Source organism: Pedobacter cryophilus (assembly GCF_005116455.1).
In the GTDB taxonomy this organism is placed as follows: Bacteria; Bacteroidota; Bacteroidia; order Sphingobacteriales; family Sphingobacteriaceae; genus Pseudopedobacter; species Pseudopedobacter cryophilum.
Window position 1 is genome coordinate 173,015 of sequence record NZ_SWBP01000005.1, and the last position, 57,671, is coordinate 230,685.

Below are 57,671 nucleotides of genomic sequence, written 5' to 3' on the forward strand. Positions count from 1 at the left end.
CCCGATTTTATAAAATCGACTGCTTCAAATGAGAATGGACGCTCTGCTATGATATCAAAATAATTAAAAAAGGAGTCAAAATATTGGTCAGCTTGTGTCATCCCAAATTTCTGAACTCCATATTGATGTATTCTAATTAAGTCTTCTTTGGCGGTATTACTTAATTTGTATTTAACCACTTATTAAAGACTTTGATTCTGCTAAAATTTGTGATTTAGTATCGCTTGTAAATCCATTTTTTTCGGCTAAATCTAATTTAGCGCTTATCCAATCAATTTGTCTTTGTTGTTTTCTGGCTTGTCTTATTAAGTCGTTTACCAATTCACTTTTGCTAGAATATTCATTATTATCCACTTGAGATTTTAGCCATTCGTCATTTGCTTGTGTGAATGAAATACTTTGTCTTGACATGTGATTCGTTTTTGATGTAAATTTACACCATAAATAGGTATCTGCAAAATATTCTAAGATAAATTCTTCAATTGTGCGGTTTTTTTAGAGAAGATTTTTTATTTGCTATAAAGTGTTAATCGGATTGCAAATCCTCCTCATTCATAAGTTCGAGATACGCTTACGCTAACATCACGAACATCTGAAATTTACCTCTGTAGAGATTCTAAAGGAGATAGAAAATAATTCAGCAGAAAGCAGAAAAAACTGGATGCTTTGGATTTTTAAAAAAGCAGGAGAAAACAATCACAGAAATAAAGAATTCCAATTTTGGCAGCAAGATAATCATCCCATAGAATTAGATCATGATGAAATTATTCAATCTAAAATGGATTATTTACATGAAAACCCGGTAAGAGCTGGAATAGTGAGAATGGAGAAAGATTATATTTATTCCTCTGGAATTGATTATTATGGAGATGAAAATGGTTTGATAGAAATTAATTTTCTTTAATGTTGTAGCGAGTCTGAAGACTCTTTTTTATTTATGAATCCGTAGTCAACGCTTAGGCTAAAGACTACGGACAGAATGGGAATTGTGAGAATGGAAAAAGATTATATTTATTCCTCGGGAATTGATTATTATGAAGATGAAAAGGGTTTGATAGAAATTGATTTTCTTTAACGTTGTAGCGAGTCTGAAGACTCTTTTTTATTTTATGAATCCGTAGTCAACGCTTAGGCTAAAGACTACGGACAGAATGGGAAATCTGGTGAGGCGCCGTCTACTCGATTACCGGCAGCTATTTTGGAATATACCATTCGTATTCAGGTGCTGTGTCAAATTCTTTTATTTTCAATATTCCTTCTCTCATTGATAAATAAAGATTATCGTTATCAACTAGAATTGATGAAGGATAAAGTATTCCCCAATAAAATGGAGACTTCAACACTTCAAAGATGTTAAGCTGTTTGTCAAGTTTAAGAATATATTGACTTGTTACAATAATTTTTTCGTCTTTATAGTCAGCAATTATTGCTGGTGTTTCTATTAAGTCAGTTATAGATTTGCATTTCCAAGTTTTATCTTCTTTAAATATTTCAATAATTTTCCCTCTATTTAATCCCATATGAGCTAATCCCTCTATTGCAAAAATTCTATTATTGAACTCAAAAAATCCTTTTATGTTTAGATTACCAGAAATTTGATAGACGGCTAGTCCGTTGTCTTTTACGAAATAAAGTCCACCACCAAATTCGCCTTTGTTAATACCGACCAAAAATCCTTCTTTAATTTTTTTGATAAATTTATTCCCTTGTAATTCTTTTAGATTTTCAGATATAAATTTTTCTGAAAATGGAAAAGAGTTACCTTTTTCTCTTTTATAATCATTTCTGATTATTTCCCATTTATTAATATTCTTTGTGAAAATCCAGTCATTAGCTGATAAATTTGCAGAATTAGTTTTTGCGCCCAAAGGAAGCGAGTCTAATTTCCAATTAGTCAAGTCAGGCGTTTGCGCTTTACAAGCAATTGAAACTGCTAGAATAAATAATGTAATCAATGTTTTCATGTTAAAGGTAGTTGAGTTATAGTTGCTGGTAACTACTAGATATATGCTACTTATAGCGTATATTTTTCATGTATGGTATTAAAAAATTAAAATAGATATTTAAAACTACCATAATTAAATTACCTTACAATAAATATTAATCATAATGATGCCTGCATTTAACAATCTGAATTTCATCGTTTTGGAATTTGTAAATAAGGCGGTGTTCTTCGTCAATTCTTCTAGACCAAAAGCCAGCATATTTATGCTTTAAGGGCTCTGGTTTTCCAATTCCTTCAAATGGAGTTCTTGAAATATCTTTGAGCAAGTCGTTAATTCTTTTGACTTTCTTCTTGTCGATTTTCTGCCAATAGAGATAATCTTCCCAAGATTCATCAACAAAAACATACTTCATACTATTCTTCAATTAAGTCTTTAGAAAATGAGTTTCCTTTTCTAAATTTTTCAATTGCAGAATCAAGACGTTTTTCGTTTGCACTGGAAGATAATTCATAGTTGGTAGCCATTAAAGAATTGTACTCTTCAAGAGACATCACCACAATCCCCGAATCTTTACCTCTATTGATAATAAGTGTTTCAAAGCCTTTAGCCACTTTATCGAAATAAGATTTAATGTCTTTACGAAAATCTGAAATATTAGTAACTATCATTTTGTGTTATTTTGTACAAAAATACGTACAAAATAACAATTTATAAAATCTCCTTCAGTAAGGATAAATTGATAGGCAAAGATTTGTCAACTCTCTTGCCAATTGATGAGAGAGTTGACAAATCTAATAACGATGAGATGAGAAAACCGCTTTCATTTTTAACGTTTTCCATCGTGATAAAAAAAGTTAATCATCAACTTTATCGCTAAACATTCTCCCAAAAACAAAGTAAACTCCAACCAGCGAAACTAAGGCGCTTATCATATAAAAAACAAGGCTAATACTTACTGAAACTTCTTGCGGAATACCTAAATATTTTGCGCTAAATAAAAAGATAATTTCTCGGGCGCCTAAGCCTCCAACAGATAAAGGCAATAATGTACTTAAAGAAGAAATGTAAAATATGACTAGTAAAACGGCGAAATTTTGCGCAGTTGAGAGTGCAAAAGCAATACAAATGATGCTAAAACCTTGTGAAAGCTGAACCATTAAACCCAGTAAATCTGTTTTTAAAATGTTTTGCCTATGTGTGGCAAAATATCTAAAAAGGATAAACCGATAAACAGTATATCCTGAGAAAAAGGAAATGATGACCAAGATTAAATACCATTTAGAAAGTGGGATGAAGCAGGCGGAAATGATAGCTAAGCCAATTAAAGCTACCAAGCCAGATATTCGGTCTAATAAAACAGCTGTGCTAATGGTTTTATAACTTTTATTGAAATGTTTTTTGAGGAGGATGATTTTATAAGCGTCGCCTCCTATACCGCCGGGCAAAAAAAGATTATAAAACATGCCTAACCAGTAAAGCTTTAAATTTTCTTTTTCAGTAAGGTTGATTTCGGCGTTTTTTAGGTAAATGTTGAGTCGGAAAGCGCCAATAATTTTAGATAAGATGAAAAATATGGTGGCTAAAGCAAGCCAAAAAATACGGACTGTTTTTAGCAAATTAAAAAATGGTATAAAGTCTATTTTGGTAAAAACATAGTAAAGGCAAATGGCACTTATAATGATCTTTAACGTAAACTTTAACCAGTTTTTATTCATCATAAGTAGATTGATAAGTTTGCCTGATTTGGTAAGGTTTCTTCCCTTGAGATTCATAATAGGTGCGCATATTTACTTCAGATAGCAAGCCAAAAGTGATAAACTGCAAACCCGCCAAAAGAAGGATGATGCCTAAAATCATCAGCGGTTTTCCCCAAATGTCTTCGCCTAAAAGTTTTAAAGTAAGCAGGTAAATATTAATGATTACGCCCATGCTAAAAAGAGTAAAACCTATGCCGCCAAACAAATGCATGGGTTTTTGCATGTATTTTCTAAAGAAAAGCATGGTGATTAAATCTGCCATTACTTTAAAAGTTCTGTTGATTCCGTATTTGCTTTCGCCAAATTGCCGAGCATGGTGTTTTACATCAACCTGTGTGATTTTGGCTCCTTGCAAAGCTGCCAAAACCGGAATAAAGCGATGTAATTCACCATATAAACCTAAATCTTTGGCAATTTCTTGTTTAAAAATTTTAAGGGTACAGCCGTAATCTAAAATATGCACATTGGTGGTGCTCCTAATAATGGCGTTGGCAATTTTACTGGGTATTTTTCTTAAAAGCGCACCATCTTTTCTGTTTTTGCGGTTGCCGGCCACCACATCCCAATCTTCTTTTACCAATTTATCTAACATCATGGGAATGTCTGATGGGTCGTTTTGGAGATCGCCATCTATTAAGGCAATGTATTTTCCTTCGGCACCATCTATTCCGGCAGTCATGGCGGTACTTTGTCCATAGTTTTTGCGTAGCACCAAAAGCTTGATACGTTTGCTTTTTATTTTTCGAATTTCGTCTATCGTTTCATCTGTAGAGCCATCATCAACAAAAATTAATTCATAATCTATATTTTTTAAAGCCTCTTTTACCGCCTGATACAAAGGGATTATGTTTTGCTTTTCATTTTTAATGGGCACAATTAAAGAAAGCTCCATAGCCTGAAATTAATTATTTGATAATTAATTTTACTACAGAATAGAAATTGTAAAGCAGATTGTAAAGTTGTGAAGAGAATTGTAAACTAGTTGAAATCTTTGTTTAAAAGCCTTTCTAAATCAGTAAAACTGATGTTCATTTTTACCCTTCCTTGCTGGGCATAAGATATTTCGCCTGTTTCTTCAGATACAATTAAGGCAGTGGCATCGCTAGATTCGGTAACGCCAATTCCTGCTCTATGGCGTAAGCCAAATTGTGCAGGGAGTTTGTCGTTCTCTGTTAAGGGTAAAATACAGCTGGCAGATTTTATTTTATTTTCTGAAATAATCACCGCACCATCATGTAAAGGACTGTTTTTTTGAAAAATACTTTCTAATAAACGTTTAGAAATTTTAGAATCCATCATCTCGCCGCTATTTACAAAAGCATCCTGATCAAAGTATTTAGCAAATACAATTAATGCTCCGGTTCGGGTTTTTTTCATGGTTTTACAGGCGTCAATAATGGGTTTTATTTTTGCCATATTATTTCTTTCCAGCTCTTCTTTTTTGAAGATCAGCTTTAGCCAAGTTCTGTTTTTTAAGGATATATTTTTACCAATGGTGAGTAAAAATCGTCTGATTTCTTGCTGAAAAACCACTATTAACGCAATAAAACCTACACTTACAAAGCTTCCTAAAATACCCGAAAGTAATTTCATTTTTAAAGCTTCGGTAATAAAATAAAGGAAATAGATAAGGATAAAACCGATAAAAATATTAACAGCAATGGTGCCTCTAATGAGGTTGTAAATGTAATAGATAATGATGGCTACCAATAGCATATCCACCACATCTAACATGGTTAACTTAAGAAAACTGAAATCTAAAAAATCCATCTCTCCAAAATAGTAAAAACAATTAGCTTAAACAGCATTTGAGTTTAAAAGAGTTGTCAACTTAATACATTCCATAGCTTCCTTTACATCATGAACTCTTAAAATACTAGCTCCATGCTGCAATGCAATGGTGTTTAAAACAGATGTTCCGTTTAAAGCTTGCTGTGGTGATATATTTAGAGATCTCCAAATCATAGATTTTCTTGATAAGCCCGCCAAAACAGGGTAGCCTAATATTCTAAAATCTTCTAAATGCTGTAAAAGTTTAAAGTTTTGTTCCACATTTTTTGCAAAGCCAAAACCAGGGTCTAAAATAATGTCTTTTACACCTGCTTCTTTTAGTTGTGCTATTTTTTCTGAGAAATAAAAGCTTATTTCCTGCATCATATTTTCATAATGATTCAGGTCTTTCATGGTTTGCGGGTTGCCTTTCATGTGCATTAAAACATAAGGGACTTTTAATTTTCCTACTGTTTTAAACATGTGCTCGTCTAAATTTCCACCAGAAATATCATTGATGATATGTGCGCCGTTTTCTATCGCTTTTTCGGCAATTGTAGCCCTAAAAGTATCAACAGATAATAAGGCTTCCGGGAAGTTTTTAACAATAATTTTAATGGCCGGAATCAATCTTTTTTCTTCCTCTTCGGGCGAAATATCTGTTGCGCCAACTCTGCTAGAATAGGCGCCTAAATCTAAAAAATCAGCACTTTCAATCAGCATTTTTTCTGCTTGCAATAAAATTTCTTTTTCAGATTGTAGCCTGCTGCCAGAAAAGAAAGAATCTGGCGTAATGTTTAAAATACCCATCACTTTGGGCTGGGTAAGATCTATAATTTTACCACCTACGTTGAGGGTTTTCTTTACCTGAAAAAATGTATCTTTAGCCGTCATTTAAGGCAAAATAGGCATTAATTCATCATTAAAACAAACAAATAAAAAGTTTTGGCAAACAATACTTCTTCAGAATACGACGCTATTATACAGGTTTGCAAAAGCCTTTTTATCAAAAAAACCAAAGATTACGGTACCGCCTGGCGCATTTTAAGACCTTCTTCTATTACCGATCAAATTTTTATTAAAGCTCAGCGAATCAGAACGCTAGAAGATAAAAAAGTAAGTAAAGTAGGGGAAGATATTATTGGCGAATACATTGGTATTGTTAACTATTGTGTAATTGCCATGATGCAGCTTGAGCTGGATGAAAATGCACCACAAGAATTAAATGCAGATAAAGTTGCCGAAAGTTTTGATGCAAAAGTTTTGGAAACCAAAGAATTAATGGCCGCTAAAAACCACGATTATGGTGAAGTTTGGAGAGATATGCGAGTTAGTTCTTTAACAGATTTAATTTTGATGAAGATTTTACGCGTTAAACAGATTGAAGATAATGAAGGTAAAACTTTGGCTTCAGAAGGCATCAAGGCCAACTATCAGGATATGTTAAATTACGCTGTTTTTGCGCTCATTAAATTGGGAGTTTCTTAAAAATAATTCATGAACAATACTTCTAAAAATACCATTCTTTGGATAGCAAGAGTTTTTGTAGGCTTGCTTTTTATCTTTTCGGGAATCATAAAATTGAATGATCCTTTGGGCTTTTCTTACAAGTTGGAAGAGTATTTTGAGGTTTTTCATGTGGTTTTTTTAAATCCATTTGCAGTTTTCTTCTCTATATTTTTATGTGCTTTAGAAGTAATTTTAGGGGTTTTATTACTCACTGGGGTTTACGCTAAAAAGGTAGCTTGGGGTTTATTGTTGCTCATCGTGTTTTTTACTTTCCTTACTTTTTATTCGGCTTATTTTGATGTAGTAAAAACTTGCGGTTGCTTTGGCGATGCTATTCCATTAACTCCTTGGCAATCATTTAGTAAAGATTTAGTTTTGTTGCTTTTTATCATTTATATTTTTGCTAAAAAGAATGATATTCACCCCATTACTATTCAAAAAAGAAAGCAGCAATTGATCACTATTTTTACGGTTGTGGTTACGCTAATTTTTGGTTTTTACACCTACACATTTTTGCCTTTTGTTGATTTCTTGCCTTATAAAATTGGTTTAAGTATCCCGGCTCAAATGAAAGTTCCTGAAGGCGCACCACAAGATGAGTTTCAAATTATTTATACTCTAAAAAACAAGAAAACCGGAGGAGAAAAGAAGATGACAGATAAAGAATACCTCAGCACTAAAATATATGAAAACGCTGATTGGGAATTGATCAATTCTTCTGAACCTAAATTGATAAAAGCGGGTTTTCAGCCTAAAATAAAAGACCTTAACGTTTTTGATTCACAAGGAGTAGGTTATACCACTGAGATTTTCGAAAATCCATATTATAATTTAGTAGCTGTAGGCTGGAATTTGTCAAAAACCAATAAAAAAGCAATGGGCGATATCAACGCCATTTCTATTAATGCCGTAGAGAACTTTAATATCCGTACGGTATTTTTAACTTCTAACTCGGCTCAAGATGCTGCTGTTTTCTCTAAAGATTTAAAGTTAGCAACAGAGATTTTTTATGCGGATGCTGTTCCGCTAAAAAGTATGGTGAGATCAAATCCGGGTTTAATTTTATTAAAAAATGGAGTGGTAATTGATAAATGGCCTGCATCGGCTTTGCCAAATTATAATCAATTGGCCGATAAATATTTTAGCCAGCAATAATGTTAAAATTCCTGCTCAATAAACTTGGATATGGCTTAGCAGTTTTAGCAGGAGTGGTGGTGGTGATTTTCTTTTTGTTTAACATTTTACCGGCAGATCCTGCCCGGATGACACAAGGTCAGCGTTCTGATGTACAATCTTTAGAAGCCGTAAGAAAAGAGTTTGGCTTAGATAAACCTGTTTCGGTACAATTTCTATATTATATTAATGATTTATCGCCTTTAGGCATACATGAAAAAGATAGCGCTGCTCAAGCCAAATATCATTACCAAAAGCTATTTAATTTAGGTAAAGAAAGTGCATTGGTTTTAAAAATGCCTTATCTGCGGAGGTCTTACCAAACCAAAAGAGAAGTGACTTCTATATTGGCTGAAACCGTTCCTAATACTTTAATATTGGCAACTACAGCGATGTTATTTGCCACCGTTTTAGGTATATTTTTAGGAGTAATAGCCGCCGTTTATAAATATACCTGGATAGATCAAACGGCCATAGCGGGATCAATATTGGGAATATCGGCACCATCTTTTTTTGCTGGAATTATTATTGCCTGGCTTTTTGGTTTTGTTTGGAGCGATTATACTGGTTTAAACATGTCGGGGAGTTTGTATGATTACGACCCTTTTAAAGGCGAAGTTTTGGTTTGGAAAAATCTGATTTTACCCATGTTAACCTTAGGCTTGCGCCCTTTAGCCATTATTATGCAACTCACACGAAGCTCCATGCTAGATGTAATGCAGCAAGATTATATTAGAACAGCAAAAGCAAAAGGATTAAGTCAAAATGCAATCATCATGAAACATGCGTTAAGAAATGCTTTAAACCCGGTGGTAACGGCAGTATCTGGTTGGTTTGCTTCTTTGTTAGCAGGTTCGTTTTTTGTAGAATATATTTTTGGATTTAACGGTTTAGGTAAAGCAACGGTTGATGCCCTTGAGCTAGCCGATTTGCCCGTAGTAATGGGCGCTATTTTGTTTATTGCATTTATTTTTGTGATCATTAATATTTTAGCCGATTTACTTTACGCAGTATTAGATCCCCGAGTGAAATTAAATTGAAATATTTAAACCCTATCAACCTCAAATTATAGCAAAATGAAAATATTCTTAATTGGTTTTATGGGTTGCGGTAAAAGTAAGCTTGGGAGAACTTTTGCTGCCAAATTAAACCGTCCATTTATAGATTTAGACGAGATGGTAGAGCTTCAATATCAAATGAGCATTCCCGATATTTTTGCTGCTTTTGGAGAAAATGGTTTCAGAGAAAAAGAGCGAGATGTTTTGCAGTTAGCCGCAATGGATAACCAAGCTATTATTGCTACTGGAGGCGGTGCGCCATGTTTTTTTGATAATATGGATTGGATGAACAAAAATGGCATTACTATTTTTATAGATCCGCCTGTAAAAGTTTTAGCCGAAAGATTAATTAATGCCCGTGTAGAAAGACCTTTGGTAAAAGGAAAAAATATGGATCAATTAATAGACTTTATTGAAATGAAATTAAAAGAAAGGCGCCCTTTTTATGAGCAGGCTCAAATCATACTTAAAGAGAGTGATTTAGGTGTAGATATGATGGTAAATGCTATTGAAGAAAAACTCAAATCGCATCAGCCATAAATTAATCTATATAAACCGCATCTTCCGCATCCACTTCATCTAAATGAACGGTTACATGTTCTTTTAAAACTGTTGAAAGTTCTAAGCCTACAAAATCTGTAGAAACCGGAAAATTTTTATGACTTCTATCAATTAATACAACAGATCTTAATTTTTTAAGAGGAATATTTAAGAAAACACCCAAGCCATAAGCTAAAGTTCTCCCACTATTTAAAACATCATCAACCAAAATAATCACTTTATTTTCGCAGTCGGAGATTGGAATGTCTATAGCCGATTCTAATTTAGAGCTGTCTTTATTAAGTTCAATTTTGGCTAATTTAATTTTTAAGTCAGATATTTTTGAAAGTACTTTTTCAATTCTTAAAGCCAATCTATAGCCTCTATCTACCACACCGGCAATAATAATTTCTTTTTCTTCAAAATTATCCTCTAGTATTTGATGCGCAATACGATTGATTTTTTGTTGAATTTGAGTTTGATCAAGGATGAGTACTTTCTTAGAAGTCATAGTGCTAATTTATCTGTGCTAAAATTAACTATTTCTAGCCAAAGCAAAAATTTTTTGAAAGGTGCAACCTTATTCATTTTAGTGGTGTCTTATTTTATAATTAACTGAAACAATTTTATAACAATTCACTCTAAATTAAAACCTAACAAAATGATCAATCCTAAACTTTTGAAAACTGGCTTAGTATGCTTACTCATTACATTTAGTGCAAGTGCATTAATTGCTCAAATTATAGAACGTAAAGAAAATTACAACAACTTTAACGGAATAGCGGTTTCCTCTGGTATTGATTTATACCTCACGCAAAGTGCCAATGAGCAAATTGTACTCAGCGGAACAAAAGATTTAATAGATAGGGTAAAGGTTTCTAAAGGAAGTGATGGATTGTTGAAATTTGAGATGGAGAAAAGATCTGGCTGGTTTAGTTGGAGTTGGGGCGAAGACAGTTATGTAAAAGCTTACGTCTCGTTTAAAACGTTAAACAGGCTAATTTCTAGTGGTGGATCAGATGTTTATGGAAAAGATCAATTTAAATTGAACAGTTTAAATATAATATCATCAGGCGGCAGTGGTGTTAAATTAGATTTGATAGTAAATAATTTAACGCTTTCTACCAGCGGGGGGAGTGATGTTTATTTAAAAGGAAAAGCAAGTAATTTTAATTTACAAGCCAGTGGCGGTAGTGATGTTAACGCTTTTAATTTACTAGCAGATGATGTAGTTGCACAAATGAGCGGCGGTTCTGATTGCGAATTATATACCGTAAAAACAATTAGTATAAACGCATCTGGAGCTAGTGATGTGACTTATAAAGGTCCGGGAATTAGAAAAAGCATCAAATCGTCAGGCGCTAGTGATGTACAACAAGTAAAATAGTTTTGGTTTAGTTAATGTGTGAAGAGCCGCCTCAAAAGGGTGGCTTTTTCTGTAATAAAGAAGTGATATAGAGATATTAAATCATGCGCTTTAAAAATTTTAGTTTAATTTGAATTTTAAATTAAAAATTGGCTACTCTTTATATGAAGAATAAGATTTTCTTGTTGCTATTTCTACTGGTATCAAACATGTTGAAAGCACAGGTAATTACCATTTTAGATAAAACTACTTATCAACCTTTACCTGAGGTATCCATTAACAATATCAGAACAAATATTTCTTTAAAAACCAATTTAAAAGGAGAAGTCTATTTATTGGAGAATACGCCAACTGATACTTTAAAAATTGAGGCATTAGGTTATCAAAGGGTTTATTTTACTTTTAAGCAAATCAAAGATTTAAAGTTTAAAGTATTCCTTTCCGAGCAGCGCATCAGTATAAATGAAATTATAGTTTCGGCGAGTAAATTCGAGGAAAAAAAATCTGATGTGCCACAGCAAATAGCGGTGGTTAAAGCCAAAGAAATCGCTTTTTTAAACCAATCTACCACGGCAGATTTACTCCAGCAAACAGGCAATATTCAGGTTCAAAAAAGTCAGGCCGGTGGGGGTAGTCCGGTGATAAGAGGTTTTGAAGCCAATAAAGTTTTAATGGTGATTGATGGCGTAAGAATGAATAATGCTATTTACCGTGGCGGGCATCTTCAAAATGTGATTACCATAGACCAAAGCCTATTAGATAAAGTCGAGATTGTTTTTGGGCCAGGGTCTGTAGTTTATGGCAGTGATGCCTTAGGCGGAGTGATCCATTTTTATACCAAAAAACCGAGTTTAAGTGGTAATGAAAAAATGCTGTTTAAAGTAAATGCCTACAGCAGATTTGCCACCGCAGCAAAAGAAAATACGCAGCATTTTAACCTAAATTTTGGATTCAAGAAAGTAGCTTTCTTAAGTAGTTTTACCTATTCTAATTTTGGAGATCTTAAACAGGGAGCAAACAGAAATTCAGCTTATCCTGATTTTGGTAAAAGACCATTTTATCAAGATAGAATAAACGGAAAAGATACCATGATAAGAAATAACGATGTTGATATTCAGAAATTAGCAGGCTACCAACAATATGATTTCTCTCAAAAAATACTATTTAAACCTTCTTTAAATGTAGAACACGCACTTAATTTTCAATATTCTACTTCTTCAAATATCAATAGATATGATAGGTTAACAGAATATGCGGGTGCTAAATTTAGGTTCGCTGAATGGTATTACGGTCCCCAAAATAGATTATTAACGGCCTATCATTTTAATCTTAAAACTAATAAAAAATTAGTGGAGGATATAAGAATTACCGCCAGTTACCAAGCTATTGAAGAAAGCCGAATCAGTCGTAGGTTTGCAAATAACAATTTAGATGCTCGTACAGAAAATGTAAATATTTTGGCTTTAAATGCCGATGCTGGAAGCGTTATAAAAAATCATGAGATTAGATATGGTTTAGAAGCAAACTATAATAATGTGCAATCAAAAGCAAATCGTAAGAATATCTCTTCTGGTGCAATTGCTAATTTAGATACCCGTTACCCAGATGGAGGATCTAATATGAATTCTATAGCTTTTTATGCAACACACTCCTGGGAAATTAGTCCTAAATTTATTTTATCTGATGGTTTAAGGTACAGCCAAATTAAGCTAAATGCCAATTTTGAAGATAAAACTTTTTTCCCTTTTCCTTATGATAAAGTGAAGCAGCAAGCGGGTGCTTTAAGTGGAAATATAGGTTTTAGTTATTTACCCGGAGCTGATTGGAAAATAGCTTATTTAGTTTCATCGGGATTTAGGGCGCCAAATGTAGACGATTTAGGGAAAGTTTTTGAATCAGTGGCAGGGAATATTATTGTACCCAACCCAAATTTAAAACCTGAGTACACTTACAATAACGAGTTTAATGTTTCAAAAATTATTGCTGATAAAGTGAGCATAGAAGCAGGTGCTTATTATACTTGGTATAGAAACGCCATCACCGTTCAAAACTCAACCTTTAACGGACAAAGTAGTATTTTTTATGACGGACAAATAAGTAAGGTAAGCACCAGTACTAATGCTAATAGAGCATTTATTTATGGGTTACATGGGCAATTAAATGCCAAAATAAGTTCTTCTTTGAGTGTTAATTCTACTCTTAATTATACTTATGGACGAATAAAAGGACCAGCCAGCAATACACCTTTAGATCATATTCCCCCACTTTTTGGACAAACAGGATTGCAATTGCAATTAAAGAAATTTAGAGCTGATTTTTTTGCTCAATATAATGGATGGAAAAGGTTGAAAAATTACAGTTCATCTGGTGAAGATAATTTGCAATATGCTACTATTGATGGAATGCCTTCTTGGTGTGTTTTTAATTTAAGAACAGCTTATCAACTGAATAAAAAGCTTCAAATGCAGGCCGCTTTAGAGAATATTACCGATCAAAATTACAGGATGTTTGCTTCTGGTATTAATAGTGCTGGTAGAAATTTGGTCTTGACCTTAAGAGGGAGTTTTTAGTAGGATTTTGGCTTAGGGGGTGAAATGGGCGGCTGCTTTAGCTTGCCGGTTTGTAGCGCAGCGAAAAACGGTACCCCTGCAACACCCGACCCTTTTTAGGGTAAGCCCCAAATTATTATTCTTGTCATCTCCAAATTCATTTCGGTATTTGATGAAATGGGTGGTTAATTCAAAAATGGCAACTCTGCAAGTAAAACAAGTAGGGATAATCCTCGGATTATCCGATATTAAATATTTTTTTGCCACGAATGCACAAATTTTCACGAATAATAAATGAAGGTTTATGTAGAGATAATCATTCAGCATTACACTAACCATTTATATGTTGTCATCCCGCATTCATTTCGGGATTTGATGAAATAGGTTTTTAGTTCAAAATGATAACTCTGCAAGTGAGATACTGAAAAATTTTCTGTAGGGATAATCCTCGGATTATCCGATATTAAATATTTTTTTCGCCACGAATGCACAAAATGGGTTTTAATTCAAAAATGGGAACTCTACAAGTGAGATACTGAAACAAGTTCAGCATGACAATAATCTTCTTACCTATTATAAGGGAAATAAACAAAATTTGCGCCTTCGGGTACTACCACAAATAGGCAAATGAAATCATCAGCACTTTTGTAATGTTGCAAAAAAGCTTCTTTTTTATCAGTTTGGATAATTCCTTTTTCGGTAAATTCTTCGAATGTAGAAGCTTGTATGGTCCATTCGGTTCCTAATTCATTGCGGTCTAAAATCATTTCTCCCAAAGCCACCTCGTGTTGGTGCGCTATAAAAATGGGATAGGCAGATAATCCTTCCACCATAATTTCTATAGCCACTTCACGCAGTGTTTCTTTGTAAAATTCTATATCCTTTTTTAAGCTGATTAACGGACTTTCTTGTGGCCCTTGTTGATCTTCAGTATTGCCTAATAATTCTTCTACATTCATTTCTTTAGGGTTAGGAGTACTACGTTTTCTACGTGTTGGGTATGCGGAAACATGTCTACAGGTTTTATTCTTGCCAAATCGTATTTCTCTTTCAATCTAATTAAATCTCGGGCTTGTGTAGCAGCGTTGCAGCTTACGTAAACAATCTTTTCGGCTTCCATTTCCATCAAACGTTCTACCACATCTGGGTGCATTCCTGCTCTTGGAGGGTCAGTAATAATCACATCTGGCTTACCGTTTTCTTTCACAAAATCGGCATTTAGTACATCTTTCATATCGCCGGCATAAAAAACGGTGTTTTCAATGCCGTTAATTTGTGAGTTTACTTTTGCATCTTCAATAGCGGTAGGCACATATTCTACACCCACAACTTTCTTTGCTTTTTTAGCCACAAAATTGGCAATGGTTCCGGTTCCAGTGTATAAATCATAAACCAGTTCATGGCCTTTTAAATCTGCAAAATCTCTGGTAATTTTATATAATTCGTAAGCTTGTACAGAGTTGGTTTGATAAAAAGATTTTGGCCCGATACGGAATTTTAAACCTTCCATTTCTTCGTAAATAAATTCCCTTCCGGCATAAAGTAACACTTCCTGATCTGAAAAAGTATCGTTCTTTTTTTGATTGATGATGTACAAAAGTGAAGTAATTTGAGGAAAAGTTGCTTTTACATAATTCATCATTAACTCTACCTGCCCATCTTCTGGATAAGCAAAAATCACAATTACCATTAACTCTCCGGTAGAAGAAGTACGGATCACTAAATTTCTAAGTGCGCCTTCATGAGCTCTTAAATCGTAAAAAGAGATGTTATTTTCTTTAGCAAAAGCACTAATGTTGTTTCTCAAATCATTAGACGGATCTGCCTGTAAATAGCAGTGATTAATTTCTAAAATTTTATCAAAACGCAGTGGAACATGAAAACCTAAAGCATTCATTTCCATATCATCATTCACTACTCCATCCATGGCGGTTAACCATCTTTTGTTAGAGAAAGTATATTCTAATTTATTGCGGTAATATTTATCTTGTGCCGATGGTAAAATCTCTTCTGCATGAGAAACCTCTAAACCAGCCAAACGCTGCAAAGCATCTAAAACCGATTTTTGTTTGTATTTCAGTTGCGCATCATAATTCATGTGTTGCCATTTACAGCCACCACAAACCCCAAAGTGTTCGCAAAATGCTTCCACTCGGTCTTTAGAAGGTTCAATAAGGTTTAAGATTTTAGCCTCGGCAAATTTCTTTTTCTTACGATAAACGGTAGCATCTACCACATCACCAGGGATGGCTTTTTCTATAAAAACCACCATTTCATTGGCTCTGGCTATGCCTTTGCCTTCTTCGGCAATATCTGTAACGGTTAATGCGGTTAAAATTTGTTGTTCCTTCAAAATACACACTCAATTAAGGCTGCAAATTTATGATTTCCTTTTTAAAAAGGAGTAGTTAAAGGCAAGAGGTTTTAGGTAAAAGGAGTAGGGGATTTACTGGAGAAACAAATATTGGCTAAAAATGACTGAAAATTGAGGCAAAACAAATCCTATCTTCTTAGAACAGAAGTTTAAAAGGATTTTAGAGATAGAAGGGCATTACTTGAATAATCTTAAAAATAATGCAAAAATATTTTTTGCAGGGCTTTCAATAATTTCAAATTGCTCGTCAATCTGTAAAGAAAAATTGTAGATCTCTTGACTCATGATGGTTTGGCTATTAATTCTCATTAATGCCAATTTAGCTATTTTCATACCAAAAACCAATTCGGTATAAAAAATAATTATTTATGTAAAGTGATTGTATAAATAGAACTCAAATGTGTGAAATATTTTTTGTCACCCTGAGCGGAGTCGAAGGGCGCTCAATAAAACCTGCCCGACCGGTTCAGGCGGGGATGCCGCTTCAATCGTTAACATGATGCTTGCTCCCTAACCTCTATTGTTGGTTAAATAAATATTGTTACTTTTAAGTATCTATTTAATACATCTAGAATTGAAGAATATAGAATGAAAAATGCTATTTGTGGCGTAATATCTACAAGTTATAGGCAAGCCAAAAAAGAACCGAGAAAGAACAAACTCACTAAATGAAAATCCCCAGATAACCGAAAAGATTATGATAGACATTAATTTTAATTTTCATTCTGATTCTAAAGGTGGTGATCCAGACATTTGTAGTCCTACGCTTAAAAAATATCATCAAATACTTTGGAGCAAACTATTACCAAATGGAAAATTATTTGAATTAAATAAGAAAAGTGGAGCTTATCTTAATCATAAATCTGATACACAAGAATTTTATTTGGGTAGCGACGCAATTACAAATTCTTATAAACACCATAAATTAAAATTTTGGTTGACAAGTCAGATTGCAGAGGATGTTGAAGAACTTTATATTGCCGGTTCTACAATAGGTGCATATACACTTTTTCCTAACAAAAAAATTAACGGGTTTCAAACTATTAATCAAGTAAGAGGCATAAATAAATTAATTGATGATAGATTTGATTTAACACTTGAGTGTATTAGACTCTTTTACAAAAACCAAAGTAGTCCGCTTTATTTTACATTGAATATTTTCAAACATTTCTTTGAATTATTTGAAACCTTTAAAGGTTATGTAGATTTTTTTCTTTTAAATGATCTTGTAGATGAAAATTACCACATAAATTTCTTTTTACCTTTTCACGATTTAAACTCTCGACCAATACTATCAAATAAAGATGAATATTTAATTTATAAACAAAATGCATTGAGTTTTATCAATTCAAGAAACATAAGAATTATGAATTACATAGAAACTAAATTAATCTAGCTATTCATTATGTTCGCGTAAGCGCATCTCGAACTTATAATAATAAGGATTAGTAATCCGCCAAAACCATTTTATAAAATATGCCCTAGAAAATAAAATACCAATGAAAATCAAACAACCTATGATTAGTTCATCATTTTTAAACCATAAAGTATCGCCGAGTATCAAATCAATCTTTTTTAGATTGAATAGATTTTTTTTGAGAGTGCCGTTGCCAAAGCAAATCTTATTTTTTTATATCCTTTCTTGGTTATTCACAATTGTTTTTCTTCCTGTAATGGTTTTGGGAGCAGATATTTTGGGAAAAAGTGATGATGGTCCAACAACAAGTAATTGGTTCCTTGTTATTTTGCTCGTTCCTTTTTTAGAAACAGCAATTAGTCAGTACCTACCTTTTAAATTGTTAAATATAATTTCTTTTTTTAAAAATAAACAGGGCTTAATTATTTTGCTTGCGGCTTTAGTATTTGGGGTATTCCACCTTTATAACTTAGGATATGCATTTTTTGGATTTTCCATGGGCTTGGTATTAAGTTATATTTATTATTTCTATCATCATAACCCTAAAAAAGCTTTTTGGGTGACTTGTCTAATACATAGTTTAAGAAATTTAACTGCTTTTGGAATAATGTTGATTTCGGATTTTAAGTTTTGATGTTGTATTTGTCAAATGATCAGGATATGTTTTCACTGATAGATGTTAGAAACAAAAAATGGTCTGTGGTGACACAGACCATGGCAAATAAAAAAACACGCTAAAAAACTCTGTGCCCTCCTTGGTTAAAAAATTTTAACAACATATTAAAACAAAAAATGGTCTGTGAGGACACAGACCATGGCAATGCATTTGCAAACCCTACTATGGCAATAAAAAATAATACGCTAAAAAAACTCTGTGACCTCTGAGCCCTCCGTGGTTAAAAAACTTTAACAACATATTAAAACAAAAAATGGTCTGTGAGGACACAGACCATGGCAATGCATTTGCAAACCCTACTATGGCAATAAAAAATAATATGCTAAAAAAACTCTGTGACCTTTGCGCCTCCGTGGTTAAAATACCTTAAATAAAATCTCCGTTTCCTCCGTGGTTAAATAATAACCTATCCAAATAAATCACTACTCAAATATCTATCTCCACGGTCGCAGGCAATAAATACAATTACTCCACTTTCTAATTCAGCAGCTAATTGTAAAGCGGCATGGCAAGCGCCACCGCTACTCATTCCAGCAAAAATACCTTCGGTTTTAGCTAGTTTTCTAGCCATTAAAGTGGCATCTTCTTCAGAAACATCAATAATTCTATCAACTCTAGAAGCATCAAATATTTTAGGTAAATAAGCTTTTGGCCATCGGCGAATGCCTGGTATAGAAGAACCTTCTGTAGGTTGGCAGCCCACAATTTGTATATTTTGATTTTGTTCTTTTAAAAACATGGAAGTCCCCATGATACTACCTGTAGTGCCCATAGAACTTACAAAATGAGTGACTCTATGTTCTGTGTCACGCCAAATTTCTGGTCCGGTGGTTTTGTAATGGGCTAAATAATTATCAGGATTTGCAAATTGGTTGAGTAAAAAATAATCGCCAGAAGCACCTTTTTCATCAGCATAATCACGGCATTTCTCTATATCTTCTAACAAAATCACTTTAGCCCCAAAAGCTTCCATGGTTAAGGTGCGTTCTTTGGTAGAGTTAGCTGGCATGATGAGTTCAATCTCCAAATCAAATAAGCGAGCAATCATAGCCAAAGCAATACCCGTATTCCCACTTGTTGCTTCAATTAAGCGCATTCCGGGTTTAATATCACCTCGCTCTATAGCGCTTTTCACCATGTTTAAAGCAGCTCTGTCCTTTACACTTCCACCTGGGTTATTTCCTTCTAGTTTAGCAAATATTTGGACATTTGGATTGGTATTCAATTTCTGAATTTCAACCAAAGGAGTGTTTCCAATTAAATCTATAATACCAGCCATCGCTATTTAATTTTATGCTTTTTTTTCTGAAACCTGTATAGAAGGTTTGTGATAAACTACTGAATCTGCCGGAACGCTTTGAGTCAGCCAAACATTTCCGCCAATGGTACTGTTTTCGCCAATCACTGTTTCGCCACCTAAAATAGTAGCTCCTGAATAAATCACTACATGATCTTTTACGGTTGGATGTCTTTTTGTACCAGCCATATTTTTTTCTACACTTAAAGCGCCTAAAGTAATGCCTTGATATAATTTTACATGATGCCCAATAACGGCAGTTTCGCCAATTACAGTACCTGTGCCGTGGTCTATGTATAAATATTCGCCAATTTGTGCTGCCGGATGAATGTCTATTCCGGTTTTAGAATGGGCGTATTCTGTTAAAATTCTTGGAATTAAAGGCGTGTTTTTGATGAGCAACTGATGCGCAATTCTATAAAATGAAATGGCATAAAAACCAGGATAAGTTCTAATCACTTCAAACTCGGTTTTAGCAGCCGGATCTCCGTCTAAAATGGCTTTTACATCGGTTTTAAGAATTCGATATAACTCGGGAATAAAATCAAAAAACTGATTGGTAATCACGTCATTATCACAGTGTATGCAGGCTTGAGTACTGTCTAAAATGGCTTTTAACTCTATTTTAAGTTTATTAAAAGCATTTTCAATTTCTAATTCTTCTTTATAAGATGCTTTGGCTTGCTCAGGAAATAATAGCCTAATTAACCTAATTGCCCACAAGGCAATTTCTTTATTAGAAGGTACAGCTTCTACTTTTTGCTGTTTATTAAAAATGTATTGGTAGAAAGCCTTATCCATTGATGATTGATTTTATTGATGCAATTTTAATGTTTTAAATGTTGACCGCAAGTAAAAATAGGGATTTGATTTTTAGAAACGAGTGGTTTAAGTCAACCTTAAAGGGCTTGGCGAGGTGTTTTTAAATATCAATTTCAATTTAGTGAAAACTACAGGGCAGCTTTTACTAAATAAGGCAAAATTTCTTTTTGAAAAGACACAAAGTTCTTGCGTACATCGCTATCACTTACAGAGGTGAAAGCAAATGAAAAGATGATGCTTTTACTTGATTTGATTAAAAATCTTAACCTTTCGGGATAGGTTTCAGAGTCGTTTAAATCTTCGATAGTAATAAACTCGGCGTAAAGCAAATTCTCTAATTCGTCAGAAAGGTTTTTCAAAAATTCTTGTGCATTGGTAGATTCTCTGATAAAATCCCAGCCAATAAATTCATTACATACGGTATAAGAAAGGCGACTTACTTTTAAAATCAGAATTTTAAGGTGCTCTTCTTTACTGATAGATTGCTTGTCTTGATGTACCAATTCATTAATGCTTACTTTCAAATAATCCATTAAAATGGCATGTAACACCAATTCTTTACTTTCAAAATATTTGTAAATGGTAGCCTTGGCAATTTTTGCTTTTTTTGCAATCTCGTTTACGCTGGTTTTATGATAACCGTATTTACGAAAAAGATCTTGAGCAGCTTTTTTTATACTTTCTTTTATTTTATCTACTTCCATATTAGTTTAAAACGGAGATTTGAAAACTGGTAACCGTTACTTGATATTGTTTTAATGGACGAGTTGCAGGTGCTTTTGCAGGCGAGCCATCACTTAATAAAAATATTGCACCACTGCATGGATCTGTTGCCGTAATGGTTGGATCACTCAGGTTTAACTGGCATTTGTTTAATGGATTTACAGTGCTGCAACGGTCATAAGCAACAATAGCTCCATCTGGGCGGCGGTATAAAATTAATCCTGCATATCCGTAACCACTAATTACCACTGCGCCACCAGCACCATTTAATCTACTTAAACGAGGATCGTTTATTGGGGCACTAAAATTTACAGGCACATCTGGTATAATATTAGCCCCATCTTTTGCGCAAGACAATAAAGAAAAGCTAAAAAATAGGATGAAACCGATATAAATTTTACTCATTTATAATTAAATGATTTCTGTTTGAAATTGTTTTAAAAAACGGACGTCGTTTTCTGAGAACAGGCGCAAATCTTTAATTTGATATTTTAAATTGGTGATTCTTTCTATGCCCATTCCAAAAGCAAAACCGGTATATTTTTTAGAATCGATGTTTACATTATCTAAAACGTTAGGGTCAATCATTCCGCAACCTAAAATTTCTACCCAACCACTGTATTTACACATTTGACAACCCGCACCTTTACAAATGGTACAAGAAATATCCATTTCTGCTGAGGGTTCTGTAAATGGGAAAAAAGAAGGGCGGAAACGTACTTTGGTGCCTTCCCCGTATAATTCCTGAACGAAATAGTAAAGTGTTTGCTTTAAATCAGCAAATGATACGTTTTCATCTACATATAAACCTTCCACTTGATGGAAAAAGCAGTGTGCCCTAGCTGAAATAGCTTCGTTTCTATAAACCCTACCTGGCATTAAAGCTCTAAAAGGAGGTTTCCCAGCTTCCATTAACCTTACCTGAACAGATGAAGTATGGGTGCGGAGAGCGTAGGCAGCCCCACTCCCAACCTCTCCCCCTGATGGGAGAGGAGCGCCTGATGACTTTTCTTTGTCGTTAGAAAAGTCGCCCTGCGCTTCTTCCCCCTTAGGGGGGAAGACTGAGATGGGGGCTTCTAAGAAAAAAGTATCCTGCATATCTCTTGCAGGGTGTTCTTCAGGGAAATTTAGGGCAGAGAAATTATGCCAGTCATCTTCAATTTCTGGTCCTTCTGCTACTACAAAGCCTAATCTTTTAAAAATCTCTACAATTTCTTTCCTTACTAAAGATAAGGGATGACGCCCGCCAATTTCAAAACCTTCGCCAGTAAGGGTTAAATCTTCTGTTGATGCAGTGTTTTGATCTGTAGAAGTGAATGTATCTTTAAAGTCGTTAAACTTAGCTTCTGCTAATTGCTTAAACTGGTTTAATACTTTTCCTAAAATGCGTTTCTCTTCTGGCGAAACGGCTTTAAATTCATCAAATAAATCTTTAATAATGCCTTTTGTACCTAAAAACTGTATGCGGAAGCTTTCTAGCTCTTCTGCTGTTTTGGGTTCAAAAGCTTCAATTTCTGTAGTGTATTGATTGATTTTAGACTGCATAGGGTGCAAATTTAACAAAAAAAGTCCCGTTTTTACGGGACTTTATATCTTAATCTAAATGTGATGAGAATTTTACTTTTGCGTTAACGATGGAAGCGACATCCTTTTTGCTTTTTTTGCAAAAAGATATAGCGGACAGCGTGTTAAAACGCCCAAATCAATATCGTAAGAAGCTTACCTACTTAATCACACCCAGCTCTTTACCTACTTTTATAAAAGCATTAATAGCTTTGTCTAAATGATGCTGATCATGAGCGGCAGACATTTGCACTCTTATTCTGGCTTTTCCTTTTGGTACTACGGGATAATAAAAACCAATCACATAAATGCCTTCTTCTAACATTTTAGCCGCGAAATCTTGAGAAAGTTGCGCATCATACAACATTACCGGAACTATTGGATGCACTCCTGGTTTAATATCAAAGCCAGCAGCTGTCATTTTTTCTCTAAAATATTTGGTGTTGTTTTCTAATTTATCTCTTAATTCGGTGGTTTCGGTTAACATATCTAATACTGCAATAGAAGCTCCAACAATAGCTGGTGCTAAAGTATTAGAGAAAAGGTAGGGGCGAGAACGCTGACGTAAAATGTCAATCACCTCTTTTGGGCCGGCCGTAAACCCTCCGGATGCACCACCTAAGGCTTTTCCTAATGTGCCGGTAATGATGTCTACTCGGCCCATTACGTTGTGGTGTTCATGCGTTCCTCTACCGGTTTTGCCCATAAAACCACTGCAATGGCATTCGTCAATCATCACTAAGGCTTTGTATTGATCAGCCAAATCACAAATTTTATCTAATTGGGCAATGGTGCCATCCATAGAAAAAGCGCCGTCTGTTACTATAATTCTGTGACGTAAATGTTGTGTTTCTTGCAATTGCTTTTCTAAATCCTCCATGTTATCATGCTTATAACGATAGCGTTGCGCTTTGCATAAACGCACTCCATCAATAATTGAAGCATGATTTAACTCGTCGGAAATTATGGCGTCTTCATCATTAAATAGAGGTTCAAAAACACCTCCGTTGGCATCAAAAGCTGCGGCATATAAAATGGTATCTTCGGTACCTAAAAAATCAGAAAGTTTTTGCTCTAATTCTTTATGAATGTCTTGCGTACCGCAAATAAAGCGGACAGAAGACATGCCAAAACCATGACTATCAATTGCGGCTTTAGCGGCAGCAGTCACTTTTGGGTGAGAGGATAAGCCTAAATAATTATTGGCACAAAAATTAACAACTTCTTTGTTTCCGTTCACAATAATATCAGCACCTTGTGGGCTGGTAATAATTCGTTCTCTTTTGTATAGTCCTGCAGATTCAATATCTTCCAATTCTTTTTTAAGAACGGGCTTAAGTGTTTGGTACATTGTAATTGATTTTTAGATTTTAAATTTAAGGAATCATTTTTGGATGAACTAATTAAATAAAAAAGAACTCGATCTAAATTATTGGATCACCCAAGAGCTATGAAGAAATATTTTCCTTTTTTGGTCCTTTATTTATTACCAATTGGTATTAAGGCTCAGTCTTTTACTGATTCTGTAAAATGGGTTAACCAATTTATAAGGGAAACAATAGCGGTACAAAAAGACCATGCTCAAATTGGTTTTGAAAATAGCGGCTACCTAAAGAATTCTTTGATTTTAGATGAAAAGCCCGAAAAGTTTTTAGGTAAAAACGTTGAAAAATATTCAAAGCTGGTAGATCATCAATTGATTTGGTTGTTTGAATCTTATGGCACCGTTTATTACACGCCAAAAGATGGGTATAAAGAATCTATAAAAGCAACCCGAAGCTTTGGTAAATACCCATCATGGGAGTTTAAAAGTGCTGTAGAAATGATGACAAACTTCGCCAAAGATGTAGTCAGATTTGGTGCTTTAAGCGATAAAAGTTTTGTTTCTCCTTTAGCTAATAATGCGTTCAATTTTTATACTTATGAAGTGATAGCGATTAAAGAAAATCTAGTTTCTGTAAAAGTAAAATCAAAGAAATTATATACGCCAACATTTGAAGGTATTTTAGAAATTGATAGTTTAAGTAAACAAGTGATGAAGCTTGATTTGCGAACCACAGGCAACAAAGGCATCAATTTTATTGATTCTTTAAGGATAAAACAATATTTTAAAACAGGACAGTTTTCGCCAGCCGCCACTCAATTTTTATATAAAGGAAAACTGCTAAAGTTTTCTTTCTCTGGTTCTGTTGAGGTGGATTTTAAAAAATGGTTGCCCTTAAATCAGATGCCTAATCATTTCGAAAAAATGGAAGTGATAAAGGAAGATTCGGCAGCATATCATGCAGAATTATTAGAAAGTAACAGAACTATTCCTTTAACGCTTCAAGAGCGGATGAGCTTAGCGTTTCAGGATACCTTGAGAAAGCGACAGCAATACAAAGATTTTACAGATTCTATTGATGGCATTGTACATAAAGCGCCATTTTTTCCGCTTCTTTTTAGTGATTTGGTTTGGAAGAGTAAAAACCAAAAAAGAGCAATTATTTTTGACCCTATTTTGCCAGCTTTTTTTTACAATACGGTAGAAGGTGCGGGTATAAATTATGGTTTTGCATTAATAGCTTATGCCCGAAAAGGGAAATATTGGTCGGTAATTCCTAAGATAAGATACGGACTGGCTAACAATGAGTTAAATTCTGATATTTCATTTTCATGGCTTTACGATCCTAAAAAAAGAGGATTAATCAATTTTAGTGCGGGAAGTACCTATGCAGATTTAAATCCGAATGGAACTTTAAACTCCCTTCAAAATACATTGAATACCTTGCTGTTTGAACAAAACTTCATGAAATTATACCGAAAGGAGTATGGTAGTTTAAGTATAGGGAAAGAAATTACTAAGGGTCTTTACTTTTCTGGTGGAGCCGAACTCTCTAGAAATTACTCGGTGCAAAATAATTTTGATTATTCTTTTAGAAATATCAAGGAAAGAAATTTTAGCTCTAATAATCCATTAGATCCTAATACGCAAACGCAGCTTTTTCCAAACAATACATCTTTTCATATAAACGCATCTCTTATCTATACCGTTAATCAGCCTTTTATCATGCAAAATGGGATGAAAACGTACAAATTGCCTTTAGGTCCTCGGTTTATATTGGATTATAGAAAGGGTTTTGCAGGTGTTTTCAACTCAAATTCTGATTATCATTTTATGGAACTATCTGTTCAGCAAGAAAAGCTAAATATGGGTTTATGGGGTTACGGTTCATATTCCGTTTCGGCAGGTAAATTTTTTAATGTTAAAAATGTTTATTATCCAGAATGGCGTCACTTTGTTGGGAATATGGCATTGGTGTTTAATCCGGGTTTAAAAAGCTTTCACCTGCTTAATTTTTACACTTACAGTACCAATCAATATTTTTTGGAGGGTCATTTTGAACATAACTTTAATATGCGCTTCTCTAATCATTTACCTATACTTAGAAAATTAAAATTAGAAGAACTTTTTGGTGGAGCATATCTTTACCAGCCTCAAAAAAAGCAATATTATGAACTTTATGCAGGCCTAAGAAGATTAATGTTTAGGGTAGATTATGCTTTTTCTTTTGATATTGAAGGGCAGTTAGATCACGGTATAAAGTTGTCTTACAATTTTTAATATAGAGTATATTTTTTTGAATGTTATCTCTAGATATTTATCTTAGTCTAAAATCCTATATGAAAAATAGTTTCCTCATTTTTTTTCTTCTGTTTATTACTTTAAATACTTCGGCACAAGTTTATACTTTAAGTGGTAAAATACTCGATAACCAAGAAAAAGCAATTCCATTTGCAACCGTATTTGTAAAAGGAACTACCAACGGAACAGCGGCCAACGGAAACGGAGAATACACTATAAAAGTAGGAACAGGTAAATTCGATATTATTTTTAGTGCAATTGGGTTTAAGCAGCTCATTCGCTCGGTAGAAGTTAACCAAAACACCATTTTAAATGCGCCAATGGAGACAGAATCGTATTCGTTAAAAGATGTAATTGTTTATGCTGATAAGGAAGATCCGGCATATCAAATCATCAGAAAAGCCATAAAAGAAAGAAAAAACTATTTAAAAGATATGCCTTCTTATACCTGTGATGTTTACATTAAAGGTGTACAAAGGTTGTTAAAAATGCCCGAAAAATTTTTAGGCAGAGATTTAAATAAAGTAGCTCAAGAGGCCGGTTTAGATTCAAATAGAACAGGGATTATTTATCAATCAGAGTCTCAATCAAAACTAAGTTTTATGCCTCCAAAAAGCTATCACGAGGAAATGATTTCTTCTAAAGTAGCTGGCAATAATAGGGCTTTTAGTTTCAACAGGGCTTCGGAGCTTATTTTAAATTTTTATGAAAATTATCAAGCTTGGGATGGAATAAGTAATCGTCCTTTTGTATCGCCTATAGCAGATAATGCCTTGTTTTATTATGATTATAAGTTAATTGGCACTTCGGTAGAAAACGGAGAGTTTATCAATAAAATTCAGCTTTTGCCAAAAAGAAAATATGATCCCGCTTACCGCGGATACATCTACATTGTGGAAGATAGCTGGCGAATACATAGCGTAGATTTTTTGATGAGCAAAGAATCTAACATCTCTTTAATTGATTCGTTAAAGATTAATCAGCAGTTTATTGCCGTAAACAGAAAAACCTGGATGCCCTCTAATATAAAATTTGAGTTTAATGGCGGCTTATTAGGATTTAAATTTGGAGGATACTACGTTGGTATTTACAATAATTATGATTTAAAACCTAAGTTGAATGAAAAGGATTTTAAAGAGGTATTAAGAATTACCAAAGAAGTAAATAAAAAGGATTCGGCTTTTTGGGTTGATGCTCGTCCCATTCCTCTCACACAAGAAGAAACCGTAAACTATAAAAAAAAAGATAGTATTTCTGCTCGCCGAGAATCTAAACCGTATTTAGATAGTTTAGATAAGGTGAATAATAATTTAAAACTATCCAAACTTTTACTCTCGGGATATAACCCAAGAAACAGGTATAAAAAAGAATTTTACAGCATAGATGGAATTTTACCTTCCGTTTTTTACAATACCGTAGAGGGTTTCGCTATAAATTACGGGGCAAGTTTTACTAAACGGATAGACACCTTAAACAACCGCTCCTTTTTTTGGAAAGGTAATTTACGATATGGTTTTTCTAATAAATTGTTTAGTGCAAATACGCAAGCCACGTTTCCTTTAGGCAAAACCTTTAACCTAAGAGTAGCTTTAGGCTCTGATGTGTTAGATTTAAATGATAAAGGAACAATAACTGTTTTAGGAAACAGTATTAACTCTTTGTTTTATGAAAGAAACTTCATGAAACTTTACCAAAAGAAGTTTACAGAAGCTACACTCTCCTCAAGAATAGCGGGCGGTTTAAACGGGAGTTTAGGTTTTGCATATCAAAATAATAAATCGCTTGTAAACACCTCAAATTATACTTTTATAGATCACAAAACCAGAGAATTTACAACAAATAATCCCTTTAGTCCAACCATAGACCAAGAGTTATTTCCGAAATATCAAAGCCTCAAATTAACACTTGCCTTAAGCTATAATTTTAGTAATAAATATGTCACTTATCCAACAGGCAGATTTTATTTACCTTCAAAATGGCCGGTGTTAACTTTTAATTATGTGAAGGCAATTCCCAATGTTTTTAATGCCGATGCCGATTTTGATTTAATGAGCTTAGGCATCAGAAAATCTGATGTAAAACTAGGTTTCTATGGCAATTTTACCTTTAGCGCAGTAGCCGGAAAATTTCTTAGCTCAAAAGCGGTGTACTATCCAGATTTTAAGCATTTTAGAGGAAACAATGCTTTGTCTTTTACGCCGGCGGCAAATCAGTTTTTATTTTTAAATTATTACCTAAACAGTACACAACAAGAATATTTTGAAGCACATGCCGAGCATAATTTTTCTGGATTTTTCACCAACAAATTACCCTTAATAAGAAAATTGAAACTTCAAGAAATAGTAGGAGCAAATTACCTCAGTACACCGATGTTAAAAAACTATACGGAATTTTATTTTGGACTTTCTTTTACTGGCATAAAAGCTTATTATGGCTTTAGTTATGAAGGAAATAAACAAGTAAATTCTGGCTTTAGGGTTGCTTATGGCTTCTAAAATGGCTTTAAACCAGCTATTTTTAAAAAATAACCCTTGTTTTATTGGTTTTAGGCTTCAAAATTTTGTTTGGGCATTTTAACACGCTTTTCGCTACCTGCCTGCCGCAGGCAAGGTATCTTTTTGGCTTCAAAAAGCCAAAAAGGATGCCGCTTCAATCGTTAATGCGCCTAAAAAACTCAAAAACTAGTTTTAAACTTACATTATTCTAAAAATAGCAATCAAAATTTCTTCAACTAAACAAAATATACCGTAAAACAGGTATTGGAAGCTTGTTTATTAAATAATAACTTTAAAAAGTTTTAGTTTATAGAGTTAATTGTTTTGGTTAAAAAAGGGGAGCTTAATTTGAGTTTAACTCCCCTTTTTTTTATTTAACAACTGTTATTTTTTGGGTGTAGAATTTTTCTCCAATCTTCACTTGAAGTACATAAACGCCATCATCAAAATTAGATAGATCTATTCCTTCAGAATATTTACCAGTAAAATTATCTTTCTTGGTTGCATAAACATCCTGACCAACTAAGTTAGTTAAGTTAATGCTTAAGTTTTCTTTCTTTAATACCTCAAAGTTTAAGTTTAGTATATTATTAGCAGGAATTGGATAAACTTTTAATCCTATTTCAGCGGCATCAGAAGGTTTTATTGCTGATAAAACATAATTAAAATTAGCAGAAGAACTCAAGCAACCCGAAGCATTTTCCACATCTACTCTGTAAACACCAGATACACTAGGGCTATATGTTTGGTTTGTTGCTCCATTTATCAGTGTTCCATTCAAATACCATTTGTTTGAGGCATTAAAATTTGAGTTTAGGGTTGTGCCTGTTTGGGTAATAATTGGTTTTGCTGTTTGCACAGGAGTTCTGCTATAATCTGTACAGCCTAAAGATTTAAACAACATGTTGTATAAATAGTAATAAGACGTTGTAATAGTAGTAGGAGTACCAGCGTTTTCAAAATATGCTCCAGAAAGAGAAATAATATTTCCCGGTGAGGTCATTGGTAAATTGGTTACGCCAGAATTACTTCTAAAAATAGTAGCTCCGTTATAACTAATTCCAATTCTGTAAGTTCCGGCAGCAGGAAATTGCAAACCTAGTTTATAACTTTTTCCTGGGTCGTTAATATCATCATCAACCAATCCATTGTTAATTACATCAGGCGTTGTTTTAGTTCTTATTACATCAATAGTTACAGAATTTAAGACCGTTCCTGTGGTGGTTTCTACTGTAAATGTAAGTTGCCCAGATTGACTTACGTATAACAATGCGCTATCTAAAACCATCGGAGAAGTAACTGTAATCACAGGCTTTGGTCCAAAATTTCCAGAATAAGATCCTCCGTTATACTTTTGTTTATTCTCGGCCCCAAGAAATGTTTTATAATCATTTAAACCAACATAAAACGTATTGTTTGTTGGTGCATTAGGAGTGAAATACGTTGCGTTTCCTGTAGCAATTGGAGCTTTAGAACTAGCTGATGGATACCAAAAAAGCGTCCCATCTCCTTGTCCGCCTAATTGGTAAAAACCTGCGGCATTATCACAAGCTATAACAGAAAGTGCCATAGGTAATGGCATTGCAGGCACATTAAATATTTTAGAACTGCTGTTATTGCTAATAATTACATCGGCTGTTAAAGATGTTCTGGCATCCATGCTGTATTGCTTAGAAGCTTCGGTAGTAAATACTCCTTTTAACGTATAGTCAACTTCATTATTAGGTGCCAAACTGCCGGTAAAGTTTTCCGTAATGGTTTTAATTACGGTACTATTGCTACTTAAAGTAACAACAACAGGAATGTTTGTTAGTGTTGTGCTTCCAAAGTTTTTTAGTTTAATAGAAACTACCTGATCTGTGGTGGCACACAAGTTATCATTGATGTTATTTAAGGCAATAACGCCGGCATCTGCACTTGAGGCAGTAAATACAACCCTATAATCTTGTGTTTCTCCTTTAGTGTAATTTCCACATGATGTTACCAATGCTGGGTTGGTGTTTTCTACTAACACCACTCTTAAAATAGAAGAATTTCCTGAAATTACATTTGCAGGAACTACTAAATTTCCAGTAAAAGCTCCATTAGCATTAATGATAGCAGAAGTTGCAATAGTCTCATTGGCATCATCAAAATCTCCATCTGAATTATAATCGATAAAAATTTTAGCAATTTTATCAAAATTTGCGCCACAAGTACCCATATTTACAGTAAACGGGTAGGTTTTTCCAGCTTCTAATTCTGCAGAAAGATTGCTGAAATCAGTATAAGTTCTACAAGTATTAGGCAATATATTGTTTATCGAGGATAACTGAAACTGATCTATTCTAGAATCATTAGATGATGTTGGCGTAGAAACACAATAAGTTTTACCCCCAATTCCTGATGCCAGCACTGAATAATTTTGAGGTCCTTTTGTTAAAGCTCCTTTATGAGAAACTCTAATGGTGTAAGCTTGCCCCGGAATTGCATCTGTTACATAAATTTGTTCTACATTATCTACCACATTATCTCCGGTTGTAGCCGCTGAAGTAGGCGCATCTGGATTTAATTTAAATGGAGACAAAGTAGTTGCGCCTTTAATCAATTTTAAATCTAAATCGTTAACCAGTTTAGGGACTCTGCTATTTAAAGTTCCTGTAGCTGTTGGAGTTCCTTCAGGGTCGGTCCAGCAAATAGTCACTTTTAAAGGCCCGTAACCAGAAGTAATGATTTGAATATCTTGGGTTTCTCCTTGAGCAAGGCTTTTTTCGGAAATTAAACTGGTAGTTGTATTTTGTTTGATGTGGGTTGCCGCTCTTTCCATATTTAATAATCCCCAACCAAAAATATAATCAGGTCCAACGCTAGTTCCAGCTTCATCAGCAGTTTGTATCACTAAACCTTTTAAAGTGGCAGATCGCATTAAATTACCTTGGTTAAGTTTAGAATAATATTCTTGAAGTAATACTAATGAGCCACTTACATTTGGTGCAGACATTGATGTGCCTGAAAGTGTGGCGTATGATTTTGTATCAGCATTGCTGGCTGAAGTAAGGTTTACGCCGTCAGCTACAATATCTGGTTTAATTCTGCCGTCATCTGTTGGGCCCCAGCTACTAAATGATGAAATTTTAATTTCTGAAGGGTTTGAGGACCCAAATGGTAAGCCAGATACTGCGCCAACAGTTAAAATGTTTTTTGCAGTTCCGGTGGTGGAAATAATGTCATAACTATTGTTAAAACTAATATCAGAAGGTCTGTTCCCTTTATCAACTAAAACAGTAGGCGAGATGCTGCTGTATCCCCAGTAATTTGATCCAACCGCAGGGCCAGTTTCGCTTCTGTTGTTTCCAGATGATTTTACTGGTAAATAATAAGGTGCATTATAACATATAATGTCCCAATCTCTTGTTAAAGCGTCATAAAAGCCAAATTTATAATCTTCTGTAGCGTTAAATAGACCATACCATTCCCATCTTGCAGGGGCAGTCCCCGGAGGGTCTGCATTGTAATTCCATCCAGCAATATATCCATAAGAATGGTTAGAAATAGCCATGCCATTACTTGCAGCGGCAGTCATTTCAGTAATATCTGAATTAAAATCATAGGCAAAAAGTTTTTGTAAACCCCAAGCCATTCCCCTTGCAACAGAATAAACGCCGCCTGCCGCTATTGTACCTGCAACATGGGTAGCATGTTCACTTCCTGTTGGTGGAGAATCTTTTTGTTCTACTCTTCCTCCTGTAAATTCTTGATGCCCTGTTAAAATAGATCCACCGTCCCAAATGCCTATTTTCCCAATTAAATTAGCACTAGATCCATTTAGTGATAAGCCTAATGAGCCGCCAGTATAAAGGCTGTTTGTGCGGGTAGTACCAGCCGCAATGGTGTTATTAAAAGTTTTTAAATATAAAGGATGACCCAAATCATCTACTCCCTGAAGTGATAAAATAGAGCCATCATTTCCTACACTAAATGTTATCCAATTATTTTGCTTAGCTAGCTCAAAAGCCTTTTTTCTATTAGATTCATTCTTTATTTTAAAATCTATTGAAAGCTGTTGAAGTTTTGCGAATTGTTCTTTTGTAACCAATTCTTTTCCATCTTGTGCAAAAGAGAGTGTGATAAGAAACGAGGATATAATAGTAAGTGTAAGTTTTTTAAACATAAGTTTGTTCTAAATAAATAAGCAACATTAAATATACTAAAAAAGAGAAGGTTAAGTTTTTTTAGAAGGTAAAAATGTTACTTTTTTATCAAAATAACAATTCAATTTTTTTAATGCTTTTTAAATAGATTAATTTAGAAGAAAGAAAGACTAATAGCCTTCTCTTATTCTTATAAACTCATAAAGATCATCAATAGGTTTTTCTATTATTTTCCCCATATTAATTTCATACTCAGTACAAACTTCTTTTAAGTTTTCTTTAAAATGAAAAGCTATGGAGCCAACAAAATGGCAATAAAAATCTTTGTAGTTTGGATAAGAACAAACATGAGTTTTAATAAACTCCTGAAATCCAATTTTTAGGGTATTTTTAATATATGGATGTTCTTGGTGTTGCCCCATAAATTGAGCAAAAGATGCCAAATAGAAATTAGGCATTGGTTTTTGGTAAATATTCTTGATAACAATTTCCTTATTTATCTGATAAGCATCATTAAAAAGGTTAATGATGTCTTCTGGCGCTCTTCGGTAAAGAAAATCTGTAATTAATGTTTTCCCAAAATAAGTACCTGAGCCTTCTTCGCCTAAAAGGTATCCTAAGCCATGTTTACTTGGGTGAATTTCATTGCCATCAAAAAAAGAAATGTTAGATTCTGTACCTAAAATACAGCTAAAGCCCGGCTTATCTTTGCAAGTGGCTAATGCCGAGCCTAATAAGTCACTTTCTACACTTATAAATGCGTTTTTGAATTTGGTGCTTAATGCGTTTGAAATAATCTCTCTTCTATCTGGACTACTGCAACCAGCACCAAAGAAATGGATCTCGGTAATGTTTTCGGCAATTTGCTGAAAAGGCTTGTAATGGTTAAGGTTTCTTATGATATCTTTTTCTGATAAAAAGAAAGGGTTTAACCCGTTACTATGATGTTTTTCTATTGATTTATCAGGTAGCTGTAAAATCCAATCTGTTTTTGTAGAACCCCCGTCTGCAACAAGAAGCATTTTAAATGTCTTTTAATAATTCACTGGTTAAAGGTTTCCCTAAAAAATCAGTGACATTATTAAATTCAATTACTTTTTTGTGATCGCTAGGGTCTAAAGAAGAAGAAAGCATCACTATTTTAACTGTATCTTTTTTTGGTGATTGAATGTCTTGAAACTCTACTAAAAAGTCGAAACCAGTTTTCACCGGCATTCTTATATCAAGGAAAATAATTTCGGGTAAGTCATCATTATTTTTAACCAATTCTTGCAAATAACTAATAGCTGCTTCGCATGATTGTTTCACCACAATAGATTCTGCAAAGTCGCTATTGTTTAAAATTTTTTGGTTAATCATGTTGTCAATGAAGTTATCATCAACTAAAAGTGCGTTTTTATACCTGTAAGTCTGCATCAGAATTTTTAAAAGAAAACAAATATATAAAAAGAAAACCTTAAACTTTTTATTCTTATTTGATAATTTTTTAATGAATAAAAATTAAATATTGATGGTTCCTGTAATTTCTTTTAAGGCTATTTCTGCTAATTTAGTTTGAAATAAAGCGTTGGCATACCTGGCATTTGCATCTATAAAATTTCTTTGTGCTTCTCTTAACTCTAATGGCACAATACTTCCTAGCCTATATTTTTCTAAAGTAATATCTAAGTTTTCTTTGGCTACTGCTACGTTAGATTCTTCTAAAAAAATTAATTGTAGGTTGGTTTGGTAATTTTGATAAGCGGTAAGTAATTGTGCGTCAATGGTTTGTTTGGTAAAGTCTAAATTATATTTAGAAGCTTCAATTTGTAGCTTCGCATTTTTTTCTAACCTGTTTTGTTGAAAACCATTAAAGATGTTTACAGATGCAGTAAAACCATAATTTAACCCTCTAGAATTAGATCTTAATGCAAAACCTGTTGGTGGCGAGGTAGAATTAGCGAAATTATAGCCAGAAGTAAGCGCAATCACTGGATACCTGGCTCCTTTAATTTGTTTTAAATTAAGTGCTGATATTTTTTGATTTACTATGGCTGTTTGTAAATCAGGATTTTGTGTGTCTGATAAAGCTTGTAGCTGATCATAAACTAAACTTTTATCAATGTTTAAATCTTCTTCTAAATTAAATACCGTTTTTAAGTCTCTGGCTAACAATTGATTTAGTCTTATTTTTCCTGATCGTATTAAATCTTCTTGTCTAAGCAGTTGGGTGGTATCTGCATTTAAATCAACTTTTGCAGCAAGTAACTCTAGCTTAGAACCTTTACCAATTTTGTATCGGCTATCGGCATTTTTAATTCTTATTCTTGATACTTCTAGTGCTGTTTGTGTGGCTTCTAACTGTTTTTGTTGTGTTACTAAATTGTAATAAGCTTCAATCACATCAGCAATTGTAGTTTGTATCGTTAGTTTGGCATTTAAATCGCCAAGTTTTTGTAGTTCTTGAAGTCTTTCATAATTGGTAAACATTTGCAAGCCATCAAAAATTCTCCAGTTTAAACCAACGCCGTAATTAATATTGGTGGTTTTTGCATTGGAAGCATTTCTGGTTTGGCCCGATGCTAAATCTACCTCACTAGTTTCTACTCGGTTATTATCCGTTAAATTTCCGGTAACAACCGGTAAAATTCCTGCATTACCATAGGTAACATCATTTTTGATGATCTGGCTTTGGTTATTGCTTAGTTTAATGCTGTAGTTGTTTTCTAAAGCAATAGTTACAGCTTGTTTTAGACTCAATTTTTCCTGAGCTTTTACCACACTAAAAGATGTTAAGCATAAAATGCTTAAGTATAATTTTATAGTCAATTTCATTGTTAAGCTTCTTTTTCTGCTAATTTGATTTCTTTCTCCGCTATTTCGGCTCGGCTTTCTTTATGTTCTTTAGACCAATAGGTGTAAATAGCCGGAATTACAAACAGAGTTAATAATAAAGAGAACAAGGTGCCGCCAATAATTACGGTACCCATACTCATTCTGCTTTTTGCAGCTGCACCTAATGCAATTGCAATAGGTAATGCACCCAAGGCAATGGCCAAACTGGTCATTAAAATTGGACGCAAACGCGATACAGAAGCTTCACGAATAGCTTGTGCCACAGGCATACCCCGCTCTTTAAGCTGGTTGGCAAATTCAACAATCAAGATTCCGTTTTTGGTAACCAAGCCTATGAGCATAATGGTTCCAATTTGGCTAAAAATATTCCATGATTGTCCTAAAAGCCATAGAGAGAAAAAAGCACCAGCAACAGCCATTGGCACTGTCATGATGATGATAATAGGATCTACAAAACTTTCAAACTGAGCGGCAAGAATAAGGTACACCAGAAGTAAAGCTAAACCAAATGCAAAAGTGGTGTTAGAATTACTTTCGCTAAAATCTCTTGATTCGCCAGCTAAATCTGTTGAGAATGAATCATCTAAAACTTTATCAGTAGCTCTTCTCATGGCGTCTATTCCATCACCAATGGTTTTACCGGGAGCTAAACCTCCAGAAACCGTAGCAGATGCAAATCTGTTATTTCTGTAAAGCTGTGGTGGGCTGCTTCTTTCTTCAATATTTACTAAATTATCTAACTGAATAAGCTCTCCTCTATTATTTCTTACAAAAATTGCACTCAAATCATAAGGATCGTTTCTTTTATCTTTATCAAACTGTCCAATTACCTGATATTGTTTCCCATTCATTATGAAATAAGCAAATCTTTGTGCACTTAAAGAAAATTGTAAGGTTTGCGCAACATCAATTACAGAAACCCCTAAGTTTTGCGCCTTATCTCTATTGATGCTTACGTTTAACTCGGGTTTATTAAATTTCAAGTTCACATCGGTATTTGTAAATGTGGGGTCTTTAGAAATTTCGTCCATAAACAAAGGCACTTTTTCTCTTAATTTTTCAAAATTTGGTGCTTGTATAATATATTGGATAGGTAATCCTCTTGATCGTCCAACAGATATAGTAGGTTGCTGGGTAACAAAAACTCTTGCCTCACTAAACTTTTTAGTGCTTTTAGTAAGTGCATTAGTAATTTCATCTTGTGTTCTTACCCTTTTATCAGGGTCTGATAATTTTATTCTGAAGAAACCTGTATTAGCAGCACCAGAGCCTGTAAAGCCAGGTGAAGTAACTGCAATATCTGCTATTCTTTCTGGAACAGAATCTCTCACTAATTCATTCACTTGAGACATAAAAGCATCTGTGTATTCAAAAGAAGAACCTTCTGGAGCTGTAATAGACATACTTAAAGAACTTCTATCATCTAATGGAGCGGTTTCTTTTGGTAATACTTTCCAAAACAAAGCGATGATACCCACACAAATAATAACTATTGGGAAAGCTATCCATCTTTTCTCTAAAAATGAGTTTAATGATGACTGATAACTTTCGTTCATTCTCACAAAGAAAGGTTCTGTTTTGATGTAAAAATTAGATTTTTTTGTGCCTTTCATTAAATAGGCGTTCAGCATCGGCGTAAGCGTAAGAGATACAAATGCGGATATGAGTACCGCAGCCCCAATTACAATTCCAAATTCTCTAAAGAGCCTCCCCACAAATCCTTCTAAGAAAATAACTGGTAAAAAAACAGCAGCTAAAGTCACCGATATGGAAACCACCGCAAAGAAAATCTCATTTGAACCTTTTATAGCTGCCTCAAAAGGCGACATTCCTTCTTCTAACTTTTTATAAATATTTTCTGTAACCACAATACCATCATCAACTACTAAACCGGTGGCGAGTACAATAGCCAATAATGTTAATACATTGACAGAGAAACCCAGCAAGTACATGATAAAGAAGGTTGCAATTAATGATACCGGAATATCAATTAAAGGTCTAAACGCAATGCTCCAATCTCTAAAAAACAGGTAAATAATAATGATGACCAATATTAAAGATATTCCCAAGGTTTCGGCTACTTCTATCACAGAACGCTCCACAAAAACGGTATTATCTAAAGCGATATCTAATTTAAAATCAGCAGGAAGTTCTTTTTTTAGTTCATCATAGCGTTTATAAAACTCTTTGGCAATATCTAAATAATTAGCACCGGGTTGTGGAATAATGGCAGTAGCCACCATGGGCGTTCCGGCTGAACGTAAAACAGTTTCTTCGTTTTCTGGTCCTAATTGCGCATAACCAACATCTTTTAAACGGATAACATTGGTGCCATCATTTTTTATAATTAAGTCGTTAAACTCTTCTTCATTAGTTAAGTTACCAACTGTTTTTACGGTTAATTCGGTTTTATCTCCAGATATTTTTCCTGATGGAAGCTCCACATTTTGCCTGTCTAAAGCATTTCTTACATCTAAAGGGGTTAATGCATAGGAAGATAATTTCTCAGGGTCTAACCACAAACGCATAGAGAATCGTTTTTGTCCCCAAATTTGCACAGAAGAAACTCCCGGAATAGTTTGCAATCTTTGTGCAATCACGTTTTCTGCATAATCACTCAACTCCAAAATGTTCCGCTTATCGCTTTGCACTGTCATAGATATAATAGGATCTGAGTTGGCATCAGCTTTAGAAACTACCGGCAAACCATCAATATCTTTTGGTAATGATCTGGCTGCTTGAGAAACTTTATCTCTCACATCATTGGCAGCTTCTTCTAAATTTTTATCTAAGTTAAACTCAATGGTAATAGAGCTTGAGCCTTGGTTACTTGATGATGAAATATTCTTAATCCCATCAATTTGGTTGATAGATTTTTCTAGCTGCTCTGTAATTTGAGACTCTACAATATCTGCGTTAGCGCCAGGATAACTGGTTCTAACAGATACCACAGGCGGATCAATGGAAGGGTATTCTCTCACTCCCAAAAAAGTGAAACCTATAATCCCAAATAACAGGAGTAACAGGTTCATCACTATGGCAAGAACTGGTCTTTTTATACTTAGGGTTGATAAACTCATGGTAAATTTCTTTAATTTTTTTAGTTGATTTTAACTTTCACAGGTGCATCTGGTTTAATAGCCATAATGCCAGAAGTGATTACTGTATCACCAACAGATAAACCTGAACTTACTAAAATGTCTCTTTCTGTTCTGATGTTAGATTCTATATCTACCACTTTAGCCAAACCATTTTTGCTGATATAAACCTGTTTCCCTTTTAAAACCGGTATTACAGCTTCGGTAGGAATTAAAATGGCATTTTTAATGTTTTCTAAGGGCAAACTTACATTTGCAAAAGTGCCTGGGAGTAAATAACCGTCAGAATTTTCAGCAATAGCTTTTAAAACTAATGTTCTGGTATTGATGTCAATAGCAGGTTCTTTTGCATAAACTTTTGCTTTAAAAACCCTGCTAGTTCCTGAAACGGTAAAGGTGATATTAGTTCCAATAGTTACCCTTTGCGTATATTTTTCGGGCACCGAGAAACTAATTTTTAAAGGATTAATGCTTACTAAATTTGCAATTTCTGTAGTTGGAGTTACATAAGCGCCATTGGAAATTGCTCTTAATCCAATTTTTCCTGAGAATGGAGCTCTTACTTCTGTTTTAGAAAGTTGTGCTCTTATCAATTGAGTTTGCGCCTGAAGTGATCTTAGTTCTGCATTAGCATTGTCATATTCTTCTACGCTAATTGCTTCAGATTTTAATAATTTTCTTGCTCTAGATTCTATTTCTGAAGCCAATTTTTCTTTAGTTAAAGCCTGTCTTAATTGGGCTTGTAATTCTCTATCATCAATTTTTAGAAGCAAACTTCCTTTACTCACCGTAGAACCTTCACTAAAATTAATTGATCGTACCAAACCAGAAATTTCACTTCTTATTTGTACTTGTTCATTGGCTTCTAAAGTACCAGAAACAGAAACTGCGTTAGAGAAATCTTGTGTAGTTACTATAACTCCATTCACATTCATGGCAGGTACGGGACCGCCTTTGCCAGCTGCCATGCCTTTGCTTGCGCTTTCTTTTCCTTTAGCTAATCTATTGTAAATTAAATAGCCCAGTAAAAGAGCAATAGCGGCGTAAATAATGTATTTGGTCTTCATTTTTTTTATATTTTTTTATCTTCAATTAGATTTTTAATCTTACTTATCGCCTGCATTTAGCAAGTGGTGTTAGATTTTGTTGTTTAAGACTTTATGGTTTTGTAGTCTAATATAACTTCATGTTGGTGTTTGTGTGTGAGATTGCCTTGTAACAATTCTATCGTTTTAAAAAATGTCTTCACATCTTCTTCCGGAATGTTCTCAAAAGCTTTAGCATTTAATGTTTTAAAAGAAGTGTCAATATCTGGTATTACTTTTTTTGCTTTTGATGTTAACTTAATTACTTGCTGCCTACGATCTTCCAAATTAGTTTCTCGATAAACAAAACCATTGCTGGTTAAATAATCTATCATGGTTACTAAAAAAGATTTATCGACCTGTAATAGCTCTGCTAACGCTTTTTGAGTTAAAGTTTCACGATGTTCATCTATCAATAACAAAGCATAATGATACCTTTCTAAAGGAATATGCTGAGAGATGTCACTAAACGCACCCAAATACTTTTTAGTAATTTGTATTAATTGATAAATTAATGGTTCTTCGTATTTTGACATATCGTTTGAACATCAAAATTATTAGTTAGTTCTACAGATAGTTGAAAGTATCAACTATATTACACTTTAGTGTTTAAACAAATTATTTCCGTAACCTCATCAAATTAATAACTTTGTTAAAAAATAAATACACAATGATTAAATCAAAATTCAAATTTTTAATACTCTCTGTGCTTTTTTTTATGACCACAAATTCTCAGGCACAAAACAGTGCAAACATTCAGTTTCAGGTTTCTTTTACTCAACCGCAAGCACATTATGCTGATGTGCAAATGACCATCACTAATATTAAAAAAGATGAGATTACCGTAAAAATGCCGGTTTGGGCTCCAGGTTCTTATTTGGTGAGAGAATTTTCTAAAAATATAGAGGGATTTGAAGTGGCTAACGCAGACAAAAGCCCTGTTGCATTTGAAAAAATCAAGAAAAATGCATGGAAAATTAATACGAAAGGAAAAACGTCTGTAACCGTAAGTTATAGAGTGTACGCTTTTGAAATATCAGTAAGAACTAGTTTTATTGATGCTAATCATGCTTTTTTATCTTCAACAGGAATATTTATGTACCCAGAGGGAAGCATTAATGAGCCTTCTTTGGTTACCATTATTCCACATAAAAACTGGACTAAAGTTTCAACCGGCTTAGAGCCTGTTGCAGGAAAAGCATTTACCTATTATGCTAAAAATTTCGACATTCTTTTTGATTCTCCAATAGAAGTAGGCAATCAAGATGTGTTTGAATTTAACGCTGCCGGAGTACGCCATGAAGTGGCTATGGTTGGTGGTGGCAACTATGATAAGGAGAAATTAAAAACAGATATGGCCAAAATTGTAGAGAAAGAAACTGCAATTTATGGCGAAAACCCTAACAAACATTATGTTTTTATTGTGCACCATTACCTAAGTGGAGGTGGCGGTTTAGAGCACTTAAATTCTACAGTTTTAGGTGCCAGAAGAATGGGTTATACAGATACTAAAACTTACAAAGGTTTTTTAAGTCTGGTAGCTCATGAGTATTTCCATTTATGGAATGTGAAAAGATTAAGACCTGTAGCTTTAGGTCCGTTTGATTATGATAACGAGAATTACACCACTAACCTTTGGATTGCCGAAGGCTTTACCGCTTATTATGATAATTTGATAGTGCAAAGAGCTGGTTTTTATACGCCAGATGAGTTTTTGAGCTTTTTAGAGGGTGATATCAATTTGGTTTACAATCAGCCGGGAAGTAAAATTCAACCTTTAAGTGATGCTAGTTTTGATGCATGGATTAAATCTTATCGCCCTAATGAGAACAGTAGCAATACCACTATATCTTATTATAACAAAGGATCTTTAATTGCTTCATTGTTAGATTTAGCTATTATTCACCAATCTAAAGGATTACAGTCTTTAGATGATGCGATGAAATTTGCCTATTTAGAATACTACAAAAAGAAAGGTAGAGGTTATACCGATGCCGAAATGAAAGCAGTTTTTGAAAAATTTGCAGGCGAAAATTTAGATCAGTTTTACAAAGATTATATCAATGGAACCGAGAACATAGATTTTCAAAAATATTTAGGTTATGCAGGTTTAAAATTGGTAGATAAAACTAGAGATTCAAAAGATCCTTATTTAGGTATCACCTTAAGTAGAGATGGTAAATCTGTAATTACAAATGTAGCCAGAGGAAGTGCCGCATGGAATGATGGATTAAACGTTAATGATGAAATTTTAGCCATCAATGGAGATAGAGTAAGTGATGTTTTAGCTTACATCAGCAACCAGGAATTAGGGGCTAATTTAGATTTTTTAATTAACCGCGATGGCTTAATTAAAACCATTAAAGTGACTTTAAAAGCAGTGCCAAATAAAAATTGGCAAATAGAACAACTAGAAAAGCCAACACCGGCACAAAAAGCGGTGTTAGAAAAATGGTTGAGTTTGTAAGAAAAGTAGAAGTTAATTTTAGGACACAAAAAAAGCCAACTCGTAAAAGTTGGCTTTTTTTATTGGGTTTTATTTTTGCTTAGAAAGTAAACCTTAAAGAAGCAGCTGGTTCCAAATCAAAAAATGGACCTCTAGCTAATTCTAATCTTGGGTGTAAATCTACAGATAATGCAAAAGGGATTTCTGGAATTTTCCATTCTAAACCTAAAATACCATCAGCTCCTAGCAATAAACCATTGTTATCATAATAATAACGGTCTCCAGCAAAACGTCTGTAATATCTATCACCTTCTATAGAACCAATGTGACCACCAATACCATAAAACCAGTTTACAGATGGTTCGCCAAAAGCTACAGCGTGTTTTTCATATAAACCTGTAAGTACAATAACTCCTGGTCTAATACCTAATATACCTTCAATTGCAGTGTTAGAATTGGTAAAGTGTTTAATGGTTAATCCGTTTTCATAGCCTCCACCTCTAATACCAATACCGGTTTTATAATTGGCTTGCGCCGATGATTTTGTTGAAGAGAAAACCATCAAAATGATGGATAAACTTAAAAGTAATATTGATTTTTTCATTATTTTGTTATTATTTTTTTAATCTGTTAGCAAATAAAATGCCAATACATTAAATCTAATGTGATTTAGAAAGTTGAAGAGCTAAAAAGCAAGTGTAAAAAGATAAAGTAGTTCTAAGTAAATGAACAAGTTATATGGCAATTTCAATGTCAGTTTGTGAAATACATTTATTTCTCTATTGATTTAAATTAGCCAGATTATAGACTATAAACCGTCTTGGTTTTTGATCATTTAATTTTTAATTTTAACTTGGGATACTTTAGTGATATGCTTGCCAATTTCGTATCTTAACAAAAACCAATTTTTAACCTTAATTCCATTTTTATGATAACAATTAGCAGAGTTTTTGATTTGCTGACCTATAATAAACAGCAGCACAATAGTGTAGATGCCCTTGCTGGTAAAGTTAACGGTGAGTGGGTTAAATATAGCTCAAATGATTTTATAACTACTGTAAATGAGGTGAGTAGAGGATTGCTTCAATTAGGAATAAAAAAAGATGATAAGGTTGCGGTGATGTCTCCAAACCGCCCCGAATGGAATTTTTGCGATTTTGGGATTATGCAAATTGGTGCTACTCAGGTGCCAATGTATCCCACCTTAGCCGCAAACGATATTAAGTTTATTTTAAATGATGCGGGTGTAAAAATTATTTTTGTGGCTGATCAATTACTTTATGATAAAGTAAATAAGATTAGAGAAGAATCTAACTTAGAACTCTCTATTTATACATTTGAAAAAATTGCCACATTACCTCATTGGACTATCGTTCAGGAATTGGGAAAACAAAATCATCATATTGATTTAGAACCCTACAAAAGTTTAATTGGTCCTGATGATTTATTAACCTTAATATACACTTCTGGTACTACCGGTACGCCAAAAGGAGTGATGCTTACCCATCACAATTTAATTAGTAATGTGATGTATTCTTCTAAACTGTATCCAAGTGATGTAAAAAGAGCTTTAAGCTTTTTGCCGCTTTCTCACATTTTTGAGCGCATGGTTTGTTACATGTACATTTATTTAGGGATATCTATTTATTACGCCGAAAGTTTAGAAACCATTGTGCCAAATTTAGCCGAAGTAAAACCACATTGCTTTACCACTGTACCCAGGTTGTTAGAAAAAATTTACGATAGAATAGTTTCAAAAGGACATGAATTAACAGGGATTAAAAAATCTTTGTTCTTTTGGGCTTTAGCATTAGCACATCAATACGAAATGGAAGGTGCAAATGGCTATTTATATGAGATGAAGCTTAAAATTGCCCGAAAACTGATATTTAGTAAATGGAGAGATGCTTTAGGTGGCGAAATTTCTGTGATTGTTTCTGGCGGAGCCGCATTGCAAGAGCGTTTAGCCAGAGTGTTTTGGGGTGCAGATATTAAAATTTTAGAAGGTTATGGTTTAACAGAAACTTCGCCGGTAATAGCCGTTAATGGTCCGTTTAAAGGGCAATGCAAATTTGGTACGGTTGGGCATGTTTTAGAAAATTTGGAAGTTAAAATTGCCGAAGACGGAGAGATTTTATGTAAAGGGCCAAGTGTAATGAAAGGTTACTACAACAACCCGGAAGCAACCGCAGAGGTGATGATTGATGGCTGGTTTCATACTGGTGATATAGGAGTACTTAAAGATGGTTTTTTGGCGATAACAGATCGTAAAAAGGAAGTTTTTAAAACTGCCGGAGGTAAATATGTGGCGCCACAAGTTTTAGAAAACAAGTTTAAAGAATCCATTTACATAGAACAAATTATGGTAGTAGGTGAAAACCGAAGATTTCCATCAGCTTTAATTGTTCCAAATTTTGATCATTTAAAAGATTGGGCGGTTAAAAATGATATTGAATTTACCACTCCAGCGCAAATGATCAAAAGCGAGAAAATTTGTGATAAAATATGGCAAGAAGTGAATAGATTAAATGAGAATTTTGGAAACTGGGAGAAAGTTAAAAAAATTGCTCTTTTGGCCGATGAATTTACCATTGATGGCGGCGAATTAACACCAAAATTAAGTATGAAAAGAAAGGTAATTTTAATGAAGCATTTAGATCTTATCGAAAAACTTTACAAAGAATCTGATAGTTTAGAAAAACATGTATAGCAATAAATATTTTACAGCTTTAAAAATGGTAACGGTTTATACTTCCGTTGCCATTTTTTTATTAAGTGCTTGCGTTAACGGTCAGTTAGGTAATAAACAAGCTCCTCAATATAAAAACGGAATGGTGGTTTCAGCCCATCCAATAGCCTCAAAAGTAGGGGTAGAAATTCTTAAAAAAGGAGGGAATGCCGTTGATGCAGCAGTAGCCGTACAGTTTGCCTTGGCGGTAGTATATCCTAATGCTGGCAATATTGGAGGGGGTGGTTTTATGGTTTATCGTTCTTCAAAAGGAGAAACTAATACCCTGGATTTTAGAGAGAAAGCACCTGCAGCAGCTTCAAAAGATATGTATTTAGATAGCTTAGGTAATCCTATTACAACTTTAAGTTTAAATGGTCATTTAGCAGCTGGCGTTCCGGGTTCTGTAGCTGGTATGTGGGCAGCACATCAAAAATACGGAAAGCTTAAATGGCAAACATTATTGCAACCTGCTATAGAATTGGCCGAGAACGGGTTCAAACTAACAGCAAAGCAGGCCGTAGAATTAAATGCTACTGATTCTATTTTTAATGAGTTAAACAAAGGTTATGGCTATTTAACTAAACAAGGTAAAGACTGGCAGACAGATGATATGCTGATTCAAAAAGATTTAGCCGAGACTTTAAAAAGGATTCAGAAAAATGGCAGAGATGGTTTTTATAAAGGCGAAACGGCTGCGTTCATTCAAAATGAAATGCAAAGAAATGGCGGAATTATTACTGCGTCAGATTTAGAGAGTTATCATGCTGTATGGAGAAAACCTTTAATTGGTAATTACAGAGGCTATAAAATAATTGCTATGCCGCCACCATCAAGCGGAGGTATTGCACTTTTGCAACTATTAGGGATGGTAGAAAATTACCCTTTAAAAAATTATACTTTTCATTCAGATTCTTCCATCCAGCTACTTACTGAGATAGAACGCAGAGCCTATGCAGATAGAGCAACTTATCTTGGAGATCCTGATTTTTATAAAGTTCCAACAGAGCAGCTGCTCAATAAAAGGTATTTAAATCAAAGAATGGCTACTTTTAATTGGGTAAAGGCCACGCCAAGTTCTACCATTTTGGCGGGCAATCTTATAGTTAAAGAAAGTGAACAAACCACACATTTTTCTATTGTAGATCACAATGGAAATTCAGTTTCTTTAACCACAACACTTAATGCTCCTTACGGAGCAAAGGTTTTTGTAAAAGGAGCCGGTTTTTTGTTAAATAATGAAATGGATGATTTTAGCGTAAAACCTGGCGTACCCAATATGTTTGGCTTAGTTGGCGGTAAAGCCAATGCTATTGCGCCCAATAAAAGAATGCTCAGTTCTATGACGCCAACCATTTTAGAAAAAAACGGAAAACTTTTTATGGTAGTAGGCACACCCGGCGGCTCCACTATTATTAATACTGTTTTTCAAACCATTACCAATGTTATAGATTATGAAATGAACATTCAAAAAGCGGTAAATGCAAGACGCTTTCACCATCAATGGTTACCCGATTTATTGTATGCAGAGAAGGATGCAATAGACAGCTTAACCCAAGAAAAATTAAAGGCAAAAGGTTATATGATAAAGCAGAGAAGTGATTTTGGCAGATGCGATGCTATTCTTGTAAATAAATGGGGCTATTTTGAAGGCGGTGCAGATTTCCGTGGAGATGATGCTAAAATAGGCTATTAAAGTGTTGGAGGTTCTACAAGCTTTGAAATAAGCATGAATTCTGCTGTTAGAAGATTTGTCAACTCTCTTGCCAATTAATCGGAGAGTTGACAAATCTGAAAAATAAAAGCTTACCGCTTAAATTGGTTATTCTGCAACAATTGTTTCGTCTTCATTATTCTGATTAGAAGCTTTTCCTTTTTGAATCCGTTTTAAATTAAACTCATAAAGTATCTCTACTTTTCTTCTCGCCCAAGGCATTTTTCTTAGAAAAGCTAAGCTAGATTTAATGCTAGGTTTATCTGTAAAGCATTTTATGGGAACTTTAGCCGCCATTTTCTCCCAGCCTACATAAGTTACTAAATCAGTCAGGATAGTTTCTAATGTTAAACCATGTAAAGGGTTATTGGCTTGTGATTTTTTTTCTTCCAGCATGTTTAAATATTAATTTTTAAATACCAGATTTCTGGTATTGGCTACTCGCTAAACCTCCGCTATATTTGACGCATCAAGCACCTGCGAAGAATGTGAAACAAAAGAAGCCAACTTTTTACAAAGTTGGCTTCTTTATTTTATCTATTTTCAATTAAAATCTTATTCCTAACATGATGCCAGCTTTTACGCCGCCCCAAGGGCCATCTAATTTTACTCTGGCTCCGTTTGCATCTACAGTCACTTCTTTATCAGTAAACGGAATTTCTAAATTTTCCAATTCATCTCTTAAAGCTTGTTGCTCATTTGCATCCAATGTTTTTTTACCGTCAAAATTCCCTTCAGAAGTTCCAAATTGTGGTCCAAAATGAAAACCTAAATGAACTGCTTTACCTAGTCTAAATTGTACGCCAAGTTCTAATCCACCGGTCATTGTTTTTAATTCGCCATCTAAAGGCATGGTCTCGGTAGTTCCATTTACATCAAAATCAATATTCCCTACAGCGCTATAAGTTGCGAATTTTGCAAATGGGGCAATGTAAAAACCTTTAAAAATATCTTTACCAAAGTAAAATTTAATTTGTGGGGTAAAAGCATTGTTGCCAACTGTAAAGTTATTTAACTGCTTTTCAACCTCAGGATCATCAATTGCATTTATAATTTGGTCTTTTAATGGTACTGTCCCTTTTGGCATGTAACGATAGCCTAAACTCAAGGCAATTTTTTTACCAATGGCTCTTTCATATTCTACTGCATAAGTTCTTAATGCCAGTGCCGGAACATTGATTTTGAATAAATTTTTATGACCAGGTATTACTTTAGAAGAATCCTTGCCAGCTTCTGCTTTTGATTGCAAGCCTATAGTTACAATAAAGCAAATAAAAAGTAAAATTTTTTTCATATTAATTAAGTCTTGTTTGAATAAAAGTAAAATTATTGTAAATAATTATCAATACCACGAAATGGGTATTTTTTTGAAAGAGAGATTAATTTTACTAAAGGTTTTTCGCTGATATTTCGCCTTTAATTGGGCAGAAACTGAGTAAAATAAACGGGGGCGAAGCGGCATCTTTTTACAGCAGAGAGGGTGTTATGGGGTAAAAAATACAGCAAAGCACCCGACTGGCCCAAATAATAAGCGAATATCCTTGCTTTTCAAATAATGGATAATGCTTAGTTTAAATTTTTTATTTTCGCAGTTCAATATAAAAATCGCAAAAATGGATTATCAATTTAAGCAGATAGAGCAGCAATGGCAAAAATTTTGGGCAGAAAACGAAACCTTTAAAGTAGAGGTTGATGTTAACAAACCCAAATATTATGTTTTAGATATGTTTCCTTACCCAAGTGGGGCAGGTTTACATGTGGGCCATCCGCTGGGATATATTGCTTCGGATATTTTTGCGAGGTACAAAAGGTTAAAAGGATTTAATGTTTTGCACCCAATGGGGTATGATTCTTTTGGTTTACCAGCAGAGCAATATGCGATACAAACTGGGCAGCATCCGGCAAAAACAACAGAAACCAACATTAACCGCTACCGCCAACAGTTAGATAATTTAGGTTTTTCTTTTGATTGGAGTAAAGAGGTGCGCACCAGTTCGCCCGATTATTATAAGTGGACGCAGTGGATTTTTATGCAGCTGTTTAACTCGTGGTATAATTTAGATACCAACCAGGCAGAGCATATTTCTACCCTGATTGAGAAATTAGAAACCATACCGGCTCAAGAAATTAATGCGGTTTGCGATGAAGATGTACAACATTTGCTTCCTAGCGATTGGAGTACATTAAGCGGAGAAGAAAAACAAGCCGAATTATTAAAATACAGATTAACTTATTTAAGAGAAAGCACTGTAAACTGGTGCGCTGCTTTAGGAACTGTTTTAGCCAATGATGAGGTAAAAGATGGTTTTTCTGAACGCGGTGGTTTCCCCGTTGAACAGAAAAAAATGATGCAATGGAGTATGCGTATTTCTGCCTATGCAGAGCGTTTACTACAAGGTTTAAACCATATTGATTGGCCAGAGCCACTAAAAGAAATGCAGCGTAACTGGATTGGGAAAAGTGTGGGGGCAATGGTGAAGTTTAGCCTCATCCCCAACCCTTCTCCAAAGGAGAAGGGAGCGCAGGAGAATACTAAATTGGGTTATGAGACTGCTAATTCTCCTTTTTGGGATTTGTTGAAAGAGAATTCAAAAGAAAATAGAAAAAATGCTACTGATGCAGAATTAGTACTGTGGCAAAAATTAAGAGATAGCCAAACAGGATTTAAAATAAGAAGACAGCATGTAATTGAAGGTTTTATTGCTGATTTTGTTTGTTTATCAAAAGGTTTAGTTATTGAAGTTGATGGTGGTTATCATTCTAAAACAGAAGCTTTAGAATACGATAAGCAAAGAACCGAATTTTTAAACCAAGCAGGTTTTGAGGTGATTAGATTTTCAAATGAAGAAGTAATCAATCAAACTGATAAAGTTGTTTCGGATATAAAAGAAAAGTTAGAGCGTTTAACCTCAAAGTCAGGGGCTCCCTCTCCTTTGGAGAGGGCGGGGGGTGAGGCCATTGAAGTTTTTACCACTAGAGTAGATACCATTTATGGAGTTTCATTTTTAGTAATTGCGCCTGAGCATGAATTAGTAGCTCAAATAACTACGCCAGCGCAACAAGCTGATATTGATGCTTACATCGCACAAACCAAAAAGAAATCGGAGTTAGACCGTATGGCAGATACCAAAACGGTGTCGGGGGCTTTTACGGGTAGTTATGCACTTAATCCATTAGATGGAACAAAAGTGCCAGTTTGGATTGCCGATTATGTATTAGCCGGCTACGGAACAGGAGCAGTAATGGCGGTTCCATCCGGAGATCAGCGTGATTATTTATTTGCTAAACATTTTAATTTGCCAATTATTCAAATTTTAGATGCGCAACAAATTGAAGAACAAGCCGACCCTACTAAAGAAGGTAAATATATCAATTCTGGTGTAATTAATGGCTTAGGATATAAAGAAGCGAGTGTTAAAATTGTTGAAGAACTAAAAGAAGTAGGCATGGGCTATGGCAAAATTAATTACCGTATGCGTGATGCTATTTTTGGCCGACAACGTTATTGGGGTGAGCCGGTTCCGGTTTATTTTAAGCCTGCCCGTTCCGCAGGCGGGAATGGTTTGCCTTACTTAATTGATGAAAGCGAATTGCCTTTGCTATTACCTGAGGTTGATAAATATTTACCTACCGAAAGTGGCGAACCACCTTTGGCAAGAGCTAAGGATTGGAAATATAAAGACGAATATGAGTACGAGTTAAGCACTATGCCGGGTTGGGCGGGTAGTAGCTGGTATTGGTACCGTTATATGGATGCTAAAAATGATTTGGCTTTCGCCGATGAAAAAGCCATTTCTTATTGGAAAGATGTGGATTTATACATTGGAGGCTCTGAACATGCTACCGGACACCTTTTATACAGCCGTTTTTGGAATAAATTTTTGAAAGATTTAGGTCATGTTACCGAAGAAGAGCCTTTTAAAAAATTGATTAACCAAGGAATGATTCAGGGGAGATCTAATTTTGTTTATAGAATTAATGATGCAGAAGGAAAAGGAACAAATTCTTTTGTTTCTAACGGATTAAAATCTGAATACCAAACAACCGCATTACATGTAGACGTAAACATTGTAGTGAATGATATTTTAGATATTGATAAATTTAAAGCATCAAGAGAAGAATATGCTAATGCCGAATTTATTTTAGAAAATGCCAAATACATTTGCGGTACTGAAGTAGAAAAAATGTCTAAATCTAAATTCAACGTAATAAGTCCTGATGATTTAGTAGAACGTTACGGTGCTGATACTTTGCGTATGTATGAAATGTTCTTAGGTCCGTTAGAGCAAAGTAAACCTTGGAATACCAACGGAATTGAAGGTGTTTTTAAATTCTTAAGAAAGTTTTGGAGGTTATTTCATGATGAAAACTGGAATTTTACAGTTTCTGATGCAGAACCTACTAAAGCGGAGTTAAAATCATTACATAAAATTATTAAAAAAGTAGAAGATGATGTAGAACGTTTTTCTTTCAATACATCTGTTTCTAGCTTTATGATTGCGGTAAATGAGTTAACAGATTTAAAATGCAAAAACAGAGCAATTTTGCAAGATTTAGTGGTTACGCTATCCTCTTATGCTCCTCATATTTGCGAAGAACTTTGGGTGCTTTTAGGAAATAAAGCAGGTACACTTTCTTATGCGGCTTATCCTACATTTAATCCGGCTCATTTGGTAGAGAATGAATTTAATTATCCGGTTTCTATCAATGGTAAAACAAAAACCAATGTGAACTTGCCATTAAGCATGGAAGTAGCCGAGGTAGAAAAATATATTTTAGAAAGCGAAATAATCACGAAATATCTTGATGGTAAGGCGCCTAAAAAAATAATTGTGGTAAAAGGTAGAATTATAAATATTGTGGCTTAACCGTTAACTCAATACTTAGTACATTTTTTTTTCGTTTTGTGTATCTAATCTATCTTTACTACCGTAAAAGGGATATGCGAAACATGAAAAAATATCTTTCTATTTTATTTATGCTATTTCTAGGAATTAGTATGAATGCAAAACCGCTAAGTTTGAATGTTGATACGTCTTTAGAGGAATTAACATTAAACAAAAATAAAATTATTTATAATGGGATGTTGCTTGGAAAATTTAATATCCAAAGTAAAGAGCTTGATATCAATAATAAAGAAAAAATCAAAGTGTATCACATCATCATTTTTTGTAAAGATGGTAAAGAAGTGGCTCAGTATGAGCTTCAGTTTAACGGAAAACCAAAAAAGAATTCGAGTGCAATTGTTGATGCTACATTAAAAACAACTAGAGACAATGTAAAGCATAACCCTTCAAATTTTTTAGATTTTTCTGATTCTCTTTCACTGGAGAAAGAAGAATCAGAAATTGTTCAGTTTGAACAAGTGGTTAAATACTTACTATCTTATCACTATTTGTAAAATAGAAACACTATAAAATTTATTTAAAGCCGCAAAATGCGGCTTTTTTTATGCTTTTTTTGTAGCACTTATGTTATATAATTATTTAAGTTATACCGTAACATTGCATCCCTTTTCCCATCTTATTACAAACAAAAAAAGCTTTCATTGCTTTATTGGCTGTAATTAAGAAAGCCATTTAAGCAAAGAGCGATAATCTTTATCAAAAAAATAAGATCAAAAAATGAAACACTTTTACATTTTATTACTGGCATTATTTTCAACCAGTTTTACTTACGCCCAATTTCCTGGCGGTGCAGCACAACCCACAATAGTTGGAAAAATTTCAGGTACTATTATAGATTCTCTTACTCAAAAGCCTGTTGATTATGCTACCATTTCTTTATCTAGAAGCGGACAAACAAAATCTACAAATGGTTCTTTAGCTGATGAAAAAGGAGCTTTTAAAGTAGAGAATATTAAACCTGGGAAATATAGAGTAACTATTTCTTTTATTGGATATGCATCTAAAATAATAGAGCCAGTAGAAACTACTTTGTCTAAACCCGATTTAAATATGGGAAACATTGTACTGTCGCCTAATAATAAACTTTTAAATGAAGTTACTGTAATAGGAGAGGCCGCAGTAATAGAAAATAAAATTGATAGAATTGTTTACAATGCAGAAAAAGATGTAACCTCTGCCGGCGGCAACGCTACAGATGTTTTACGTAAAGTGCCTTTATTATCTGTAGATTATGAAGGAAATGTTTCTTTAAGAGGAAGTTCTAATGTTAGGGTTTTAATTAATGGAAAACCATCCGGAGTAATGGCGGGTAACATGGGCGATGCTTTAAAAGCGATTCCTGCAGATCAGATTAAAAACGTAGAGGTGATAACTTCTCCATCAGCCAAATACGATGCCGAAGGATCATCCGGAATTATCAACATCATTACTAAAAAGAATAATTTAGAAGGTTTAAGCGGTTCTATTAATACTTCTGTGGGAACTCGTCAAAATAACGCCAACGTAAACATTAATGCTAAAAAAGGAAGATTTGGCTTAAGCACTAATTTTGGAGGAAACTATTCTTGGCCAGCGGCAAGTATTCTTGATTTTAAATCGGTTGGAAGTAATTTTACAAATAGCCAAACCGGTACAAATGAAACAGAGCGTTTAGCCGGAAATGGTTCTGTAGGGATTGATTATGATTTTAATAATTACAATTCAATCAACTCTAGCTTAAAATTTAGTCGTTTTTCTTTTGGTACCGACGGAGCTAATACGGCTACCACTCAAATTGGAAATGATATTAGTAGTTATTTACGTACTACAAACAGTGATTTTAGTGCTTTTAATTACGACTGGAATAATGACTTTACCCACAAATTTAAAAAAGAAGGGCAAGAATATTCTTTAGCGGCACAATACACCAGAGGGAAGACAGATAACGATTATACCACTCTTTTTTCTAATAACCCGTTATCAGAAATTTCAGGGAATGATGGGGTAAATGAAGAGTTTACTTTTCAGGCAGATTATACGCATCCTTTTAAAAAGGTAATTTGGGAGCTAGGGGCAAAAAGTATTTTAAGAGATATTAATAGCGATTCAAGAGCTCAAAAATTTAATCCAAGTTCCGAGTCTTTCACACCAATAACTGGAAGAAATAATATTTATGATTACAGTCAGGATGTAGCTGCAGCATATTCTACTTTTGCTTTTACTTTAGCTAAGAAATATGGCTTTAAGTTGGGTGGAAGATATGAGTATACAGATATTAACGGAAGCTCAACACCTTCTAATCAAATCCCAACTTTTGAAAACAGTTATGGTACTTTTGTGCCAAGTGTGGTAGTTTCTAGAAGTTTCAAGAATTTTCAAACTGTTAAACTGAGTTACAATAAAAGAATTCAGAGACCAAGTTTACCCTTCTTAAATCCTTTCCGTAACGTGGCAGATTCTTTACAACAATCTCAGGGAAACCCTAGCTTGTCTCCAGAAATCTCAAACAATTTCGAATTAGGATACTCCACTTTTGTGAAAACTACCGTAATTAATGCCTCTATTTTTTACAGAAGAACCAACGGAATTATTGAAAGTGTAATTAAGCCTACTGTTGAAAATGGAAAGTCTTTTTCACTACAAACTTTTGAAAACGTGGGTACAAATAATTCTTTTGGTTTCAATTTCTTTGGATCTGTAAATCCAATTAAAATATTGACTCTTAGAACCAACCTGAATATTAATTCTTATAACATTACTGTAAATAACTCGGCATTAAATCCTGATGCCAGTACATCAGGGAAAACTTATTTCTTATACAATGCATTTGTAAGTGGCTCTTTAAACTTGCCAAAAGGATTTATTATAGAAAGTTTTGTGATTTTAAATTCACCACGTAGAACTTTCCAAGGAGAGAATGCAGGTTTTAACATGTGGATTACCGGTTTTAAAAAGGAAATATTAAAGAAAAAAGGAAGTTTAGGTTTAACTATTATAGATCCATTTAATGAGCGTAAAAACTTTAAATCTAATTTAGTAAGTACTAATTTTACGCAAAACACTAGTTTTTCTATCCCTTTTAGGTCATTTGGTGTAAACTTTAGTTGGAGATTTGGACAATTAAAGGCAGGATCACCAGCCAAGAAAAAAGGAGTAACCAATGATGATTTAAAACAAGGAGATAGCGGCCAAGGTGCCGGTGCAGTAGGGAATAATTAAATCAAAATATAGCAAACAAAAAAAGGAGAGCCAAACGGTTCTCCTTTTTTGTATTTATAGGGCTGTGTGTATTAAAATCCAAAGGTTAAGCCAAAGTTTAAGTTTTTATAATCTGCCGGACCTTGGTTTTTAGCAAAAACATCATTCATATAATATTTGAAGAATACACCAGCGCCGCCATATCCAATTCTAACATTTGCGCCATATCTAAAAGGTTCAAAGTTATAGTCGTCTTTTACTTTTACTTTCCCGTTTTCATCACTTATTTGTTTTACTTTTCCGTTTAGTAAAAAGCCAACTTCTGGTCCAAATACAATAGTTGCTCTTTTACCTTTATCATTTTGCGCAGTGCGGTATTCAAAATATAATGGAACTCTTAAATAACGACTAGAAAATCTGTTTTTTTCGTAAGTTCTAGTATCCACATCAGCAGCTAAAACAGGGTTTTCGGGTTTAATAGTTACATTTTGTTTTAATCTCATGTGGTTCCAATCTAAACCAGCGGCTAACATAATTTTAAAATTCGGGTTAAATCTTAAACTTAGTTCTAAAAGATCAAAACCTACATTACTGGTTTTCCAGGTTTCGTTTTCTAAAAAACCATAACCTGCGGGAGTAGAAAAATCAGAGCCTGTGTGGTATTTACTCAAACCAATATCAAAATGTTCAAAGGTTAAATCAAAGTCTAGTTTTGGATATTTCACCACTTTTTTAACTACACTATCTTTTTTTCCGATGTTAATTGCTACACCATCAGCGTTTATAATTACTGATGTAGTTTTCTTTTTAACGGTATCTTGTTCTTGCGCCTGTGCAAGGCTAAACATGGCTAAGCCCATTACACTTAAAAGTATCTTTTTCATTTTTCTGCTTTTCTAAATTTGAATAATCCTAAATTAATTCCAGTGATTTCGTTGTCACCTTCATCGGTTCTACTTACTTTAATAATTTTTTCTTCTCTCTTATCTACTTTGGCTACTACAAAATTCACCAAGTCTCCTACTGATTTTATTTTTACTTTCCTTCCGGTAATGGCGCCATCATCGTTTAGGTTTTCATCATTAGTGTTTTGTGCTAAAGCCAGTGCAGCGTTCATGCTGCCATTTAATTTAGTTTGTTTGGCTTCATCATCTATCATTTGTTGCGCAACAGAATTGATTCTCTTTACTGGCTTTACTCTTGCCAAATCTTCTTCCAAGTTATTTAAATCTAAGACGGTTGCTTTGCTAGTAATGGTTGCATCCTCAGAAATATTTTTTTCAGAAACTTTATTTTCTTTACTAACAGGCTGTTTTTTAGTGTTAGCAGCTAATAATTCAGGCTTTTCTAATCTTTGCTCTTTAATCTTTACTCCTAGTTCATCCTTTATTCCTTGTTCTTTACTTTCCTCAAGCTTAGGCTCCACCTTAGCTGTCAGTTCATCCGTCTGAGGTTTTAATTTAATTACCTCAGTAGGTTGAGTGTACAAACCCAATCCAATTCCTAAAACAATCACTACGCTAGCCGCAGCCATCCAAAAAATTGGAAATTTCTTTTTAGGTTTTTGCTTTAATTCCTGAGCTATTTTGTCCCATGAATTTGCAGACGGTTCTACTTCAAAATCTTCAAAAGAGGATTTGAAAAACTCATCAAATTTTTTATCCGAAGCTACTTTCATTTCTGTATCCCTCTAATTTTAAAACTTGTTCTCTTAATACTGCCCTCGCTCTAGACAATTGCGATTTAGAAGCACCTTCTGTAATGCCCAATTCTGCTGCAATTTCTTTGTGCGAGTAGCCTTCAATGGCATACATGTTAAAAACCAATCGGTAACCACTACTAAGGTTTTGTATTAATCTCATTAAATCTTTTACGTTAATGCTACTCATATCAAAAGCGGTAGAAGCTCCCTGCTCATGAGTTTCATCTATTTCCACTACGTTGAGTGTTCGTAAATTTTTACGATAAAACTCAATAGAAGTATGCACCATAATTCTGCGCATCCAACCTTCAAAAGAGCCTTCTCCCCGGTAATCATTTAGCTTTCTAAACACCTTCACAAAACCTGTTTGCATCATGTCTTCTGCCTCAAATTGATCTTTAGCATAGCGCATACAAATCCCCAGCATTTTAGAAGAGGTAGTTTTATACAACAACTCCTGAAATTTAGGTTCACCGGCTTGGCAGCCTTTCACCACTTCTTCTATAGTAAACTTTGGTTTCAAATTCATATATGCTTCTATAAAGGTAGATGATGCTTTTGTTAAAATGGTTGCATGGTGGTTAATATTTTTTTAGAAAAGCAAGAATTCTACTATATCTTTAGCGGTAGCCGGGCTATCCATTATAGTCCCCGTAGAAAAATACGGGGCGCTGCCATTGCTATCCCGTTTAGGTATTTAGGGCAGTGCAAATCATAAAGGTTGATTTACAAGCGTGTTTTTGTCATGCTGAATTTATTTCAGCATCTTATTAAATAGGTTTGTTGTAGTGTTTAAGTAAAACCTAGTGTTTAAACTGTAAGCTGTAAAACATCAAATTTTAATTCTTTTTTTAACACGTAAAATCAAATTACTTAATCATCATCTCCAAAATCTCATCTACATATTTACGCTCATTAGCTAAACGAGGGACTTTATGTTGGCCGCCTAATTTTCCTTTAGCTTTTAACCAATTGTAAAATGTATTGTTGGGTGCAATATGAACCGTGGGGCGTTTAAGCGCCATATCTTTAAAGCGTTTGGCATCATAATCAGAGTTAACTTCGCGTAAAGTATTATCTAAAATATCTACAAAACGATCAAATTCTTTAGGTTTTTTCTCAAACTCAATAATCCACTCGTGGGCACCGGGTTCGTTCTCTTTAAAATAAATAGGGCAAGCAGTATAAT

General features: G+C 34.1%; 50 protein-coding genes (2 of these 50 running past the window's edge). 17 read left to right on the forward strand and 33 right to left on the reverse strand.

What is annotated here, in order from left to right; all coding sequences use genetic code 11:
- A protein-coding gene (locus FA046_RS13970) for a type II toxin-antitoxin system RelE/ParE family toxin (RefSeq protein WP_136827156.1) crosses the window boundary here: on the reverse strand, positions 1-179 show its 5' portion. 106 nt of this gene lie to the left of the window's left edge; only the first 179 of its 285 coding nucleotides appear in the window; its start codon is at positions 177-179; its stop codon lies off the left edge, out of view.
- The gene (locus FA046_RS13975) at positions 172-411 is read right to left on the reverse strand and encodes a ribbon-helix-helix domain-containing protein (RefSeq protein ID WP_136827157.1); all 240 of its coding nucleotides are present in this window, start codon (positions 409-411) and stop codon (positions 172-174) included. The genes FA046_RS13970 and FA046_RS13975 overlap by 8 nt, the downstream gene beginning before the upstream one ends.
- A 250-nt stretch (positions 412-661) precedes the next feature.
- Here FA046_RS13975 and FA046_RS13980 point away from each other — a divergent pair, with 250 nt between their 5' ends.
- Positions 662-904, forward strand: a complete 243-nt coding sequence (locus tag FA046_RS13980; protein WP_205943674.1) for a hypothetical protein — start codon at positions 662-664, stop codon at positions 902-904.
- 289 nt (positions 905-1,193) lie between these two features.
- Here the strand turns inward: FA046_RS13980 and FA046_RS13990 are convergent, their stop codons facing one another.
- The 7 genes from FA046_RS13990 to folP form a co-directional block, all read right to left on the reverse strand.
- Positions 1,194-1,964, reverse strand: coding sequence for a hypothetical protein (locus tag FA046_RS13990; protein ID WP_136827159.1), 771 nt, complete (start codon positions 1,962-1,964; stop codon positions 1,194-1,196).
- 136 nt (positions 1,965-2,100) lie between these two features.
- The gene (locus tag FA046_RS13995; protein WP_317130552.1) at positions 2,101-2,370 is read right to left on the reverse strand and encodes a Txe/YoeB family addiction module toxin; all 270 of its coding nucleotides are present in this window, start codon (positions 2,368-2,370) and stop codon (positions 2,101-2,103) included.
- Positions 2,360-2,614 (reverse strand): type II toxin-antitoxin system Phd/YefM family antitoxin, encoded by a 255-nt coding sequence (locus FA046_RS14000; RefSeq protein WP_136827160.1) that lies wholly within the window; start codon positions 2,612-2,614, stop codon positions 2,360-2,362. Before FA046_RS14000 ends, FA046_RS13995 begins: the two co-directional genes overlap by 11 nt.
- 186 nt (positions 2,615-2,800) lie before the next feature.
- Positions 2,801-3,664, reverse strand: a complete 864-nt coding sequence (locus FA046_RS14005; RefSeq protein WP_169303377.1) for a lysylphosphatidylglycerol synthase transmembrane domain-containing protein — start codon at positions 3,662-3,664, stop codon at positions 2,801-2,803.
- A complete protein-coding gene (locus FA046_RS14010; RefSeq protein WP_136827162.1) occupies positions 3,654-4,595 on the reverse strand; it encodes a glycosyltransferase family 2 protein in 942 nt (313 codons plus the stop codon). The genes FA046_RS14005 and FA046_RS14010 overlap by 11 nt, the downstream gene beginning before the upstream one ends.
- A gap of 86 nt (positions 4,596-4,681) precedes the next feature.
- Positions 4,682-5,473 (reverse strand): diadenylate cyclase CdaA, encoded by a 792-nt coding sequence (gene cdaA / locus FA046_RS14015; protein WP_136827163.1) that lies wholly within the window; start codon positions 5,471-5,473, stop codon positions 4,682-4,684.
- Positions 5,474-5,500: 27 nt separating this feature from the next.
- Complete coding sequence (gene folP, locus FA046_RS14020; protein WP_136827164.1) at positions 5,501-6,367, reverse strand: dihydropteroate synthase; 867 nt, start codon at positions 6,365-6,367, stop codon at positions 5,501-5,503.
- Between the two features lie 51 nt (positions 6,368-6,418).
- Here folP and FA046_RS14025 point away from each other — a divergent pair, with 51 nt between their 5' ends.
- The 4 genes from FA046_RS14025 to FA046_RS14040 are packed head-to-tail and all read left to right on the forward strand — an operon-like array spanning position 6,419 to position 9,753.
- Complete coding sequence (locus tag FA046_RS14025; protein WP_136827165.1) at positions 6,419-6,961, forward strand: DUF1599 domain-containing protein; 543 nt, start codon at positions 6,419-6,421, stop codon at positions 6,959-6,961.
- A gap of 9 nt (positions 6,962-6,970) precedes the next feature.
- Positions 6,971-8,137, forward strand: coding sequence for a BT_3928 family protein (locus FA046_RS14030; protein ID WP_136827166.1), 1,167 nt, complete (start codon positions 6,971-6,973; stop codon positions 8,135-8,137).
- Positions 8,137-9,195, forward strand: coding sequence for an ABC transporter permease (locus tag FA046_RS14035; RefSeq protein WP_136827167.1), 1,059 nt, complete (start codon positions 8,137-8,139; stop codon positions 9,193-9,195). Before FA046_RS14030 ends, FA046_RS14035 begins: the two co-directional genes overlap by 1 nt.
- A gap of 36 nt (positions 9,196-9,231) precedes the next feature.
- Positions 9,232-9,753 carry a shikimate kinase gene (locus FA046_RS14040; RefSeq protein WP_136827168.1) on the forward strand — a complete coding sequence of 174 codons (522 nt, stop codon included), beginning with the start codon at positions 9,232-9,234 and terminating at the stop codon, positions 9,751-9,753.
- A gap of 1 nt (position 9,754) precedes the next feature.
- On the opposite strand, the gene FA046_RS14045 is transcribed toward FA046_RS14040, so the two are convergent.
- Positions 9,755-10,264: a phosphoribosyltransferase family protein gene (locus tag FA046_RS14045; protein ID WP_136827169.1), complete on the reverse strand. Its 510-nt coding sequence runs from the start codon at positions 10,262-10,264 to the stop codon at positions 9,755-9,757.
- 150 nt (positions 10,265-10,414) lie between these two features.
- On the opposite strand from FA046_RS14045, the gene FA046_RS14050 reads away from it, so the two are divergent.
- Together FA046_RS14050 and FA046_RS14055 are read left to right on the forward strand one after the other, a co-directional pair.
- Positions 10,415-11,140 (forward strand): head GIN domain-containing protein, encoded by a 726-nt coding sequence (locus FA046_RS14050; RefSeq protein WP_136827170.1) that lies wholly within the window; start codon positions 10,415-10,417, stop codon positions 11,138-11,140.
- Positions 11,141-11,283: 143 nt separating this feature from the next.
- Positions 11,284-13,689, forward strand: coding sequence for a TonB-dependent receptor (locus tag FA046_RS14055; RefSeq protein ID WP_136827171.1), 2,406 nt, complete (start codon positions 11,284-11,286; stop codon positions 13,687-13,689).
- A gap of 545 nt (positions 13,690-14,234) precedes the next feature.
- On the opposite strand, the gene FA046_RS14060 is transcribed toward FA046_RS14055, so the two are convergent.
- The 3 genes from FA046_RS14060 to FA046_RS17560 all read right to left on the reverse strand — a co-directional run bounded on the left by FA046_RS14060 (position 14,235) and on the right by FA046_RS17560 (position 16,351).
- Positions 14,235-14,627, reverse strand: coding sequence for a hypothetical protein (locus tag FA046_RS14060; RefSeq protein WP_136827172.1), 393 nt, complete (start codon positions 14,625-14,627; stop codon positions 14,235-14,237).
- Positions 14,624-16,021, reverse strand: coding sequence for a 23S rRNA (uracil(1939)-C(5))-methyltransferase RlmD (rlmD, locus tag FA046_RS14065; RefSeq protein WP_205943661.1), 1,398 nt, complete (start codon positions 16,019-16,021; stop codon positions 14,624-14,626). The genes FA046_RS14060 and rlmD overlap by 4 nt, the downstream gene beginning before the upstream one ends.
- Positions 16,022-16,219: 198 nt before the next feature.
- A complete protein-coding gene (locus FA046_RS17560; protein ID WP_262709959.1) occupies positions 16,220-16,351 on the reverse strand; it encodes a hypothetical protein in 132 nt (43 codons plus the stop codon).
- A gap of 388 nt (positions 16,352-16,739) precedes the next feature.
- Between FA046_RS17560 and FA046_RS14070 the strand changes: the two genes are divergently transcribed.
- Both FA046_RS14070 and FA046_RS14075 read left to right on the forward strand, forming a co-directional pair.
- Positions 16,740-17,438 carry a DUF6994 family protein gene (locus FA046_RS14070; RefSeq protein WP_136827174.1) on the forward strand — a complete coding sequence of 233 codons (699 nt, stop codon included), beginning with the start codon at positions 16,740-16,742 and terminating at the stop codon, positions 17,436-17,438.
- A gap of 103 nt (positions 17,439-17,541) precedes the next feature.
- Complete coding sequence (locus FA046_RS14075; RefSeq protein WP_136827175.1) at positions 17,542-18,093, forward strand: CPBP family intramembrane glutamic endopeptidase; 552 nt, start codon at positions 17,542-17,544, stop codon at positions 18,091-18,093.
- Positions 18,094-18,541: 448 nt separating this feature from the next.
- On the opposite strand, the gene cysM is transcribed toward FA046_RS14075, so the two are convergent.
- From cysM to kbl, 6 genes are all read right to left on the reverse strand, one after another.
- On the reverse strand, positions 18,542-19,414 hold the full coding sequence (gene cysM, locus FA046_RS14080) for a cysteine synthase CysM (protein WP_136827176.1): 873 nt from the start codon (positions 19,412-19,414) through the stop codon (positions 18,542-18,544).
- Between the two features lie 12 nt (positions 19,415-19,426).
- Complete coding sequence (gene epsC, locus FA046_RS14085) at positions 19,427-20,233, reverse strand: serine O-acetyltransferase EpsC (protein ID WP_136827177.1); 807 nt, start codon at positions 20,231-20,233, stop codon at positions 19,427-19,429.
- Between the two features lie 149 nt (positions 20,234-20,382).
- Positions 20,383-20,958 carry a TetR/AcrR family transcriptional regulator gene (locus tag FA046_RS14090; RefSeq protein ID WP_136827178.1) on the reverse strand — a complete coding sequence of 192 codons (576 nt, stop codon included), beginning with the start codon at positions 20,956-20,958 and terminating at the stop codon, positions 20,383-20,385.
- A gap of 1 nt (position 20,959) precedes the next feature.
- Positions 20,960-21,382 carry a Rieske (2Fe-2S) protein gene (locus FA046_RS14095; RefSeq protein WP_136827179.1) on the reverse strand — a complete coding sequence of 141 codons (423 nt, stop codon included), beginning with the start codon at positions 21,380-21,382 and terminating at the stop codon, positions 20,960-20,962.
- A gap of 6 nt (positions 21,383-21,388) precedes the next feature.
- Entirely contained in the window at positions 21,389-22,522 is a 1,134-nt protein-coding gene (gene pheS, locus FA046_RS14100) for a phenylalanine--tRNA ligase subunit alpha (RefSeq protein ID WP_136827180.1), read from the reverse strand.
- A 178-nt stretch (positions 22,523-22,700) separates the two neighbouring features.
- The gene (kbl, locus tag FA046_RS14105; protein ID WP_136827181.1) at positions 22,701-23,891 is read right to left on the reverse strand and encodes a glycine C-acetyltransferase; all 1,191 of its coding nucleotides are present in this window, start codon (positions 23,889-23,891) and stop codon (positions 22,701-22,703) included.
- 99 nt (positions 23,892-23,990) lie between these two features.
- Here kbl and FA046_RS14110 point away from each other — a divergent pair, with 99 nt between their 5' ends.
- Both FA046_RS14110 and FA046_RS14115 read left to right on the forward strand, forming a co-directional pair.
- Positions 23,991-26,144 carry a DUF5686 family protein gene (locus FA046_RS14110; RefSeq protein ID WP_136827182.1) on the forward strand — a complete coding sequence of 718 codons (2,154 nt, stop codon included), beginning with the start codon at positions 23,991-23,993 and terminating at the stop codon, positions 26,142-26,144.
- Positions 26,145-26,203: 59 nt separating this feature from the next.
- Positions 26,204-28,660, forward strand: a complete 2,457-nt coding sequence (locus tag FA046_RS14115) for a DUF5686 and carboxypeptidase regulatory-like domain-containing protein (RefSeq protein ID WP_136827183.1) — start codon at positions 26,204-26,206, stop codon at positions 28,658-28,660.
- Positions 28,661-29,030: 370 nt separating this feature from the next.
- On the opposite strand, the gene FA046_RS14120 is transcribed toward FA046_RS14115, so the two are convergent.
- From FA046_RS14120 to FA046_RS14150, 7 genes are all read right to left on the reverse strand, one after another.
- Positions 29,031-32,810, reverse strand: coding sequence for a S8 family serine peptidase (locus FA046_RS14120; protein ID WP_136827184.1), 3,780 nt, complete (start codon positions 32,808-32,810; stop codon positions 29,031-29,033).
- A 150-nt stretch (positions 32,811-32,960) separates the two neighbouring features.
- Entirely contained in the window at positions 32,961-33,812 is an 852-nt protein-coding gene (locus tag FA046_RS14125; RefSeq protein WP_136827185.1) for an N-acetylglucosamine kinase, read from the reverse strand.
- A 1-nt stretch (position 33,813) separates the two neighbouring features.
- Positions 33,814-34,206 (reverse strand): response regulator, encoded by a 393-nt coding sequence (locus FA046_RS14130; RefSeq protein ID WP_136827186.1) that lies wholly within the window; start codon positions 34,204-34,206, stop codon positions 33,814-33,816.
- A gap of 84 nt (positions 34,207-34,290) precedes the next feature.
- Positions 34,291-35,604, reverse strand: coding sequence for a TolC family protein (locus FA046_RS14135; RefSeq protein WP_136827187.1), 1,314 nt, complete (start codon positions 35,602-35,604; stop codon positions 34,291-34,293).
- A 2-nt stretch (positions 35,605-35,606) separates the two neighbouring features.
- Positions 35,607-38,705: an efflux RND transporter permease subunit gene (locus FA046_RS14140; protein WP_136827188.1), complete on the reverse strand. Its 3,099-nt coding sequence runs from the start codon at positions 38,703-38,705 to the stop codon at positions 35,607-35,609.
- Between the two features lie 20 nt (positions 38,706-38,725).
- Positions 38,726-39,790: an efflux RND transporter periplasmic adaptor subunit gene (locus FA046_RS14145; protein ID WP_136827189.1), complete on the reverse strand. Its 1,065-nt coding sequence runs from the start codon at positions 39,788-39,790 to the stop codon at positions 38,726-38,728.
- An 83-nt stretch (positions 39,791-39,873) separates the two neighbouring features.
- Positions 39,874-40,344, reverse strand: coding sequence for a MarR family winged helix-turn-helix transcriptional regulator (locus FA046_RS14150; protein ID WP_136827190.1), 471 nt, complete (start codon positions 40,342-40,344; stop codon positions 39,874-39,876).
- Between the two features lie 134 nt (positions 40,345-40,478).
- On the opposite strand from FA046_RS14150, the gene FA046_RS14155 reads away from it, so the two are divergent.
- Complete coding sequence (locus FA046_RS14155; protein WP_225870933.1) at positions 40,479-42,275, forward strand: M61 family metallopeptidase; 1,797 nt, start codon at positions 40,479-40,481, stop codon at positions 42,273-42,275.
- Positions 42,276-42,354: 79 nt separating this feature from the next.
- Here the strand turns inward: FA046_RS14155 and FA046_RS14160 are convergent, their stop codons facing one another.
- Positions 42,355-42,858, reverse strand: coding sequence for a hypothetical protein (locus FA046_RS14160; protein WP_136827192.1), 504 nt, complete (start codon positions 42,856-42,858; stop codon positions 42,355-42,357).
- 324 nt (positions 42,859-43,182) lie between these two features.
- Between FA046_RS14160 and FA046_RS14165 the strand changes: the two genes are divergently transcribed.
- Positions 43,183-44,964: an AMP-dependent synthetase/ligase gene (locus FA046_RS14165; RefSeq protein ID WP_136827193.1), complete on the forward strand. Its 1,782-nt coding sequence runs from the start codon at positions 43,183-43,185 to the stop codon at positions 44,962-44,964.
- Positions 44,957-46,678 carry a gamma-glutamyltransferase gene (ggt, locus tag FA046_RS14170; RefSeq protein ID WP_169303378.1) on the forward strand — a complete coding sequence of 574 codons (1,722 nt, stop codon included), beginning with the start codon at positions 44,957-44,959 and terminating at the stop codon, positions 46,676-46,678. Before FA046_RS14165 ends, ggt begins: the two co-directional genes overlap by 8 nt.
- A gap of 126 nt (positions 46,679-46,804) precedes the next feature.
- Here the strand turns inward: ggt and FA046_RS14175 are convergent, their stop codons facing one another.
- Together FA046_RS14175 and FA046_RS14180 are read right to left on the reverse strand one after the other, a co-directional pair.
- Positions 46,805-47,092 (reverse strand): VF530 family protein, encoded by a 288-nt coding sequence (locus FA046_RS14175; protein WP_136827194.1) that lies wholly within the window; start codon positions 47,090-47,092, stop codon positions 46,805-46,807.
- A gap of 151 nt (positions 47,093-47,243) precedes the next feature.
- A complete protein-coding gene (locus FA046_RS14180) occupies positions 47,244-47,990 on the reverse strand; it encodes a DUF3575 domain-containing protein (protein WP_136827195.1) in 747 nt (248 codons plus the stop codon).
- Between the two features lie 319 nt (positions 47,991-48,309).
- Here FA046_RS14180 and leuS point away from each other — a divergent pair, with 319 nt between their 5' ends.
- The 3 genes from leuS (at position 48,310) to FA046_RS14195 (ending at position 54,801) form a co-directional block, all read left to right on the forward strand.
- Positions 48,310-51,564, forward strand: coding sequence for a leucine--tRNA ligase (gene leuS, locus FA046_RS14185; RefSeq protein ID WP_136827196.1), 3,255 nt, complete (start codon positions 48,310-48,312; stop codon positions 51,562-51,564).
- 83 nt (positions 51,565-51,647) lie between these two features.
- On the forward strand, positions 51,648-52,097 hold the full coding sequence (locus FA046_RS14190; protein WP_136827197.1) for a hypothetical protein: 450 nt from the start codon (positions 51,648-51,650) through the stop codon (positions 52,095-52,097).
- Between the two features lie 223 nt (positions 52,098-52,320).
- Positions 52,321-54,801, forward strand: coding sequence for a TonB-dependent receptor domain-containing protein (locus tag FA046_RS14195; RefSeq protein ID WP_136827198.1), 2,481 nt, complete (start codon positions 52,321-52,323; stop codon positions 54,799-54,801).
- Between the two features lie 71 nt (positions 54,802-54,872).
- Here FA046_RS14195 and FA046_RS14200 read toward each other — a convergent pair whose 3' ends face one another.
- The 4 genes from FA046_RS14200 to FA046_RS14215 form a co-directional block, all read right to left on the reverse strand.
- Positions 54,873-55,664, reverse strand: a complete 792-nt coding sequence (locus FA046_RS14200; RefSeq protein WP_136827199.1) for an outer membrane beta-barrel protein — start codon at positions 55,662-55,664, stop codon at positions 54,873-54,875.
- Entirely contained in the window at positions 55,661-56,458 is a 798-nt protein-coding gene (locus tag FA046_RS14205) for a hypothetical protein (protein WP_136827200.1), read from the reverse strand. Before FA046_RS14205 ends, FA046_RS14200 begins: the two co-directional genes overlap by 4 nt.
- Entirely contained in the window at positions 56,439-57,011 is a 573-nt protein-coding gene (locus FA046_RS14210) for an RNA polymerase sigma factor (protein WP_136827201.1), read from the reverse strand. The genes FA046_RS14205 and FA046_RS14210 overlap by 20 nt, the downstream gene beginning before the upstream one ends.
- 340 nt (positions 57,012-57,351) lie before the next feature.
- Positions 57,352-57,671, reverse strand: partial view of a GH3 auxin-responsive promoter family protein gene (locus FA046_RS14215; RefSeq protein WP_136827202.1) — the final stretch only. Its footprint extends 1,195 nt past the window's final position; the window shows 320 of its 1,515 coding nt (coding positions 1,196-1,515); its start codon lies beyond the right edge, outside the window; it ends in the stop codon at positions 57,352-57,354.

Coding starts and splice junctions, on each gene's coding strand:
- FA046_RS13975 (WP_136827157.1), bottom strand. CDS start 411: ATGTCAAGACAAAGTATTTCATTCACACAAGCAAATGACGAATGGCTA.
- FA046_RS13980 (WP_205943674.1), top strand. CDS start 662: ATGCTTTGGATTTTTAAAAAAGCAGGAGAAAACAATCACAGAAATAAA.
- FA046_RS13990 (WP_136827159.1), bottom strand. CDS start 1,964: ATGAAAACATTGATTACATTATTTATTCTAGCAGTTTCAATTGCTTGT.
- FA046_RS14000 (WP_136827160.1), bottom strand. CDS start 2,614: ATGATAGTTACTAATATTTCAGATTTTCGTAAAGACATTAAATCTTAT.
- FA046_RS14005 (WP_169303377.1), bottom strand. CDS start 3,664: ATGATGAATAAAAACTGGTTAAAGTTTACGTTAAAGATCATTATAAGT.
- FA046_RS14010 (WP_136827162.1), bottom strand. CDS start 4,595: ATGGAGCTTTCTTTAATTGTGCCCATTAAAAATGAAAAGCAAAACATA.
- cdaA (WP_136827163.1), bottom strand. CDS start 5,473: ATGGATTTTTTAGATTTCAGTTTTCTTAAGTTAACCATGTTAGATGTG.
- folP (WP_136827164.1), bottom strand. CDS start 6,367: ATGACGGCTAAAGATACATTTTTTCAGGTAAAGAAAACCCTCAACGTA.
- FA046_RS14030 (WP_136827166.1), top strand. CDS start 6,971: ATGAACAATACTTCTAAAAATACCATTCTTTGGATAGCAAGAGTTTTT.
- FA046_RS14035 (WP_136827167.1), top strand. CDS start 8,137: ATGTTAAAATTCCTGCTCAATAAACTTGGATATGGCTTAGCAGTTTTA.
- FA046_RS14040 (WP_136827168.1), top strand. CDS start 9,232: ATGAAAATATTCTTAATTGGTTTTATGGGTTGCGGTAAAAGTAAGCTT.
- FA046_RS14045 (WP_136827169.1), bottom strand. CDS start 10,264: ATGACTTCTAAGAAAGTACTCATCCTTGATCAAACTCAAATTCAACAA.
- FA046_RS14050 (WP_136827170.1), top strand. CDS start 10,415: ATGATCAATCCTAAACTTTTGAAAACTGGCTTAGTATGCTTACTCATT.
- FA046_RS14055 (WP_136827171.1), top strand. CDS start 11,284: ATGAAGAATAAGATTTTCTTGTTGCTATTTCTACTGGTATCAAACATG.
- FA046_RS14060 (WP_136827172.1), bottom strand. CDS start 14,627: ATGAATGTAGAAGAATTATTAGGCAATACTGAAGATCAACAAGGGCCA.
- FA046_RS17560 (WP_262709959.1), bottom strand. CDS start 16,351: ATGAGAATTAATAGCCAAACCATCATGAGTCAAGAGATCTACAATTTT.
- FA046_RS14070 (WP_136827174.1), top strand. CDS start 16,740: ATGATAGACATTAATTTTAATTTTCATTCTGATTCTAAAGGTGGTGAT.
- FA046_RS14075 (WP_136827175.1), top strand. CDS start 17,542: ATGAAAATCAAACAACCTATGATTAGTTCATCATTTTTAAACCATAAA.
- cysM (WP_136827176.1), bottom strand. CDS start 19,414: ATGGCTGGTATTATAGATTTAATTGGAAACACTCCTTTGGTTGAAATT.
- epsC (WP_136827177.1), bottom strand. CDS start 20,233: ATGGATAAGGCTTTCTACCAATACATTTTTAATAAACAGCAAAAAGTA.
- FA046_RS14090 (WP_136827178.1), bottom strand. CDS start 20,958: ATGGAAGTAGATAAAATAAAAGAAAGTATAAAAAAAGCTGCTCAAGAT.
- FA046_RS14095 (WP_136827179.1), bottom strand. CDS start 21,382: ATGAGTAAAATTTATATCGGTTTCATCCTATTTTTTAGCTTTTCTTTA.
- pheS (WP_136827180.1), bottom strand. CDS start 22,522: ATGCAGTCTAAAATCAATCAATACACTACAGAAATTGAAGCTTTTGAA.
- kbl (WP_136827181.1), bottom strand. CDS start 23,891: ATGTACCAAACACTTAAGCCCGTTCTTAAAAAAGAATTGGAAGATATT.
- FA046_RS14110 (WP_136827182.1), top strand. CDS start 23,991: ATGAAGAAATATTTTCCTTTTTTGGTCCTTTATTTATTACCAATTGGT.
- FA046_RS14115 (WP_136827183.1), top strand. CDS start 26,204: ATGAAAAATAGTTTCCTCATTTTTTTTCTTCTGTTTATTACTTTAAAT.
- FA046_RS14120 (WP_136827184.1), bottom strand. CDS start 32,810: ATGTTTAAAAAACTTACACTTACTATTATATCCTCGTTTCTTATCACA.
- FA046_RS14125 (WP_136827185.1), bottom strand. CDS start 33,812: ATGCTTCTTGTTGCAGACGGGGGTTCTACAAAAACAGATTGGATTTTA.
- FA046_RS14130 (WP_136827186.1), bottom strand. CDS start 34,206: ATGCAGACTTACAGGTATAAAAACGCACTTTTAGTTGATGATAACTTC.
- FA046_RS14135 (WP_136827187.1), bottom strand. CDS start 35,604: ATGAAATTGACTATAAAATTATACTTAAGCATTTTATGCTTAACATCT.
- FA046_RS14140 (WP_136827188.1), bottom strand. CDS start 38,705: ATGAGTTTATCAACCCTAAGTATAAAAAGACCAGTTCTTGCCATAGTG.
- FA046_RS14145 (WP_136827189.1), bottom strand. CDS start 39,790: ATGAAGACCAAATACATTATTTACGCCGCTATTGCTCTTTTACTGGGC.
- FA046_RS14150 (WP_136827190.1), bottom strand. CDS start 40,344: ATGTCAAAATACGAAGAACCATTAATTTATCAATTAATACAAATTACT.
- FA046_RS14155 (WP_225870933.1), top strand. CDS start 40,479: ATGATTAAATCAAAATTCAAATTTTTAATACTCTCTGTGCTTTTTTTT.
- FA046_RS14160 (WP_136827192.1), bottom strand. CDS start 42,858: ATGAAAAAATCAATATTACTTTTAAGTTTATCCATCATTTTGATGGTT.
- FA046_RS14165 (WP_136827193.1), top strand. CDS start 43,183: ATGATAACAATTAGCAGAGTTTTTGATTTGCTGACCTATAATAAACAG.
- ggt (WP_169303378.1), top strand. CDS start 44,957: ATGTATAGCAATAAATATTTTACAGCTTTAAAAATGGTAACGGTTTAT.
- FA046_RS14175 (WP_136827194.1), bottom strand. CDS start 47,092: ATGCTGGAAGAAAAAAAATCACAAGCCAATAACCCTTTACATGGTTTA.
- FA046_RS14180 (WP_136827195.1), bottom strand. CDS start 47,990: ATGAAAAAAATTTTACTTTTTATTTGCTTTATTGTAACTATAGGCTTG.
- leuS (WP_136827196.1), top strand. CDS start 48,310: ATGGATTATCAATTTAAGCAGATAGAGCAGCAATGGCAAAAATTTTGG.
- FA046_RS14190 (WP_136827197.1), top strand. CDS start 51,648: ATGAAAAAATATCTTTCTATTTTATTTATGCTATTTCTAGGAATTAGT.
- FA046_RS14195 (WP_136827198.1), top strand. CDS start 52,321: ATGAAACACTTTTACATTTTATTACTGGCATTATTTTCAACCAGTTTT.
- FA046_RS14200 (WP_136827199.1), bottom strand. CDS start 55,664: ATGAAAAAGATACTTTTAAGTGTAATGGGCTTAGCCATGTTTAGCCTT.
- FA046_RS14205 (WP_136827200.1), bottom strand. CDS start 56,458: ATGAAAGTAGCTTCGGATAAAAAATTTGATGAGTTTTTCAAATCCTCT.
- FA046_RS14210 (WP_136827201.1), bottom strand. CDS start 57,011: ATGAATTTGAAACCAAAGTTTACTATAGAAGAAGTGGTGAAAGGCTGC.